The 45,689-nt window shown below is 35.8% G+C and carries 41 protein-coding genes; 13 read left to right on the forward strand and 28 right to left on the reverse strand.

Annotated features, from left to right (window positions below; genetic code table 11):
- Positions 1 to 788 precede the first annotated feature (788 nt).
- The 4 genes from ES765_RS17480 to ES765_RS17495 form a co-directional block, all read right to left on the reverse strand.
- Positions 789 to 2,687 carry an amidophosphoribosyltransferase gene (locus ES765_RS17480; RefSeq protein ID WP_138115640.1) on the reverse strand — a complete coding sequence of 633 codons (1,899 nt, stop codon included), beginning with the start codon at positions 2,685 to 2,687 and terminating at the stop codon, positions 789 to 791.
- A gap of 44 nt (positions 2,688 to 2,731) precedes the next feature.
- Positions 2,732 to 3,658 (reverse strand): PfkB family carbohydrate kinase, encoded by a 927-nt coding sequence (locus ES765_RS17485; RefSeq protein ID WP_138115641.1) that lies wholly within the window; start codon positions 3,656 to 3,658, stop codon positions 2,732 to 2,734.
- A gap of 103 nt (positions 3,659 to 3,761) precedes the next feature.
- Positions 3,762 to 4,394 carry a viroplasmin family protein gene (locus ES765_RS17490; protein ID WP_138115642.1) on the reverse strand — a complete coding sequence of 211 codons (633 nt, stop codon included), beginning with the start codon at positions 4,392 to 4,394 and terminating at the stop codon, positions 3,762 to 3,764.
- Positions 4,394 to 4,969, reverse strand: coding sequence for a phosphoribosylglycinamide formyltransferase (locus tag ES765_RS17495; RefSeq protein ID WP_138115643.1), 576 nt, complete (start codon positions 4,967 to 4,969; stop codon positions 4,394 to 4,396). The genes ES765_RS17490 and ES765_RS17495 overlap by 1 nt, the downstream gene beginning before the upstream one ends.
- 290 nt (positions 4,970 to 5,259) lie before the next feature.
- On the opposite strand from ES765_RS17495, the gene ES765_RS17500 reads away from it, so the two are divergent.
- The 5 genes from ES765_RS17500 to pyk all read left to right on the forward strand — a co-directional run bounded on the left by ES765_RS17500 (position 5,260) and on the right by pyk (position 9,623).
- Complete coding sequence (locus tag ES765_RS17500; RefSeq protein WP_008269813.1) at positions 5,260 to 5,493, forward strand: acyl carrier protein; 234 nt, start codon at positions 5,260 to 5,262, stop codon at positions 5,491 to 5,493.
- Between the two features lie 108 nt (positions 5,494 to 5,601).
- Complete coding sequence (gene fabF, locus ES765_RS17505; RefSeq protein ID WP_138115644.1) at positions 5,602 to 6,852, forward strand: beta-ketoacyl-ACP synthase II; 1,251 nt, start codon at positions 5,602 to 5,604, stop codon at positions 6,850 to 6,852.
- Between the two features lie 9 nt (positions 6,853 to 6,861).
- Positions 6,862 to 7,596, forward strand: a complete 735-nt coding sequence (rnc, locus tag ES765_RS17510; protein ID WP_138115645.1) for a ribonuclease III — start codon at positions 6,862 to 6,864, stop codon at positions 7,594 to 7,596.
- 117 nt (positions 7,597 to 7,713) lie between these two features.
- Positions 7,714 to 8,178, forward strand: coding sequence for an IPExxxVDY family protein (locus ES765_RS17515; RefSeq protein ID WP_138115646.1), 465 nt, complete (start codon positions 7,714 to 7,716; stop codon positions 8,176 to 8,178).
- A 2-nt stretch (positions 8,179 to 8,180) separates the two neighbouring features.
- Positions 8,181 to 9,623 (forward strand): pyruvate kinase, encoded by a 1,443-nt coding sequence (gene pyk, locus ES765_RS17520; RefSeq protein WP_138115647.1) that lies wholly within the window; start codon positions 8,181 to 8,183, stop codon positions 9,621 to 9,623.
- A 76-nt stretch (positions 9,624 to 9,699) separates the two neighbouring features.
- Here the strand turns inward: pyk and ES765_RS17525 are convergent, their stop codons facing one another.
- The 6 genes from ES765_RS17525 to dinB all read right to left on the reverse strand — a co-directional run bounded on the left by ES765_RS17525 (position 9,700) and on the right by dinB (position 18,139).
- Positions 9,700 to 10,224, reverse strand: a complete 525-nt coding sequence (locus ES765_RS17525; protein WP_138115648.1) for a PAS domain-containing protein — start codon at positions 10,222 to 10,224, stop codon at positions 9,700 to 9,702.
- A 337-nt stretch (positions 10,225 to 10,561) separates the two neighbouring features.
- Positions 10,562 to 12,013 (reverse strand): TolC family protein, encoded by a 1,452-nt coding sequence (locus tag ES765_RS17530; protein WP_138115649.1) that lies wholly within the window; start codon positions 12,011 to 12,013, stop codon positions 10,562 to 10,564.
- Positions 12,006 to 15,248, reverse strand: coding sequence for an efflux RND transporter permease subunit (locus ES765_RS17535; protein ID WP_138115650.1), 3,243 nt, complete (start codon positions 15,246 to 15,248; stop codon positions 12,006 to 12,008). The genes ES765_RS17530 and ES765_RS17535 overlap by 8 nt, the downstream gene beginning before the upstream one ends.
- A 21-nt stretch (positions 15,249 to 15,269) precedes the next feature.
- Positions 15,270 to 16,355, reverse strand: coding sequence for an efflux RND transporter periplasmic adaptor subunit (locus ES765_RS17540; RefSeq protein WP_138115651.1), 1,086 nt, complete (start codon positions 16,353 to 16,355; stop codon positions 15,270 to 15,272).
- Positions 16,356 to 16,500: 145 nt separating this feature from the next.
- A complete protein-coding gene (locus tag ES765_RS17545) occupies positions 16,501 to 16,926 on the reverse strand; it encodes a hypothetical protein (RefSeq protein WP_138115652.1) in 426 nt (141 codons plus the stop codon).
- Positions 16,927 to 17,035: 109 nt separating this feature from the next.
- Positions 17,036 to 18,139 (reverse strand): DNA polymerase IV, encoded by a 1,104-nt coding sequence (dinB, locus tag ES765_RS17550; RefSeq protein ID WP_138115653.1) that lies wholly within the window; start codon positions 18,137 to 18,139, stop codon positions 17,036 to 17,038.
- 52 nt (positions 18,140 to 18,191) lie between these two features.
- On the opposite strand from dinB, the gene ES765_RS17555 reads away from it, so the two are divergent.
- Positions 18,192 to 18,659 carry a CYTH domain-containing protein gene (locus ES765_RS17555; protein WP_138115654.1) on the forward strand — a complete coding sequence of 156 codons (468 nt, stop codon included), beginning with the start codon at positions 18,192 to 18,194 and terminating at the stop codon, positions 18,657 to 18,659.
- Between the two features lie 69 nt (positions 18,660 to 18,728).
- On the opposite strand, the gene ES765_RS17560 is transcribed toward ES765_RS17555, so the two are convergent.
- The 13 genes from ES765_RS17560 to ES765_RS17620 all read right to left on the reverse strand — a co-directional run bounded on the left by ES765_RS17560 (position 18,729) and on the right by ES765_RS17620 (position 32,604).
- A complete protein-coding gene (locus ES765_RS17560) occupies positions 18,729 to 19,124 on the reverse strand; it encodes a hypothetical protein (RefSeq protein ID WP_138115655.1) in 396 nt (131 codons plus the stop codon).
- A gap of 9 nt (positions 19,125 to 19,133) precedes the next feature.
- Positions 19,134 to 20,153, reverse strand: coding sequence for a phenylalanine--tRNA ligase subunit alpha (gene pheS, locus ES765_RS17565; RefSeq protein ID WP_138115656.1), 1,020 nt, complete (start codon positions 20,151 to 20,153; stop codon positions 19,134 to 19,136).
- Positions 20,154 to 20,224: 71 nt separating this feature from the next.
- On the reverse strand, positions 20,225 to 22,099 hold the full coding sequence (locus ES765_RS17570) for a SulP family inorganic anion transporter (protein WP_138115657.1): 1,875 nt from the start codon (positions 22,097 to 22,099) through the stop codon (positions 20,225 to 20,227).
- Positions 22,100 to 22,211: 112 nt separating this feature from the next.
- Entirely contained in the window at positions 22,212 to 22,844 is a 633-nt protein-coding gene (locus tag ES765_RS17575) for a carbonic anhydrase family protein (RefSeq protein ID WP_138115658.1), read from the reverse strand.
- A gap of 353 nt (positions 22,845 to 23,197) precedes the next feature.
- A complete protein-coding gene (locus ES765_RS17580; RefSeq protein ID WP_138115659.1) occupies positions 23,198 to 23,494 on the reverse strand; it encodes a hypothetical protein in 297 nt (98 codons plus the stop codon).
- A gap of 57 nt (positions 23,495 to 23,551) precedes the next feature.
- A complete protein-coding gene (locus tag ES765_RS17585; RefSeq protein WP_138115660.1) occupies positions 23,552 to 24,313 on the reverse strand; it encodes a tetratricopeptide repeat protein in 762 nt (253 codons plus the stop codon).
- A gap of 2 nt (positions 24,314 to 24,315) precedes the next feature.
- Positions 24,316 to 26,043 carry a BatD family protein gene (locus tag ES765_RS17590; protein WP_138115661.1) on the reverse strand — a complete coding sequence of 576 codons (1,728 nt, stop codon included), beginning with the start codon at positions 26,041 to 26,043 and terminating at the stop codon, positions 24,316 to 24,318.
- Positions 26,044 to 26,099: 56 nt separating this feature from the next.
- A complete protein-coding gene (locus ES765_RS17595) occupies positions 26,100 to 26,942 on the reverse strand; it encodes a tetratricopeptide repeat protein (protein WP_138115662.1) in 843 nt (280 codons plus the stop codon).
- The gene (locus ES765_RS17600) at positions 26,923 to 27,969 is read right to left on the reverse strand and encodes a VWA domain-containing protein (RefSeq protein WP_138115663.1); all 1,047 of its coding nucleotides are present in this window, start codon (positions 27,967 to 27,969) and stop codon (positions 26,923 to 26,925) included. The genes ES765_RS17595 and ES765_RS17600 overlap by 20 nt, the downstream gene beginning before the upstream one ends.
- A gap of 1 nt (position 27,970) precedes the next feature.
- A complete protein-coding gene (locus ES765_RS17605; protein ID WP_138115664.1) occupies positions 27,971 to 28,969 on the reverse strand; it encodes a vWA domain-containing protein in 999 nt (332 codons plus the stop codon).
- The gene (locus ES765_RS17610) at positions 28,970 to 30,631 is read right to left on the reverse strand and encodes a hypothetical protein (protein ID WP_410504747.1); all 1,662 of its coding nucleotides are present in this window, start codon (positions 30,629 to 30,631) and stop codon (positions 28,970 to 28,972) included.
- Between the two features lie 5 nt (positions 30,632 to 30,636).
- Positions 30,637 to 31,503, reverse strand: a complete 867-nt coding sequence (locus ES765_RS17615; RefSeq protein ID WP_138115666.1) for a DUF58 domain-containing protein — start codon at positions 31,501 to 31,503, stop codon at positions 30,637 to 30,639.
- A gap of 99 nt (positions 31,504 to 31,602) precedes the next feature.
- Positions 31,603 to 32,604, reverse strand: a complete 1,002-nt coding sequence (locus ES765_RS17620; RefSeq protein WP_138115667.1) for an AAA family ATPase — start codon at positions 32,602 to 32,604, stop codon at positions 31,603 to 31,605.
- A 159-nt stretch (positions 32,605 to 32,763) separates the two neighbouring features.
- Between ES765_RS17620 and ES765_RS17625 the strand changes: the two genes are divergently transcribed.
- From ES765_RS17625 to ES765_RS17635, 3 genes are all read left to right on the forward strand, one after another.
- Positions 32,764 to 33,639, forward strand: coding sequence for an aldo/keto reductase family oxidoreductase (locus ES765_RS17625; protein ID WP_138115668.1), 876 nt, complete (start codon positions 32,764 to 32,766; stop codon positions 33,637 to 33,639).
- Between the two features lie 12 nt (positions 33,640 to 33,651).
- Positions 33,652 to 34,410, forward strand: coding sequence for an SDR family NAD(P)-dependent oxidoreductase (locus tag ES765_RS17630; protein WP_138115669.1), 759 nt, complete (start codon positions 33,652 to 33,654; stop codon positions 34,408 to 34,410).
- Between the two features lie 124 nt (positions 34,411 to 34,534).
- Positions 34,535 to 35,671, forward strand: a complete 1,137-nt coding sequence (locus ES765_RS17635; RefSeq protein WP_138115670.1) for an ATP-binding protein — start codon at positions 34,535 to 34,537, stop codon at positions 35,669 to 35,671.
- Here ES765_RS17635 and ES765_RS17640 read toward each other — a convergent pair.
- Both ES765_RS17640 and ES765_RS17645 read right to left on the reverse strand, forming a co-directional pair.
- The gene (locus ES765_RS17640; protein WP_138115671.1) at positions 35,668 to 37,608 is read right to left on the reverse strand and encodes an alpha-amylase family protein; all 1,941 of its coding nucleotides are present in this window, start codon (positions 37,606 to 37,608) and stop codon (positions 35,668 to 35,670) included. The two genes, ES765_RS17635 and ES765_RS17640, sit on opposite strands and share 4 nt — an antisense overlap.
- 2 nt (positions 37,609 to 37,610) lie before the next feature.
- Positions 37,611 to 38,555 carry a carbohydrate kinase family protein gene (locus tag ES765_RS17645; protein ID WP_138115672.1) on the reverse strand — a complete coding sequence of 315 codons (945 nt, stop codon included), beginning with the start codon at positions 38,553 to 38,555 and terminating at the stop codon, positions 37,611 to 37,613.
- Positions 38,556 to 38,739: 184 nt separating this feature from the next.
- On the opposite strand from ES765_RS17645, the gene ES765_RS17650 reads away from it, so the two are divergent.
- The 4 genes from ES765_RS17650 to ES765_RS17665 all read left to right on the forward strand — a co-directional run bounded on the left by ES765_RS17650 (position 38,740) and on the right by ES765_RS17665 (position 42,800).
- A complete protein-coding gene (locus ES765_RS17650; RefSeq protein WP_138115673.1) occupies positions 38,740 to 39,873 on the forward strand; it encodes an SPFH domain-containing protein in 1,134 nt (377 codons plus the stop codon).
- 50 nt (positions 39,874 to 39,923) lie between these two features.
- Positions 39,924 to 41,006, forward strand: a complete 1,083-nt coding sequence (locus ES765_RS17655; protein WP_138115674.1) for a DNA helicase PriA — start codon at positions 39,924 to 39,926, stop codon at positions 41,004 to 41,006.
- Positions 41,003 to 41,737: a metallophosphoesterase family protein gene (locus ES765_RS17660; protein WP_138115675.1), complete on the forward strand. Its 735-nt coding sequence runs from the start codon at positions 41,003 to 41,005 to the stop codon at positions 41,735 to 41,737. Before ES765_RS17655 ends, ES765_RS17660 begins: the two co-directional genes overlap by 4 nt.
- Before the next feature lie 64 nt (positions 41,738 to 41,801).
- Positions 41,802 to 42,800 (forward strand): acyl-ACP desaturase, encoded by a 999-nt coding sequence (locus ES765_RS17665; protein WP_138115676.1) that lies wholly within the window; start codon positions 41,802 to 41,804, stop codon positions 42,798 to 42,800.
- A gap of 51 nt (positions 42,801 to 42,851) precedes the next feature.
- Here the strand turns inward: ES765_RS17665 and ES765_RS17670 are convergent, their stop codons facing one another.
- The 3 genes from ES765_RS17670 to ES765_RS17680 all read right to left on the reverse strand — a co-directional run bounded on the left by ES765_RS17670 (position 42,852) and on the right by ES765_RS17680 (position 44,283).
- On the reverse strand, positions 42,852 to 43,433 hold the full coding sequence (locus ES765_RS17670) for a hypothetical protein (protein WP_138115677.1): 582 nt from the start codon (positions 43,431 to 43,433) through the stop codon (positions 42,852 to 42,854).
- Positions 43,434 to 43,510: 77 nt separating this feature from the next.
- Positions 43,511 to 43,828: a hypothetical protein gene (locus tag ES765_RS17675; RefSeq protein WP_138115678.1), complete on the reverse strand. Its 318-nt coding sequence runs from the start codon at positions 43,826 to 43,828 to the stop codon at positions 43,511 to 43,513.
- A 92-nt stretch (positions 43,829 to 43,920) separates the two neighbouring features.
- A complete protein-coding gene (locus ES765_RS17680; protein ID WP_138115679.1) occupies positions 43,921 to 44,283 on the reverse strand; it encodes a hypothetical protein in 363 nt (120 codons plus the stop codon).
- Positions 44,284 to 45,689 lie beyond the last annotated feature (1,406 nt).

The following is a 45,689-nucleotide window of genomic DNA, read 5'->3' on the forward strand; positions in this document are numbered from 1 at the left end:
ATTACTGAAAAAAGAATAAAGGAAGTAGAAAGATTATTAAATTACAGACCTATTAGAAAGTTTAATTATAATAACCCAATTGAAGTCCTAAAAAATAAGTGTGTTGCACTTATGGGTTGAACTCAGCATTCTTTTATTAATCAAAGTTGAAGTTAAACTACTAATGGTAGCTGGAAGAATAGGGGTAGTAAGCTGTAAGTGGTGTAAAATAAAAAGACGGAGCATAGCCCCGTCTTTTCCCCAAATCTTACCATGAACTTAACCTACTTATGCTATGGTCCTCCAAATATATAGGTAGTTAATGTTTTTAAGAAGGGAATCCGTTGAACGTCCTGAACATTAGTTGAAATACGAAGTAGGTAGGTTTTGAGTTATGTTGTTGAAAATCAAAGAAGAGAACGAATAGAATTTAAAATAAAAAGACGGAGCATAGCCCCGTCTTTTCCCCAAATCTTACCATGAACTTAACCTACTTATGCTATGGTTCTTCAAAGATAATAGGGATTGTAATGACTAAAAAAGGTATTTGCTAAACTCCACTTAATAACGTCGAACGGAAGAATATGCAATGATTGTATTTTAAAGTATATAATTAGGAAAGTAGTATAAATAAAAAAGGCGGAGAAATCTCCACCTTTTTTGCCCCAAATCTTACCATGAACTTAACCTACTTATGCTATGGTAAGTTTAAATGTAAAGCGAGTTAGTTTATTTTGACTATTCAGTCGATGAAATACAAATTTCACCGACGAAATACATTTATTTTATATATTTCATCGAAAATCAGTTTAATAGGCTCGTTTGTTATTCCCTTCGAAAAAATTAATAAAAGCTTTATTTACAACTCTATTTCCACCGGGTGTCGGATAATTTCCAGTGAAATACCAATCACCTAAATTCTTAGGGCATGCCTGATGTAGACTTGAAATAGTTTGATAGATTATGCATACTTCGGCATTTATACCTTCAGGACTTAATAATTCGCCGATTTTTTTAGAAATAAGTTTAGCAGAGAACGGCGTATAGAAGTCCTTGACATAATTCACTACATCTTTGTCTTTACTATTAACCTGAGTTAGACATTTTTGGTAAATCTCTTCTACTAAATGCATAGAGTCATTGTCTTCGTGTAGGGCCAAAGCTGCTTTAAAAGCGATAAAGTCTTCTAATTTAGCCATGTCAATGCCATAACAGTCAGGATACCTTATTTGTGGTGCAGAAGAGACCACTATTATTTTCTTAGGTGATAGACGATCTAAAATCCCAAGAATACTTTTCTTAAGGGTAGTGCCTCTTACGATACTATCATCTATGATCACAAGGTTATCTCCTTCTTTTACTGACCCATAAGTTATATCATACACATGAGCTACAAGATCGTCCCTGCTACTGTCTTGGGTAATAAACGTTCTAAGCTTAGCATCTTTTATGGCAACTTTTTCAATACGTGGGCGTACGTCTAAAATTTCATGCAATTGTTCACCTGTTATATTTGTACCTAATGCCAGTATCTGTTCTTCCTTTTTCTTGTTCAAATAGTTTTGAGCCTCCTTTACCATGCCGTAGAAAGAGGTTTCTGCTGTATTGGGAATAAAAGAGAATACCGTATTCTTGATATCTTCGTCTATGGATTCTAAGATTTGAGGAAAAACCAGTTTACCTAAAGCTTTACGTTCTTGGTAAATTTCTTTGTCACTTCCTCTTGAGAAATAGATACGTTCAAAAGAACAAGCTTTCCGTTCTTTTGGTTCTTGAATTTGTTTGATGGCACTAGTACCATCCTTTTTGATTATGATGGCGCAACCAGGGTCCAATTCCTTCACTTCCTCATAAGGTACATTGAAAACAGTTTGAATAGCAGGTCTTTCTGAAGCTACTACAACCACTTCATCATCCTTATAATAATATGCCGGTCGAATTCCACTTGGATCTCGTAATACAAACGCATCACCATGGCCTAACAAACCTGCCATGGCATAGCCGCCATCAAAGTTCTTAGCGGCCCTTCTTAAAATTTTAGAAACTTTTAATCGTTCAGCAATTATAGGTGAAGCTTGTTGTTTGGTATATCCCTCCTTTTTGATTTGTTTGTACAATTTAGCGACGGCGTCATCCAAGAAATGACCAATTTTTTCCATTACGGTAACAGTATCCGCCATTTCTTTGGGATGCTGTCCCAATTGAATTAAATTATCGAACAGTTCGTGCACATTGGTCATGTTGAAATTACCTGCAACGATAAGGTTACGGTGCATCCAGTTATTTTGTCTTATAAATGGATGAACACTTTCTATACTGTTTTTTCCAAAAGTTCCATAACGCACATGACCTAAAAGTAGTTCTCCTATATAGGGTATGTTCTTTTTCTGCAATGCGACATCGTCCTCATATTCAGGATGCTCTTTCAGCTCTTTATTTATACGGTCATTAATTTGGGCAAAAATATTCTGTATGGGTTGTTGCTCGCATGATCGAACACGGCTCATGTATCGTTCACCTGCTTTTACATCTAATTTAATGCTAGCAAAACCTGCACCATCTTGGCCTCGATTGTGCTGTTTTTCCATCATTAAATACATTTTATTTACACCATAAAATGCTGTTCCATACTTTTCCTTGTAATACTCTAATGGCTTTAAAAGCCGTATTACAGAAATACCACATTCATGCTTAATAGCGTCACTCATTACTTTTGGTATTAAAAAAACCCCAAAAATTTGGGGCTAGGGGTTTATTGTAATTCAATATCAAACTGGGTCAATTTTTTAAACTGACGCAGCCTTTCCTTAATTTCCTTATGATTTAGTTTGAGCATTCTTTCTGTGCCAAATTTTTCAACACTGAACGAAGCTAAATTAGACCCATGAATAACAGCTTTCTTCATATTCTCAAAAGAACTATCATCACTGGCCGCCAAATAACCTGCGAAACCTCCTGCAAATGTATCACCAGCACCAGTAGGGTCAAAAACTTCTTCTAGCGGCAAAGCAGGAGCGAAGAAAATTTGCTCTTCATGAAATAATAAAGCGCCATGTTCTCCTTTTTTGATAACCACATAGTTGGGGCCCATTTTAAAAATTTTCTGCGCAGCCTTAACCAAAGAATACTCTTGGGTCAATTGTCTGGCTTCCTCATCATTAATAGTTAATACATCGATATGCTCAATAACTTCCATTAATTCATCCAAAGCATTGTCCATCCAAAAATTCATGGTGTCCAATATGATAAGTTTCGGTCGTTTTTTTAATTGATTAATTACACTTAATTGAACATATGGGTGAAGATTTCCCAACATAACTACATCGGCATCATTATAATCTTCTGGCACAACGGGTTTGAAGTCGGCCAATACATTCAAATCTGTAGTCAATGTATCCCTTGTGTTTAGGTCGTTATGGTATTTGCCTTTCCAAAAGAAAGTTTTACCACCTTTCACTATCTCAAGCCCAGAGATGTTTATGTTTCTGTCCGTTAAAATATCTAAATATTTTTGAGGAAAATCTTCTCCAACAACAGAAATAATCGCTGAATCTATGTCAAATTGTGAAGCTGCCAACCCAATAAATGTAGCGGCGCCGCCCAATATCTTATCAGTTTTGCCAAATGGTGTTTCGATGGCATCAAAAGCAACGGTTCCTACGATTAAAAGTTTGCCCATAAAAATGAAAAAATTTAGGATGCAAATATAACGTTTTGATAAGCGAATTAAAATGGTTTAACAAATACTGATTGGAATAATTGTTAAAAGGGTGGCTATGAAACTACTTCCTTCCAAAATCGGCAGGAATTTCCCCCCAAGCCTTGGTTTCCCATTTTACGATGGGTGTGTTGTTCTGATTTTCTTTCAACCATTCAACAGCTCGTCGTATGAGTTCGAATAGGTTTTTGTTTTTGGCAGACTCAACTAGTTTCGTATTGCAATTTTTTTTTCGAACCCAACTCATGGCTGTGCGAGAATCTGTATAAATAAAACGGTCACTATTCCGTTCTTTTAAAAAGGCGAGTCCGTGTACAATGGCCAAAAATTCACCAATGTTGTTAGTGCCTTGCGGAAATGGACCTTGTCTGAATAATTTTTTACCCGTTTTGGTGTCTACACCTTGATACTCCATTATTCCCGGATTCCCACTTGATGCGGCATCTACTGAAATGGAATGGTCATTAGGTAATCCGATTTTTATAAGTTCTTCTTTTGAAAGGGAAGATGTTTTTTTCTTTCCTTTATAGTCTGCATAACTCCCATCATAACCCTTTTTGGCACCATCAAAGCTTTCAAAAGATTTATACTCAGCTCCGGCATAACCAGAAATCGCCGCTTTACACGTTGACCAAGAATCATAAATACCTGGTCGTTTTCCTTTCCAGACTACATAAAATTTTCCCTTTTTCGCCATTATTGCTTTAGTAATATGTTGTCAATAACCTTAGGGAAATACTCGTATTCTAGTTGATGTACTTTTGAAGCAATATCATCGGCACTATCTTTTACATTAATAGAAGTTTTTGCTTGATGAATAATAGCACCTTCATCATAATTTGCATTTACATAATGAATAGTAATACCGGTTTCTGATTCTTTATTATCCAATACTGCAGTATGAACATTCATGCCATACATTCCCTTTCCTCCATATTTTGGTAATAGGGCAGGATGTATGTTTATGATTCTATTTGGAAATGCACTGGTAATGGGTTCGGGAATTTTCAAAAGAAAACCAGCTAAAACAATAAGGTCTGGGTCAAGAGATTGCAGTAATTTTAATATAAAATCACTTTTTAAAAACGCTTGACGGTTAAAAAAAAGAGCGTTTATATCAAGTCTATTACAACGTTCTATGACTTTGGCATCGCTTTTGTTAGTTAATACACAGGATATAGTAACGTCCTTTCGGAATTTAAAATAGTTGGCAATGTTTTCAACATTAGACCCAGAACCTGAGGCAAAAAGTATAATTTGTTTGGTTTTCAATAGAAGTGGTCTTTAAAAGAGGGCAAAACAATGATTTAAATTCGGCTTAAAAAAAGTAAATAAAAAGCTTGTCAGCATTTAGAAAAAAACGATTATCATTTATAATTCTAATAACTCACCACTTTTCAATACCCTTTTCAACGTTACCGAAACAAAATATTAACAGGGTAAAATTACAGCACTTGTCTTTAATTTCATTAAATTACAATACATTTTAACGACAATTAGTGTAATTAAACCAAAGTTTTTTATTTTTACCAACAATTTAAATTTTTAAAACAAATATTATTATGTCAGACATTGCATCAAGAGTTAAAGCTATCATCGTTGATAAATTAGGAGTTGATGAAAACGAAGTGGTAACGGAAGCTAGCTTTACTAACGATTTAGGGGCAGATTCATTGGACACAGTTGAGTTGATAATGGAGTTCGAAAAAGAATTTGATATTCAAATTCCAGACGATCAAGCCGAAAATATCGCAACTGTTGGTCAAGCCATCAGCTATATAGAAGAAGCGAAGTAAAATCATGGATTCTTAAATAGAATTCATATTATCCATGTGGTAAATGCTCCGCATGGATAATTTTTTTTAATTTACGCTTGGTTTAGATTTAAACAAATAATAAGTTAAATGCAGTTAAAGCGAGTTGTAGTTACAGGATTGGGGGCACTTACCCCAATAGGTAATAATATTGAGGAATATTGGGATGCGTTAGTTAGCGGTAAAAGCGGCTCGGCACCTATAACGTATTACGATACAGAAAAATTCAAAGTAAAATTCGCTTGTGAGTTAAAAAACTACAATATAGAAGATTATTTTGAAAGAAAGGAAGGGCGCAAGCTAGATAGATTTGCGCAGTATGCGCTAGTATCTTCTGATGAGGCCATTCTTGATTCCAAATTAGATTTGGATAAAGTCGATAAATTTCGTGTTGGAGTTATTTGGGGAGCAGGAATTGGAGGTTTGGAAACTTTTCAGAACGAAGTGATGAATTTTGCCAATGGAGATGGTACACCCAGATTCAACCCATTCTTTATCCCAAAGATGATTGCAGATATTGCTCCAGGAAACATTTCCATTAAGCATGGTTTTATGGGGCCTAATTATACTACTGTTTCTGCTTGCGCCTCATCGGCGAACGCAATGATAGATGCCTTGAACTATATACGATTAGGACATTGCGATGTGATTGTGACAGGAGGTAGTGAGGCTGCAGTGACTATTGCAGGTATGGGTGGCTTCGGCGCTATGCACGCATTATCTACTAGAAATGAAAGTCCGGAGTCAGCTTCCAGACCTTTTGATGCAACCCGAGATGGTTTCGTTTTAGGAGAAGGTGCAGGAGCGTTGATTCTAGAGGAATATGAGCATGCCATAGCAAGGGGGGCAAAGATTTATGCAGAGGTAGCAGGTGGCGGAATGTCAAGTGATGCCTATCATATGACGGCTCCACACCCAGATGGTATTGGAGTAGTGCGAGTAATGGAGAATTGTCTTAGGGATGCAGGTTTATCCATAGAAGATGTTGATGCCATTAATACGCACGGTACTTCGACACCTTTAGGAGATGTTGCGGAACTTAAAGCCATAACCAAAGTATTTGGAGAACATGCTAAGAATATAAATATTAATTCTACAAAATCTATGACTGGGCATCTATTGGGTGCAGCAGGAGCTATTGAATCCATCGCCTCTATTTTGGCTATGGAACATGGTATCGTGCCGCCTACAATTAATCATACCACGGTAGATGAAAATATTGACCCTAGTTTAAACCTTACGTTGAACAAGGCACAGAAACGAGATGTGAAAGTGGCTATGAGTAATACGTTTGGTTTTGGAGGCCATAACGCTTGTGTAGTTTTTAAAAAATTAGATTAATTTAATTTTATGTCCTTTTCCACAAAATTTTTTAATTCCCATCCGAAAGAGGATGGGAATTTTTTTTTGGGAATAACCAAGATTTTAGGATTCAAACCAAAAACACTATCCTTATATAAAAAGGCCTTCCTACATAGATCAATGAATCAAAAGGATACTAAGGGGAATGCGATGAATTATGAACGTTTAGAGTTTTTAGGAGATTCTATGCTAGGCACCATAATTTCGAAGCACCTTTATAGTGAAGTGCCCGAAGGAGATGAAGGTTACTTAACTAAAATGCGTTCTAAAATTGTGAGTAGAGAGCATCTAAACGAGCTTGGTAAAGATTTGGGATTGATTAATTATGTTGAAAGTAGAATACCCAAATCACATTTTGGGCAAAATATTCACGGTAATGTTTTTGAAGCTTTGGTAGGTGCAATATATCTTGATCGGGGGTATAATTATTGTGAAAAATTCATTCGAAAAAGGGTGATTGAACCTTATGTAGATATTGAGCAATTAGAAGGTAGAGTAATAAGTTATAAGAGTTTGGTAATAGAGTGGTGCCAAAAGCAGAAAAAGTCTTTTGACTTCAATGTTTATGAGGATACAGGTAATGACGCCTTAAAACATTTCGCTGTTAAACTTTCTATTGGGGGTAGTGTTGTTGCTAAAGCAAGAGCTACTTCAAAGAAGAAAGCAGAAGAAAGAGCTTCTAAAAGGGCATTCTTTGCACTTCAAGATAAAATGGAGAACTAATCCTACTTTAGAAAATTGCAAAATGCTAACATTTTAATAATTCTTGTAGTGTTGATATCAATTTAGGAAACTAGGCTTTATAGCTTAGAAGTTCTATATTTACCCTTTTCTTGGAGTATGGCAGCTATTTATAAAATAAATGATGATTTTTATGATGAATCTTTTGTTTTGATAGCTTTGCATACTACGTTAGATGATTATGCTTTGGTGTATGGATTAAACCAAAGTATCAAATCAAAATTTAAAAGAGCTAAGGAAAATTTTAATCTCGCTGAAAATAAATCGTTCCCAATTTTTGAATGGGATGATGAATTTCATGGTATGTATTGGGTACTTGTGGCAAACCACAGTAGTGAACAAGAACTTATCGCCAATAATGATTTATTTCAGAACGAATCAATATATACTAAGCCAAGGCTTATCCCAGAATACAAGGATGTTGATTATCTATTAAAAATAGAAACAGAAAAGGAGATTGAAACAAATTCGATAATTAAAAATATACTTATGTTGCCAAGAGTAATGGCAGCTTATGAAATAAGTACAGATAAACTGAAATCAAAGAACAATTTAATATTTTAAAAATGCCAACTTTAAAAAAGACGAAAATTGTAGCCACATTAGGGCCTGCAACTAGCAAGAAAGAGGTACTCAGGAGCATGATCAATGCGGGAGTAGATGTCTTCAGAATAAATTTCTCACATGCCGATTATGATGATGTAACGGAGCGTGTTAAAATGATACGTGAATTAAATGAGGAAATGGATACGAATACATCCATTTTAGCAGATTTACAAGGTCCTAAGTTACGTGTAGGTGTAATGGCAGGTGATGTAGTAGTTAGCCCTGGTGATGAAATAACTTTTGTTACCGGTGAGCCTTTTGAAGGCACGGCCGAACGAGTATACATGAACTACCAAGAATTCCCTAGAGATGTTAAGGCTGGAGAACGTATTCTATTAGATGACGGTAAATTAATGTTTGAAGTAGTGACAACTAATGGTAGGGATGAGGTATTAGCCAAGGTTATTCAAGGTGGTCCACTTAAATCTAAGAAAGGAGTCAATCTACCAAATACCAACATTTCGTTACCAGCACTTACAAAAAAGGATATAAAGGATGCCGAATTTGCAATAAGTTTAGAAGTAGATTGGATTGCACTTTCTTTCGTTCGTTTCAGTCAAGATTTAATTGATCTTCAAAACATTATCAGTAAACATACTGATCATAAAATTCCTATTATCGCAAAAATCGAGAAACCAGAGGCGGTAGAAAATATAGACAAAATTATAGCTTATTGTGATGGTCTAATGGTTGCGCGTGGAGATTTAGGTGTTGAAGTTCCGGCACATGAAGTTCCATTAATTCAAAAGCAGTTGGTATTACGTGCCAAAAAGGCTAGGATTCCTGTGATTATTGCAACGCAAATGATGGAAACCATGATTACTAGTCTTACACCGACAAGGGCAGAAGTGAATGATGTTGCTAATTCGGTTATGGATGGTGCAGATGCTGTGATGTTATCAGGTGAAACTTCGGTGGGTAATTATCCAGTTGAAGTGATTGAAAAAATGACAAGTATTTTACAAAGTGTTGAAGGCTCAGATTTGATTCGTGTACCTCATGATCCACCACATATTCGTACGAAAAGATTTATTACCAAATCTATTTGTTATCATGCTGCCTTAATGGCGAACGAAATTAAGGCTAAGGCAATTTCGACGTTAACCAATAGTGGGTATACTGCATTTCAAATTTCAGCATGGAGACCTAGTGCACATATTCTTGTATTTACATCTAATAGAAGAATCCTTACTCAATTAAACCTACTTTGGGGGGTTAAGGCATTTTATTACGATCGTTTTGTTTCAACCGATGATACTATCGATGATGTAAACCGTATAGCGTTCAATAAAGGATTTCTAGAAGTTGGGGATATGTTGGTAAGTCTTGCTGCCATGCCAATTAAGAATAAGGGAATGGTGAATACCTTAAGAGTTACCGAAATTGAGGCTGAAGATATTTAAAAACAATATAGTAATAGTCATCAAAAAAGGGACCGTTTATAAACGGTCCCTTTTTAATTGAAAATTATATTTAAGGTTATGCTACTTCCTTTTCAAAGGCTATAAAATTAACAAATTCTCCTTCTTCATTAAATACAGGTTCACCTTGTATCCAACATTTGTATGTTGAACCGTCTTTTTTGTAATTAATCAAAGTGACTTCAAAAGGTTTTTTTTCCTTTACTGCTTCAGAAATTATTTTCAGTGGAACTTTGGAGGTTTTACTGCCTTGAAACATTTTTGGGGTTTTTCCCAAAATTTCATTTGGATGGTATTGACTCATATCCCACATGTTTTTAGTAGCAAAAACTATATTTAATTTAGTGTCGGTTACAACTATTATATTTTTATCCATCTTCAGTTTTTGATCTAAAAAATCCCTATTTATGGCCCAGGAGTTTTCCGAAACTAGACCCAAAAGCGAATTCATATCTTCTTCAGATTTTTTAATTACTTCATAATTTTGGGCAAAGAAGTCCCAAGAAAGTATAGGTAAGAGTGATTTCTTTAAACCTTTTCTAAACTTGACGACGGCATTGTCATAATCTTTCAAGTCTTTCATACATTTACATTTACATTTAAAGCGATAGATTAATTTTCTAATTCATAGCAATTTTTGCTAAAGCTAAAGAATCCTTCATACGAGCAAAAATAATGGGTGAGGATTAACAAAAGTGTTTAAGGAATACTTTGCTTTTTTTACATTATGAATTGAAAAGTGTAAACATAAAATGATGACAAGTATCTTAAAATTGAAGTAAATTGTAATTTAAACTTTAGGGGTAGGCCCTATTTGAGTTAATTAAATGGATTATGTCTTTCATTCTTTTTCAAATAAACACCCCTTTTAGAATAATATCCAAAAGGGGTGTTTGCATTACTATTTCTCTAGAAAGTCATTAATTCCATCCTCCTCCTAAAGCTTGGTACACATTAACCCTTGCCATTAATTGATTCTTTTTTGTTTCTACTAACTCCATTTTAGATTCTAATGCCTCTCTTTGAGTCAGTAATACTTCAATATATTCTATTCTTGCAGATTGAAATAAACGGGTAGCTAGTTCAATAGATTCTGTCAATGCCTTTACTTGGCCTTCCTTTAAACTATAACTCTTTTTTAAATTTTCCATTTTAGAAAGTTGATTAACAACCTCTATATATCCATTTAAAATCGCCTTTTCATACTCATAAACCGCTTGAATTTGTTTGGAGTTAGCAGTGTTATAGCCTGCTTTGATGGCATTTCTATTGATTAGCGGCCCAATAATATCCCCTGCTATACTATACATAAGTGAAGCTGGAGTAGTTGTGAGGTATTTCGGATTAAAGGCTTGCAAGCCAATACCTGCCTTTATGGCAATGGAAGGATAAAAGTTTGCTCGTGCTACCTTAATATTAAGTTTAGCAGCTTCCAATTCATATTCCGCTTGTCGAATATCAGGTCTGTTTTGTAATAGTTGTGTTGGTATTCCTGAATAAATGGTGTCCATTTCAGTTTCTATAAACCCTTCTGAATGGCGAACAATATGTTGAGGTTGCCTTCCAATTAAAAAGTTGAGCTTATTTTCCATTTCAACAATTTCTTGTTGTACTTCAAACTTATGGCTTTGGTTCTTTAAAACCTCCGCCTCGAACCTTCGAACGGCAAGTTCTGTTGCACGGGCAGCTTCTTTTTGTAACCTTACCATCGTTAAGGCATTCCCTTGTAATTCAAGGTTCTGTTCAATAAATGCCAATTGATTGTCTAATACTAAAAGTTCATAATAGGAATCTGCAATTTCAGAAATCAATCTAGTTACCATAAAGTTCTTGCCCTCTATGGTTGAAAGGTATTCAAGAACGGCGGCTTTTTTAGAATTACGCAGTTTTTTCCAAATATCAAGTTCCCAAGAGGCAAAAATTCCAGCAGAATAATCAGCTAAAGGTTCGGGAAATTCTTCCCCCTCTTTTATTTCTAGATTTTTTTCTACGGCTCCGTTTCGCGTGTATTCACCGACTTTTTCGACTTCGGCACCGCCACCATAATCAACAAAGGGTATGTATTCTCCTTTTCTGGCCTTGACTTCATTTTGGGCAACATCAATCTGTTGAAGCATAATGCTCAATTCTTGATTATTGACCAAAGCTGTGTCAATCAGTTTAGCTAGATTATCATCTTTAAAAAAATATTTCCACTTTAGCGCTGCACTATTTATGGTGTCTACCGACTGTTGTGCGTAATTTGATGGAAGGTTTTTATTTTCCTGTTTCAATTCCCTAGTAGGAACGCAGGAATAAAATAAACCGACAAAATTTATAAGCACCAAAAGTAATTTTCCATGCTTCGCTATGAATGTTATAGTTTTACTCATTTTTATTTCTTTTGGATAGGTTTTTTAACAGTTTCTTTAATTCACGTAGTTTATGACGTGTTTTGCTCTCCCCTTCGCTCACCCGCATAAATTCCTCTGAAATAGGTTCAAAAGATTCGTCTTTAATTAGACTTCTACCTTCAGCAAGTGTGGCAAATATGTAATATAGCCCCGGGATGACTATGACCCCGAATATGGTGCCTATAAGCATACCGCCAAGTGCAGACCCCCCAATTGTTCTGTTGGCTATGGCACCTGCTCCAGTGGCAACCACCAATGGAATTAATCCAGCTATGAATGCAAAAGAAGTCATTAAAATGGGCCTAAATCGAGCTCTTGAACCTTCTATGGCGGCTTCAAGAACAGTTGCGCCCTGCCGTTGTTTCTGTACGGCAAATTCAACGATTAGTACTGCGTTCTTTCCTAGAAGACCTACGAGCATAATTACCCCAATCTGGGCATAAACATCATTCGCTAATCCCATCATTTTCAATAGAGCAAAGGACCCTAAAATACCAACGGGTAAGGATAGGATAACTGCGAATGGAAGTAAGAAACTTTCATATTGTGCAGCAAGAACAAAATAAACGAAAATCAAAACGATTATAAATATATATAACGATTCACTTCCTCTGCTGGCCTCATCATATGATAATCCTTCCCAAGCAATATCATACCCCCTTGGAAGCGTTTCTTTTGACACTTCTTTAATGGCTTTTATCGCATCACCAGTTGTAAAACCAGCAGCTGGTAGTCCATTAATGGCAGCAGAATTATAAAGGTTGTATCTGGTAATCTCATTGGGCCCTAATTTCTTTTCCATGGTCATAAATGCAGAGTAGGGTACCATTTCACCTTCTTCATTTTTAACGAATAGCTTATCCAAATCCGTTGGGAGTGCCCTGTATTCTGGAGCAGCCTGTGTATAAACCTTGAAGAAGCGGCCAAATCGAATAAAACCTTGTTCATAGGTACTACCTATTAGAATGTTTAAGTTTTCCATGGCTTTACCAATGGTAACGCCTTTCTGCATGGCTATTTTATTATTTATTTTAAGCTCATACTGTGGATAATTGGCTGAGAAAAAAGTAAATATACCCGTTAACTCTTTGCGTTCACCAAGTGCTTTCATAAAATCATTATTGATTTTTTCGAAAGCATGATAGTCTGTGTTATCAGTCTTATCTAACAAACGGAGAGAAAATCCGCCAGAAGAACCAAACCCTGGTACAGCAGGCGGTTCAAAATACTCAATTATGGCCCCTAAATCTTTTGTTTCCTCTTCCAATTCTTCCATGATTTCATGAACGGTGTGTTCACGTTCGCCCCATGGTTTTAAATTTATTAAACAAGTACCGGCATTAGAACCCCTACCTTCTGTCATGATTTCATAACCAGCTAAGGAGGACACTGATTCTACACCGTCCATTTCTTCGCATATTTTCTGTAATTTTCTTGCTACATCATTTGTGCGTTCTAAGGTTGCCCCTGGCGGAGTCTGTATAATGGCATAAATCATACCTTGGTCCTCGTTGGGGATAAATCCAGCAGGGAGTGATTCGTTGGTAAAAAAGATGCCTAAGCAAAAGGCAATTAAAATACCAAAGGTCACTATACGTCTCGCTACAATTTTATTTAAAAGTTTCACATAGCTACCCGAGAGTCGCTCAAAGCCTTTATTGAACCAATCTATAAATTTATCTATCGGTGATTTTCTTTTTTGTTTACCGTGGTTGTTCTTTAACAACATGGCGCAAAGCACTGGGGTAAGTGTCAAAGCTACTACAGCTGAAATCACGATAGAGCCTGCCATAGTGATTGAGAACTGCCTATAGAACACTCCAACTGGGCCAGACATAAAGGATATGGGAATAAAAACCGAGACCATTACCAATGTTATTGCTACAATAGCGCCACCAATTTCTCCCAATACTTCTGAAGAGGCTTTATAAGGTGACAAGTCTTCTTCTTCCATTTTTACATGTACCGCTTCGACTACGACAATCGCGTTATCCACTACGATACCAATTGCTAGTACTAAAGCAAAAAGTGTTATTAGGTTAATTGACAAGCCGAACATTTGCATCACAAAAAAGGATCCAATCAAAGAAACGGGTACTGCAATTATGGGAATTAACGTTGAGCGCCAATCTCCTAAAAATAGGAATACTACTATAGCTACAAGAATGAAAGCATCCCTAAGGGTATGCATAACTTGTTCGATAGAGGCATCTAAAAAATTAGATACATCATAACTTACTTGATATTCTAAGCCAGGAGGCAAATCTAATTTTAACTCTTCTAACTTAGTCTTTACGGCATCAATTACATCTTTACCATTACTACCAACCGTTTGCTTAAGGATCATCGACGCTGATGGGTGACCATCTAGATTTGAATAGATGTCAAAAAATTCACTGCCCAATTCTACACTCGCAACGTCTTTCAATTTTAAAAGCTCACCTTCTTCATTCGCTCTGATGATAATATTTTCATATTGCTCGGGTTCATTGTATCTACCTTCATAGGTAAGCACATATTCCAGGGATTGTGATTTTTTACCCGAACTACCACCCAATCTGCCGGGCCTAGCGATAATGCTTTGCTCTTTCATAGCTTCCATAACCTCCTCCGCAGAAACGTTATAGGCACGCATACGGTCTGGTTTTAGCCAAACACGCATGGCATATTTACGACTTCCTAATATTTGGGCACTTGCAATACCGTCGATACGTTGAATCTCTGGAACGATTTTGGTATACGCATAGTTGTAGAGAAACAGTTCATTATCGTCTTTGTTATTACTAAACAAGTTAACGTACATAAGCATACTGGGCTGTACAGGTGTAATTACGACCCCTTCCATCTGTACCAACTCGGGTAAGTTGGGCATCACTTGATCTACCCTAGTCTTCACCCTGACTACAGCTTGGTTAGGGTCAGTGCCGGGTTCAAAAATGATACGCAAGGTTCCTTCTCCTGCACTTGTTGCGTCAGAAGCAACGTAACGCATTCCCTGAACACCGTTGATTGCAGTTTCTAAAGGAATTATCGTGGAATTAATTAATACGTCTGCACTTGCACCCGGATAAGCAATAAAAATATTCACCGTGGTTGGGGCAATTTCTGGAAATTGGGAAATAGGAAGTTGTTTTATGGCTAGCAATCCTATAAACACTATCATTACCGAAATAACTATAGCCAATACAGGTCTATGTATAAATCTTTTGAACATAACTTTTGTATTTGAGAATTGTTATTCTGTGTATAAATCTAATTGTGAAAGAACCGTTTTAGGAGCTACAAATTCAGCTTCTATTTTTTGGTTTTCTCTAACCATCCGAATACCATCAAGTATAATTTTATCATTTTCGGCAAGACCTTTAGATACCACAAATAGGTTCGGCATTTCTCCTTCAACGATAATTTCACGTTGCTTTACTACATTGTCTTTGTCAACAACAAATACAAATTTTTTGTCCAGTATTTCAAAAGTCGCTTTTTGTGGAATTATTAAAACGTTTTCAAAAGGAACAGTCATAATTATACTACCCGTTTCACCATGTCTTAAAATTTTGTCTGGATTAGGGAACGTTGCCCTAAAGGCAATATTTCCAGTTTCATTATTGAACTCACCTTCAATAGTCTCAACAATACCGGTTTGGTTAAAAGTTTGATTATTGGCTAGTAGAAGTCCTACTTCTTTTTTCTTGGCCTTATCAGTACTAGTGATATAATCTAAGTATTCAGCTTCTGGAACATTAAAATAAACCCACATCTCTGAATTGTCAGATAACGTGGTCAAAAGCTCCCCCTCATCTAAAAGGCTTCCTTCTCGTACGTGTAAATGGTCCATAATACCATCAAATGGCGCACGGATATTGGTGAAGTCTAAATGGGTCTGAGCCAAGGAAACTTCGGCACTTGCTTTGTCATAATGCGCTTTGGCCATGGCTAGTTCATTTTTAGAGACTACGTTACCATCAAGTAATAATTGTGTGTTTTGTAGTTCTATTTCCGAAACTCTTGCCTCTGCTTTAGCTTTTTGTAAATCTGCCTCATAAATATTGGGCATAATGTTGAACATTTGCTGGCCTTCTTTTACATATTGGCCTTCGTCTACGTGTATTTGTTTTAAGTAGCCCTTTTCAATAGCCCTAAGCTCTATATGTCTTATAGAATGAATTTGACATACATAATCTTTGGTAATAGAAGTGTCCTTTTTTATGGGACTGGTAACGAGGAATTTGGCATGTTCTTCCTTTAGCTCTTTTTTGGATTCGCAGCTTGTGGATAAAAACAGGGCGCACATGGCAGCGAACACGAGAATTCTCTTGGTCATACTTTGATATTAAAATGATTGGTACTATTTGGTTTAGAAATGCGGATACGCATAAACTTTCGGGAATAAGAATTGCATAGAATAATGCATCTAATAAAACCCAACGGAAGTAATTAAGGGGCAATGAAAAACCGCCCAAATAAAATTATATTCGAAATACTTGGAATAGGACAAAGCGCCTAATAGCTATGGGTGAAAAAGTAAATAACCTTTGAAGTTTAGAGCTATTTTTTAAGTAACTAAATAAAAACAGCAGGGATAAAAGGTAAAACGAACCAGTGGTATAAATTACCTCTTCACCTTTTTTGAGTACTGAATTTTCACTTTCCTCTTCTTCAATTTCAGCAGCATCTATCTCTAAGACCTTAACAACTTCATCTGAAGAACCTTTTATAGTAGTGTTCTGATCGTGAATAACCGTCTTAAGTAGTGTAATTGCTGATACGATATTTTGGTTATCAACAGTGTGAAACGAACTATTTTCTATATTGAAGTTACCAAATAGAGGGCTGCAAACACTAAAAAGAAGGATGCAGATAGAAAGAATAAATTTTAAGAAATTCTTTTTCATTTAACGGGTCAAATTTATTCTAGCCATACCAGGTGTACAAGTAAAAGGCGTTAATATTTGTTAACATTGGTAATTATTAGCCTTAAATAGCTGAAGGTCAGTCGAATATTTAAAAATCAAATTTTAATTGCACTAATATTGATTTATCTATACTCTTTATGAGTTTCTTGTTATCTGTGTTCAGGTTAGAAAGAGAAATACCAAGTAAACGAACGGAATTCTGAAGGCCTTCTTGATATAATAATTCTTTTGCAGTTTCTAGAATTAGGGTTTTGTCCGCTATAAAATAGAGTAGAGTTTTGCTTCTAGTCTGAAGGGTAAAGTCACTATATTTTATTTTTAAGGTTATTGTTTTCCCCGCAATTTTTACTTTTTTAAGTCTTCGCTCAAGCTCTTCAGCAATTTGCTCTAAACGTTCAAGCATAAAAATTTCGCTACTTAAATTTTCATTAAAGGTACGTTCTGCACCAACAGATTTAGGGATACGATGTGGTTTTACTTCACCATTGTGTATTCCCCGAACCACAGTATAGTAGTAGCCTCCACTCTTGCCAAATTTGTCTGTCAAGAATTCAGAAGATTTGCCTTTTAGATCTTTACCGGTAAAAATTCCCAATTGATACATTTTTTCAGCAGTAACCTTACCTACGCCGTAGAATTTACGAATATCAAGATTTTCTAAAAATGATATGACTTCTTCTGGATTTACTGTTTTTTGTCCATTAGGCTTATTGATGTCGCTGGCTACCTTGGCAATAAATTTGTTGATAGATATTCCAGCGGAGGCGTTTAACCCTGTTTCTTCTAAAATACGTTGGCGGATTTCGGTTGCCAGTAAAGTAGCAGAAGGATTTCCTTTTTTATTAATGGTTACATCAAGATATGCCTCGTCAAGAGATAAAGGCTCTACCAAATCTGTATATTCAAAAAATATAGCCCTGATTATTTTTGAAATTTCCTTGTACCGTTCAAACCGAGGTTTAACAAAGGTAATATGCGGACAGTTTTTTTTTGCTAAATAGGCGCTCATCGCACTTCGAACACCAAACTTACGGGCTTCATAATTTGCAGCAGCAACTACACCTCTTTTTTCACTACCACCAACGGCCAAGGGTTTCCCTTTTAAGTCAGGATTATCCAATTCCTCAACGGAAGCATAAAAGGCATCCATATCGACATGGATAATTTTGCGTAATGACAATTCATTGGGCATAAGCAAATTTAAGACTTATCTTAGTTTAAGTATAGTAGTGGTGCCAAATCATATGATAGAAATAGAACGTAAATTTTTAGTAAAATCAGAGGCTTATAAGTCTTCTGCCAGTTTGAAAACACGAATAGTTCAAGGTTTTTTAAATACCGATGCAAATAGAACGGTAAGAGTACGGATAAAGGGTGAAAACGGATATCTTACTATCAAAGGAAAATCAAATACCTCTGGCACTTCTAGATTTGAATGGGAAAAGGAGATTTCAGTACAAGAGGCTGATGCCTTGCTATTGTTATGTGAGAAAGGAATTCTTGAAAAATGTAGGTATGAAATTCCTGTTGGGAATCATGTTTATGAGGTAGATGAATTTTATGGTGATAATGAAGGTTTAACAGTTGCCGAGGTAGAGTTAAATTCAGAGACCGAAACCTTTGAAAAGCCAGAGTGGTTGGGAAAAGAAGTTACAGGTGAGATTAAGTATTATAATTCGCAATTAAGCAAAAAGCCGTTCGTTTTGTGGTAGGAAAACTATGCTGTTTTATTACCACCCTATTTATACGAAACCTATCGGTAAAGGGTGCATATTTTATGTTTATTTTACCAACACACCGTCTTTCTCTATGATTGGAATAGGTACAAGGTTACCTTCGTTAACGCTATTTTGTTCAAATAGAAAGCGCTTTTCGTATAGCTTATTACCGGCATAATAGGTAACAAAGAACTCATTTTTTAAGGCCAACACATCTTCTAGTACTACCTCAATTTTGTGGTAAGATTTTGCATCCACAACACCAATAGTATGTCTCATGACCGACGTTTTACGCTTATCGTCATATCCTTTTGAAATAATCATTACCATTTCGATAGGCGCAGTGCTGTTATTGAGTATATAGGCGTTCCAGTCTTTGGAAAGAAACTCTTCATTCCATTCTTGGATGATAGCGACATAAACATCCTTGGCAATAGGTATTTCAATATCTTTTTTCAAAAAGGGGTTTTATAGAGCGCTTCTAAATTGTTCTAGAAAGCGTAAATCGTTTTCGCTTAACATTCGTATATCTGATATCTGATGCAGTAGTAGTGTGATACGATCTATACCCATGCCGAATGCAAAACCTGAGTAAACTTCAGGATCAATACCACAGTTTTTAAGTACATTAGGGTCAACCATACCACAACCCATAATTTCCAACCAACCTGTGCCTTTGGTCATTTTATAATCGGTTTCAGTCTCTAATCCCCAGTAAACATCAACTTCGGCACTAGGTTCCGTGAACGGAAAATAAGATGGTCTAAGCCGAATTTTAGATTTACCGAAAAGCTCAGTTGTAAAATATTGAAGCGTTTGTTTTAGATCTGCAAAAGAAACATCCTTGTCAATATATAGCCCTTCAACTTGATGAAAGAAACAATGAGATCTAGATGAAATTGCTTCATTTCTATACACCCTACCAGGTGATATGGTACGAATAGGTGGCTTATTATTTTCCATATAACGCACTTGTACCGATGAGGTATGGGTTCGCAAAAGGATATCTGGATCTGTCTGAACAAAAAAGGTGTCCTGCATGTCACGTGCCGGGTGATATTCTGGCAAGTTCAATGCGGTGAAATTATGCCAATCATCTTCTATTTCTGGACCTTCAGATACATTGAAGCCAATTCTTGAAAAGATATCAATGATTTTGTTCTTTACTATAGAAATAGGATGTCGAGCACCAAGTTCTATGGGGTTTCCTGGTCTGGTTAAATCCCCATAAACTTGTTCATCTGTATGTGCGCTTTCTAAAACCTCTTTTAAAGCTTCTACTTTTTTTGTTGCAGCTTGCTTTAGTTCATTAATGGTCTGACCAAATTCTTTTTTCTGCTCATTTGGAACATTCTTAAATTCAGCAAAGAAGTCATTCAAGATGCCTTTCTTTCCTAAATATTTAATTCTAAACGTTTCAACAGCTTCCATATTATGAGCTGTGAACGATGCTACTTCAGAGATTTGTTCCTTTATCTTATCAATCATGAATGGTGATTAAAGAAGCAAATTTAAAACTTTTAAAAGAGGTAGAATACGTTTTTATTGATTTTGATAGTCTAAGTGGATATGAATTTATCTTTTACATTTTCCTTTACCCAATTAAGACATTCTTTAAATGATTCAAAAATATGCTCTTCGGGTATCAAATCGGGTATTAGGCCAACACGTTCCATCATGTATCTAGGTTGATTAAGGACATTTACAAATAATACTTTGATACCCGCTTTTTTAAGACTGATTAACACATCTTCTAGTGTATATAGGCCAGATTGGTCCATGTATTGCATGCGGCCCATTCTAATTATTACAGTTGATGCGGTTCTTGGAATTTGATCTGCCATTTGTTGGAAATCACTTGTAGAACCGAAGAAAAGTGGGCCTTTCAAATGTTTTATAAAAACCTCTTCTTGCAAATTTTTAGGAAAATCTCCTTCATCTGGCCAATTTGCCTCCTTTTCTAAAGTTTTTACATCAGAACGTTCTGCAGTTAAATCCCCCATTTTCTTCATAAACATTAGGGATGCGATTACTAGCCCAACACCAACTGCATATACAAGGTTCCAAACAGAAGAAAGAACAAGAACAACTAACATGATAACAACTTCTGAACTAAATTTAATAGGACCTAAGCTCATATCTTTCGGTAAACTTGGTATTGCTTTTAAACCTTTATAATCCATAACACCAATACCTACGGTAACCAAGATACCCGCTAGCACAGCAGCAGGAATTTGTGATGCTACAGGGCCGAGTGCCAATAAAATTATCAACAACAGAATACCGGCAATCATACCAGATAGCTTAGTTTTTCCACCAGCATTGATATTAACAACAGTTCTTATTGTTGCACCTGCACCTGGGATACCACCAAAAATAGCGGCAATACTATTACCTATACCTTGCCCTACCAGTTCTTTGTTAGGCTTATGTTTAGTTTTGGTCATGTTATCGGCCACTACGGATGTCAACAGCGAATCAATTGCGCCAAGAAGGGCCAAAGTAAGTGCTGTAAAAATATAAGGAGTTACAGAACCGAGTTCAAACTCTGTGAAAATGCCAAGATTAGGTACGGGAAATCCACTAGGTATTTGTTCTATTGGTCTATAGTCAAGACCAAAACCGTATGCCACACCAGATACTGCTATTAATGCTACCAAGGCACTTGGTATCGTAGTGGTTATACGTTTGAATCCATATATAATTATAATTGTAGAGAGCGCAAGTACTAGTTCTAGCCAGTTGATATTTCTTAAAGCTCTTGGCATTATTTTTAAAGCGCCAAGTACACCTGAAGCATCTGATTTTGCCAATGTCTGTGCCTCTTTAAGCATATCGACCTCCGTAATTTTTTCAGCACGTGAAATGGTTTCTTTAAAGTTCTCCAAAACCAAAATTCCTTCACCAGCTTCTTCTTTTAATATATTATCTAAAATGATCTCTTCTGCCATGGGCTTGTACTTATTAACATAGTCCATGTCCTCTTTTGGATAATAACCAATTGAGGGTAGTATTTGGGTCACTAAAATGATTACACCAATTGCGGTCATAAAACCAGAAACCACTGGGTAGGGAATGTATCGAATGTATTTTCCAACTCCGATGAGGCCTAGTCCTATTTGCATTAGCCCTGCTAAAAGAAAAACGATTAAAATCGCTGGCAGTGCTTTTTCCATACTACCGTCATTAATGGCTACAATACCAGCAATAACAACCATACTAACTGCCGTCATTGGTGCCGTAGGCCCAGAAATCTGAGTGCTGGTTCCACCAAAAAGTGCAGCGAAAAAACTAATGAAAATTGCACCGTAAAGACCTGCGCTTGGGCCCATGCCCGAGCTTACGCCAAATGCTAGTGCCAGAGGCAATGCAACGATACCGGCAGTGATACCGCCAAATAAATCGCCTTTAAAATTTGAAAATAGTTTTTTCATAAGTAGAATATAATGTTTGTAAATTAAATTTAAATAGGATAATGTATAGGGCTTATTTTAAGAACATAAAAAGTAATAATTCAATACTTTGGTTTTTAAATGTAGATAGAAATTAATAGTTATAAAATTCTACCGCTCCAGTTGCGAGGTCATACATTGCCCCAACAATCATAATTTCACCCTTCTCTTCCATGTCCACTAAAACCCTGCTACGTTCTCTAATATTATCAATAGTTATTTCTACATTTTTCACAGCTACTCTATCAACAAATTCTAGATTTTTAGAGTTTCTAATACTCTCGTCCTTTGGCTCTTTGACTGCAGCTACTGCAGGCTCAATCTTATTTATCAACGCAGTAAGATTTCCTAATCGGGCATGATCACAAGCTCCTTTGATTGCACCACAACTAGTATGGCCTAAAACAACAACTAACTTGGTTCCAGCTAATTTGCAACCAAACTCCATACTACCAAGAATATCCTCATTCACAAAATTACCGGCTATTCGTATGCTAAAAACATCACCCAGACCTTGATCAAAAACTAATTCAGCAGAAACCCTTGAGTCTATGCAGCTTAAGATGGTCGCAAATGGAAACTGGCCTTCACTGGTATCATTTACTTGTTCTAAAAGATTTCGATTTGCCTTCAAATTATTCTGAAATCTTTCATTTCCTTCCTTTAAGAAGGCTAAAGATTTTTGTGGGGTTACGGTGGCTTGAGTTTCTTTAGTATGTGCTTTCATAGGGGTGTATTTTAATTCTAACTATTATTAGATATCCCGGTTTAAATTTTAGGGATAATTAGATGTAGTATACTACTGTAATTTCTGTTGGTAGTTAATGATGATTATTCAGTTTCTAGAATATCAAATGAATATAATTTAATTTAACTCGATAATTATCGTTTTTAGTCTTGGGCGTAAATAGCTAATGTTTTCATTAGACCCCGTTACCCTAAAAACTTCAGAACCTCTTGTAATTAACGCAATGATAACTAAAGAGATGTGCTTTTTAATTATTTAAACTACTTGATTCAAAGCTGTTTATGATTAAAAATATAAAGTATAAATTAATCAATGATGAAAAAATAAAAATACTAACAGAAAGGTTCTGGAGGTGGAGATAAAACTTCCAATGATAAATTAAAACAATCAATACTATGGACGTTACGTCTAATTGAGTTTTCGTAGATAGCAATCAAAGAGAAATCTAATAAATTTTCTTTGACAAACTTTTCTTCGGCCATCGATTTTTTCCCCGACTCTTGTTGTTCCTCTTCATTGAGGTTGGTAACGACTATAGGGTTGTCAACGTTACAAAGAGTAATTATGCTCGGCGCAGCTACTGCAAAAAGCCATAAAAGTAACAATGTAATGCGTGCGGTGTTTCTCATTTTCTCAAATCGAAGGCAAAGATAATGTTCCAACTTCGAAATTCTGTTAACAAATTTCTAAAAGTCCTTTAACAGTTTTAATTCACCTTTTAGAACCCAACCTGTTTTGCCGTCTGCTAGTCTGATTTTAACCCAGTTGTTTAGCTCATCCAACACGTTGACTTTAGTGCCGGCATGTAATACAAATACCTCTTGACTTGATTCGTTTGGCTCAGATTTTATAAAACTCTCTTCAGCAAATATTATGGCAGGTTGAGTTGCATTGAAATCTCTTTGCTGAATGAAGCCGAAAATAATGGCGATAACACATAATAATAATGCAATTAGGCTACCAATAAAAGCCCATCGTTTTCTAGCAGAATAGCTGGAATAGTAAAAAAGAATGTATAATAAAACAAAAACAGACATTGCCCCGATGGCAAGATATGCCCATTGGTCAAATGTTAATTTATCCGTTACATTTTTATATAATTTGGAAATACCTGTTTCAGGTATCGTGTCTATTGCATCTAAAGTCATGTTTTGGGCATAACTAAGATTTGTTTTAATTTCTTCATCGTTAGGAGATAGAAGTAAAGCTTTCTCGTAAAAATAAATACTCTCGGCAATTTGGTTGAGTTTATAATATGAGTTTCCTAAGTTGTAATATACAGCTGTTGAGTGCTCCCCATTATCTAGAATAGTGATATATAAACTGATAGCCTTTTCATACTCACCCGTATTATAGTCGGTAGTAGCCTGTTCGAACAATTTGTTGTTCTGTGCACTACAAAGTAAAACGGTAAAAAGGCTAATAAATATAGCTAGCTTTTTGAACATGCTCATAATTGTTTATCCATTAGAGAAATAACCTCACTTGCCTTTTCATAATCGGCTTGCATTTGCACATCTGAAAATGGGCTATACCTGGCAGCTTCACAATTCTCTAATAATGCTGTAAAACTTTGTATCGTATTTGTTTCTATTGATTTTTTACCTAGTAGTTCAACAATTTTATCCTTACTGAATTCTGAGGTTTCTAGTTTTAATTTTGCTTTTAAGTAATTGTGCAATGCTCTATCTAATGCTACATAAAAAGAATCTTTATTGCCTAATTCTTTTTTAGCGGCAGAAAGATATTTTCGTGCTAATTTATTCGCCCTCCTAACTTTATTTCCTACGATATCTCCTGCTTTGGCTTCTTTCTTTTTTCTAAATGCTATGGCCAAAGGAATCAATAAAAGGGGGGAAAGCAACCAGATGTAAAAATTTGTTGAACCAAAAAAGTAGGATACGGTTGTGCTCGAAAGGTTAGGTGTTAATTTTATGAAATTAAATTTAGTTCCACTTGAAATAACAGATTGTTTTGCGTTGTTCGGGTCAGTCGCCGAATTATTTGAGGCACTTAAGGGCCCTTCTAAGACATTGACAACAATCTCATCTGATGTTAAGGTGATGTATTTTGCGGTGGTAGGATTGAAAAAGCTAAATATTAATGGAGCAATAGGATATTTTCCCTTAAATGCAGGGACTACAGTATATTGATTACTTACTTTGCCTTGCATTCCTGCTAAAGTAGTTCTAACCCCTTCGGTAAATTCTGGTTCATACACTTCTAAAGCACTTGGCAATACGAGTTCAGGTAACTTGAATAGCTTAAGGTTTCCTTTTCCATTTACTTCTACAGTTGCTTGTAAAGATTCCGTTGCATTTAAGCTTGTCTTACTGGTCGTAACTGAAAAATAAAAGTCGCCAACGGCACCGTTAAAATTGGCAGGTTGGTCTGCTAACGGTAATGATTTTACATTAATAGTTCTATTACCTGCTGATACTGTTTTATTTGTCTGTGCATAGATGCGTCCACCAAAAAAATCACGTCTTCCTGTTGGTACATCAACCGTAACATCAAGAGACAATGGTTCGATATCTAATTTCCCTGATTTTTGTGGATAGAGCACCACACGTTTTAAAATGACATAACGATATGGTTTTCCTTTATATGTACCATTTTGAGCACTTAAGCTTGATACTTTAATATCTTGACTCCAGAAATTATTATAGGTAGGATTGTCTAATGGTTGGTAATTGGATACACTAATATTCGGACTCACATAGAGCTTATAGATTACTGTAATTGCTTCGTTCAAGAAGGGATTCGTTTTCCAAATTTCAGCAACTAAATGAAGATTTTCATCGGCTACATCGTCTGCTGTCATCTGATCGCTAGGTTTGTCAACAGCGGTAGTAACTTCAACTTCTTTTGTTAGTGATTTATACGTTACCCCACCAATAACTATTGATGCCTGTTTCATCGTGAACTTTCCTTTTGCAGTTGGCGCAAGCGTATATGAATAGGATTTCGAATAACTTCTCACCCCATTTATCCATGAAGAACTAATGGACTGGGAAGGCCCCATGACCACCCTAAACCCATTAAAATCTGGCGGATTAAAGTTATCACCATCACGATTCATTACAAAATCTACCCTTAATCGTTCATTCAGGCCAAGCTTAGGTTTGCTCAACTTCATTTCAAAAGTGATGGCACTATTGTTTTGTGCCATCATCATAAGAGATGATAGAAAAATCGTTAGTAATAACGTTAATCTACTTATGGTCCTTAAGCCTACCAATCCTTTTCGTTTTTAATCTTAACACCTTTTACCTTTTTAGCATCTATTTTATCTTGAACTTTTTTCTCTGCATTTTGCATTGCTCTTAATAAGTTTTCAACCTGTTGTTTTGAGAGTTCATTAGGTCTAGGTTGTGGCTGCTCTTGTTGGTTATCTCCTGATTCCGGTTTTTGTTTTTTATCTCCTTCACCGTCTTTTTTCTCTTCATTCTTGTCGCCTTCATCACCCTTGTCACCCTCATCGCCTTTATCTTTCTTATCCTCGTTATCCTCTTCGTCTTTTTTATCTTTGTCTTTATTTTCGTCCTTGTTCTCTTTGTCTTTATCCTTGTCGTCTTCATTTTGCTTTTTATCTTCTTCGTCTTTTTTGAGAAGTTCTTTGGCAAGTGCGAGATTGTATCTGGTTTCTTCGTCGCCTGGGTCATTACGTAAAGCTTCTTTGTAACCTTCAACCGCTTTGGCGTAATCTTTACGTTTCATAAAAACATTACCCATATTATGATAGGCTTTATGCTTTTCTTCTTTTGAAGTTGATGCCTCACCAGCCTCTTTAAACCGTCCAAAGGCTTCATTATAGGTTTCGTTGGCATAATAAGCATTACCTAAGTTGTAAGGTGCTACGCTATTATCCGGACTTTTTGAAATTGCTTTTCTATAATCAACCTCAGCAGCAACGAAGTTATCTTCAGATAATGCTTTATTACCATCCCATGTGAGGTTGGTCGAAGATCTTAATGCCTTTTCTTTTTCTTGCTCGTCAACTTCTTGGGCATAAGAAGTGAGGGATACAAAAACCAATAAAATTACTATGCCTATTTTATTCATGTCTTTTTTCATTGAACAAATTAAGTTTCTTTAACCAGCTGGTTTTACGGTCCAATATAAATATATCTAAAAAGAGAAGCAATAGTGCTGCCCCAATAAACCATTGAAACTGATTTTTATATTCTGCGAATTGTTTGGCCTCAAATTCCTTTTTATCCATTTTCAACAATTCATCTTTAATAAATTCTACGGCAGTATCTGTGTTTGAACCATCAATATACTGGCCGTTTCCTTCATTTGCAATATCAATAAGAACAGCCTCGTTTAATTTTGTAATTACGGTCTCTCCTTGATTATTCTTTTTTAAACTCTCTAAAATTCCATTTCTTTTGATAGGAATTGGAACGCCTTTTGGCTTGCCTACACCAATGGTGTAAATTGTAATACCCTCATCAACGGCATTTTCAACGGCATCTAACGTTGAACCTTCAGAATGGTCTTCACCGTCAGAAATAATGAACAAAACACGATTGGTCTGTTCAGCATCGTCATAATAGGTGCTGGCCAGTTCAATTGCTTGATCGATTGCAGTACCTTGAGAAGTCAGCATATCGGTATTCATACTCTGTAAGAACATTTTCGCAGCACCGTAATCTGTTGTAATTGGCAACTGTGGATAAGCTTGACCTGCATATGCTATGATACCTATTCGGTCACTTGCCAATTGATTTATAATTTCAGAAACCAATCTTTTTGCTTTTTCCAATCGGTTAGGGGCAATATCCTCCGCCAACATACTTTTAGATACATCTACTGCAAACACGATATCTACACCTTCTCGTTTTATCGTTTCTAATTTCGTTCCAATCTTAGGGTTCACTAAGCCTAAAATCAATAAGGCTAATGCAAGAATAAACACAATTAGCTTCAAAGCTCCTTTATTATAGGAGCGATTAGGCGTCAACCGTTTTAAAAGTTCGGTATTTGCAAATTTCTTTTGGGTTCTTTTTTTCCAGACCAATCCCAATAAGAACAGCACCAAAATCACCGGAATGATAATGAGCAAGTAGAAATATATTTTTTCGTCTAACTGTACCATATTATACAAAACTTCTAAATAGTGTGTTTCTTAAAATCCATTCTAATATTAGGAGTGCTCCGGCCAATAAAATCCATGGTCTAAACTTCTCTTCATAGCGGTAATATTTGAATTCCTCTACTTCAGTTTTTTCTAATTTATTTATTTCGTCATAGATTTCTTCCAGTGACTCATTATCGGTGGCCCTAAAATATCTACCACCTGTTGCTTTTGCTATATCCTTTAAAAGTTCCTCGTCAATCTCAACTTGTCGCATACCATACCTAAAAGATCCATCAGCGTTATAGGCAATAGGGGATAGGGCATTACCATTCGTTCCCAACCCAATGGTATATGTTTTAATACCAAATTCGATAGCTAGATTCGAAGCGGTTTGAGGTTCGATGAACCCTGAATTGTTAACACCATCCGTCAATAATATTATGATTTTACTTTTTGCAGTACTTTCTTTTAATCGGTTTACCGATGTTGCTAATCCCATACCTATAGCTGTACCATCTTCCAATTGTCCGTAAGTTATTTCTGCAAGGGCATTTAGAACAATTGATTTGTCGGTCGTAATAGGTGTTTTGGTATAGCCTTCACCTGCATATACCACTAACCCAATACGGTCATTAGGCCTTTTTTCAATAAAATTTGCAGCGACCTCTTTAAGGGCCGCTAACCGGTTAGGTTTTAAATCTCGCGCCAGCATACTAGAAGACACATCAATGGCCATGACTATATCAATACCCTTAGTTGTTTTAGTACGTGTAGAAATATCTTCTGTTTGTGGTCTTGCCATTGCAACGATTATGGCACCTAAAGCCAGCAATCTCAACAGAAAAAGCCCGGGCTTTAATTTTGGTAAAATACCAGTATGACTAAATCCTTTTATGCTTGAAATTCGCAGCGATGCAATTTGCTCTTTTTGCTTAAATATATACCATACAATAGCCAATGGCAATAGTAGGAAGAGCCAAAAGAAATCTGGATTTGCGAATGATATATTCTTTAACATTTAAACTTCTGTTTTAACTTCTACCGATGCCAAAATTCGGTCTACTATTTCTTGGGCATAGTTGTCATCTTCCACCCAAGTAAGGATGACGTATTGCTGAAATCCTTTGCCACCAAAAAGCAGTACGGTGTATTTCCCATCTATCAATTCTTTTGATCCGGGCATTACAAACTCACCACTACCAAATACTTTCATACCCTTTACTCCGCTAATTGTGGAAAATTCCTCTTGCTTTGTTATAATATTTTTTGCGCCTTGGCCTTCAAAATTAGATAATATTTGCTCTATTGTTTTATCAAAATCAGGTTCAACATCTTGTTGGTTCAGTGTGATAGATGTAGCGCCAACGGTAAAAAGACCAATAGGACTTGTATATCCAAATGCCTGTATGTCTGCTATAGCTGCCTTTGCCTCTGGCGGCAGCTTTACTTCCTGGCGCACCATCACTTGGGGCGTTTCTAGTTGGATTGGAGGAAAACCGTAACTGCTACGAACCCATTCACCCTCTAACAATTCTTTCGTTGGATGGCCAAAAACAGTATCTTTTAAATAACCGAAACCGAGTTTTAAACCTGCGATTGTTGTGCCAATTAATATAATGGCAACCAGAGACGCTATACCGATTACTATCTTTTTCTTTTTCTGTTTACGCTCAATCTCCTCTTGATATTCGGCTTGTTCAAGCAATTCATCTTCCGTAGGTTCAGGAAGTGCATCATGTGTTTTTACCACAATTTGTTCAACTAGTTTTCTGTCTTGCTCCGCAATTAAGGTTGATGGTTTGTTCTTTGCGAATTTCACTAAATCTGCAGTCTGTAGAATTTGTTGAAATTGCTTTATCGTGTCATCATCTAGTCTTAACTCGCCGGCATCCTTTAAAAGTTCTAATTTTTCAATTAGCTGACCTGTTGTGCTCTCTAGCGCAGTAACATGTACATCTTCTTCTAAATAAGAACGTACAATAGCCGTTAGCTCAGAGTAGTATTGTTTGTACTCATCTTGAATTAAATATTTGGAGTTTTCCAAACGTTTTAATTCCAACAGAGCTCTATCATAAGGGGGTAAAAGCGCTACTTTTTCTTCTTCGGTTAATGCTTTTTTGCGTAATACGAACCAATAGAAAAGTCCGCCAAGCACAAGAAGAACCAATATACCGATTAGTAAATACTTCCAAAATTCGGTAGTGCTTTTCTCAACGTTGATAAGCGGCTTAATATCATACATCTTTTGATTTAATGTATCCACAGGAATAGTTGCCACATTAATTAACATCGAATCGGTCATAAATCCTGTGCCGTTAATTTCAATTCGTTGTGCCGGTAATTTATAGGCACCTGAATCGAACTGGGTAAGTGCGTATATTTTTTGTAACGTTAATCGGTCTTTTTTTCTTGTAGTATCCGTAGCAAAAGCTTCCACAGTTTCTAATGGAGAAAAAGTTTGTCCCTCGGGGAAAATCACCTGTGCGGTTGTATCAACTTCAACAGTAACAGTCCACTTTATTTGTTGGCCAATCTTTATATAGGTTGTATCTACCGTTGAGTTGAACGTAGGACTTTCTTGTGCAGAAAGTTGAATAATACAAAAAAGGAATACGAATAAAGGCATGTTCCGTTTTATCAACGAAAAGCCCTTTTTGAATATTCTAATATCATTTATCATTCGTCTCAACCTCTTCGTTTAAAATATCCCAATAGTTTTTTTACATAACTTTCGTCAACCCTGCAATCTAAGGTTCCACACCCAGCTTTTGTAAACGATTCTTTAAAATATGCAATACGTTCCCTGTTAAATTCTGTATAAGCGTTACGCACTTTTTTTGATTGGGTATTCACTAATTGTATTCTACCTGTTTCAATATCTTCTAACTGTACCATGCCCAAATTAGGTATTGATTCTTCACGCTCATCATAAACCCGTATACCTGTTAAATCATGCTTATTGCCCGTTATTTTCAACGTTTTTTCATAATCGTCTCCAATAAAATCAGACAGTACGAAAACGATGGCTTTCTTTTTCATTACGCTGCTCATGAACTTCAACGCCTGTGCAATATCTGTTTTGTTACTTTTTGGCTTGAATTCCAGCAATTCTCGAATAATACGTAAAGCGTGGGTTTTACCTTTTTTTGGAGGTATGTAGAGTTCTATTTGATCAGAGAATAATGTGAGACCTACCTTATCATTATTCTGAAGTGCGCTAAAAGCTAAAGTAGCAGTTATTTCAGTAATAATTTCATTCTTAAACTGATTCGTGGTACCAAATAATTCTGACCCACTAATGTCTACCATTAGCATCATGGTGAGTTCTCGTTCTTCCTCAAAAACCTTTATATAAGGTTCATTGTAACGAGCTGTTACATTCCAATCAATATTTCTAACATCGTCACCAAATTGATACTGCCGTACTTCGCTAAAGGTCATTCCCCTACCTTTAAAGGTAGAGTGGTATTCCCCACCAAATATATGGTCAGAAAGACGTCTCGTCTTTATCTCTATTTTTCGTACTTTTTTGAGTAGCTCTTTGGTATCCATTTATACAGTGGGCAGTTTTCAGTAGTAGCAGTAGGCAGTCGCTATTATAGTAGTTTTATAAGAAATACTACCAACCGCAACTGTCAAAAGCCTAGTCGACTAAGGTACTTCTATCTCGTTTACGATTTTATTGATAATATCTACTGAAGTAATATTCTCGGCTTCGGCCTCATAAGTTATACCAATTCTATGTCTCAATACATCGTGCACAATAGCACGAACATCTTCTGGCACAACATACCCTCTTTTTTTAATAAAAGCATAACACTTAGCAGCAATACCAAGGTTAATACTACCCCTTGGCGAAGCACCAAAACTTATTAATGGTTTTAAGCTCTCTAAATTATATTTTTCAGGATATCTAGAAGCAAATACAATGTCAAGAATATATTTTTCTATTTTCTCGTCCATGTATACTTCACGAACAGCTTTTTGAGCGCTTAATATCTGTTCTATGGATACCACAGCATTTACTGTTTCATAATTCCCCAGTAAATTTTGACGCATAATCAATTGTTCCTCATTTATTTTAGGATAATCAATTACGGTTTTAAGCATAAAACGGTCTACCTGAGCTTCAGGAAGTGGGTATGTACCTTCTTGTTCAATAGGGTTTTGAGTCGCCATAACTAAAAAAGGCTTGTCCAAAATAAAAGTTTCGTCACCAATAGTAACTTGCTTTTCTTGCATCGCTTCTAAAAGAGCGGACTGCACTTTGGCGGGAGCACGATTTATTTCATCAGCTAACACAAAATTAGCGAAGATAGGACCCTTTTTGATTGAAAAATCATTCACTTTCATGTTATAGATCATGGTTCCTACAACGTCGGCGGGTAATAAATCTGGCGTAAACTGTATTCTACTAAAACTTCCTTTAACCGCTTTCGAAAGGGTGTTAATAGCCAATGTTTTTGCTAGTCCTGGTACACCTTCCAATAAAATATGCCCTTGTCCTAAGAGACCGATTAATAATCGTTCGACCATATATTTCTGACCTACGATTACCTTATTCATTTCAAGCATCAATAAATCGATAAAAGCACTTTCTCGAGCTATTTTCTCATTTACAGCACTAATGTCAACTGAGGTATTTTCTTCCATTTAAAACTTTATATAATTGGTTACTAGCCTTCTGAATTTTAACAGTCATGCAAATTGAAAATTTATTCACTCAGTAGCTGTTAATGATAGGTTAAAAAAAGTGAAAACCCCTTATTTTTATGAAGCCTTTAAGGGATTTCTTTTTAATTTCATCAACCTATGAACAACTCATCAACTTATTCAAGAATTATTGCGGGGACTATGACTTGGGGTAATTGGGGAAAACAACTTTCCACAAACGAAATGGTTTCCTTAATGGAGCACTGTTTAGATAGTGAAATCACCACTTTTGATCATGCAGATATTTATGGAGATTATACCAATGAAGCACAATTTGGAAAGGCATTTTTAAAAAGTTCAATTTCTAGGGAAAGCATACAAATGATTAGCAAATGTGGTATTCAGTTCAATGCAAAGGAAAGAGCAAATAGGGTTAAACATTATGATTATAACAAAGACTATATCATTAAGTCGGTTGAAAGGTCTTTGAAATTATTACAAACCGAATATTTTGACATGCTTTTGCTGCACAGACCTAGCCCGTTAATGAATCCGGTTGAAATAGCCGAGGCTATACATCAATTAAAAAAACAAGGGAAGATCAAGCAATTTGGCGTTTCAAACTTTACACCTTCCCAGGTACAGCTTATTGAAAAGGGAATACCCGTTGAAGCAAACCAAATAGAATATTCTCTTTCCTCTAATGAGGTGATGAACGATGGCACATTAGACGATTGTATCACACACAATCGAGTAGCCATGTCATGGAGTCCTTTAGGCGATTATTTTAAGATAGAATCTGAAGCAACGAAGAGAATTAAAAAAGTATTAGTCGAATTAGGTAAAAAATATGATGCGACCGAAGACCAATTATTATTGGCATGGATATTAAAACATCCGTCTAAAATACATCCGGTGGTGGGTACCGCTACTCCAAATAGGCTAAAATTGGCTGTGGAAGCAGAGCAAATTGAGATGGATCTACAAGATTGGTTCATTTTACTGGAAGCCAACGAAGGAAAGGAAGTTGCATAAAATAAAAATATAATGAAAAAAACAGCATTTATTACAGGAGCAACGAGCGGAATTGGTAAGTCTACGGCTATACTTTTCGCACTAAAAGGCATCAATTTGGTATTGTGCGGAAGACGTCAAGAACGATTGGATGCTCTCAAGAAGGAATTAGGTAAAGAAGTACAAGTTTTTACGTTGAATTTTGATATTCGGAATAAAGAATCCGTAAAAGAAGCAATAGCATCACTACCTAAAGAGTTCTCGCAAATTGATATTTTAATTAACAATGCCGGGAATGCTCATGGCTTAGACACAATACAAGACGGGAGTATTGAGGATTGGGATGCGATGTTGGATATTAATGTGAAGGGTCTGCTTTATGTTTCTAAAAATTTGATACCTCAAATGATTGAGCGAAAAGCTGGTCATATCATACATATAGGGTCAACCGCTGGTAAGGAAGTTTACCCAAAAGGGAATGTCTATTGTGCGAGTAAACATGCAGTAGATGCCATAAACCAAGGAATGCGAATGGATTTGAATCCTTATGGGATACGCGTTGGAGCCGTAAACCCTGGATTGGTCGAAACCGAATTCAGTTCCGTTCGTTTTAAGGGAGACGAAGATCGTGCAGAAAATGTGTATAAAGGTTTTCAACCATTAAAACCAGAAGATATAGCAGAAATCATCCACTTTGTAGTAACCAGACCTTATCATGTTAATATAGCAGATTTAACGGTTATGCCTACTGCTCAGGCTTCTTCAACTATTGTAAAAAAAGCTAAATTTTAATTGACAGTTGCCAGAATAGACATGTCAGTTTGTAAATAGTAGTACGTAAACCATACAAAGTAATTAGTAGTAAGTAGTATTATTGTTTTCGAACAATTAACAATTAATGAAATTCCTTTACACCATGATTAACAAACGCTTATTGGTAAAAAACTTGCTCGCCCATAACGACGAGAATAGTTTTTACGATAAAAAGCGTTTTATTTCTATTGGGGAGAAAGAGGGTAAGGGTAAGTTTTTAAAGCATGTTTGCGCATTGGCAAATAGTAATCCTACAAGTAATTCATTTATTGTTATTGGAGTCGAGGATGAGAATAACGAAATCGTCGGAGTAGATTTTTTTGATGACAGTAAGATTCAGAATTTAGTCAATGCCTATTTAGATAATCCACCCCTTATTTCGTACGAAAATATTCCTTTTCCCCATTTGCCTGATGGAAAAGTTGTGGGGCTGGTAACCATAAAATCAATTGGTAAAGTGTGCTCATTGCGAAAGAGTATTTGGAAATATTATGGAGGTTCTGTTTTTTTTAGGGAAGGCAGTATCAGTTTGCCAAAAGCGTACGATATTGAGTTAAAAGACATAAATGCTGAGGCAGTAGCTACCATAGAACAACATGCAAAAAATAATATTGAGCTTACTTTAGATGGGGTTATCGATTTTTTAAACCATCGGCACAAAGATTTAGAAAGTGACTACAAGGTGTTTAAAGAGCAATTTGTGGTCTGTTGGGCTGGTAATAAAAAGGTAGTCAACGGCGAAACGTATTACCATAGAGTAGATATCGAATTGATTAATGAACAGGTAAAATTGTTTTATTCAAATTTAGATGAGGTCAAAATTAGTATTGATGATGATTCTTTCACTACAATAGAGTTTGTACAGTTAGGTCTTGGCTCTAAACAAAAGTATTATCCGCTAGAGAAAGTGGTTATCAATTTTAGTGAAAATGGCACTTATCAAATCAATAGTGATTTGCTTTTCAATCCTCCAAAATACAATCAAAAAAAGCTAGAAGAAATATACACAAACAACAATGCTTTGGTGGTAAAAGCCAACAGTAGTATAGTTTTAACACTAGCCGAAGTTAAAAGCCTGAAATACTTGGCAGACACCTACCTTATTTGTTACTTAAACGGCTTCGAAGAAGCTAAAGAAGAAATGGAAAATGCTCGAAATCTGTTGAAACCTAAATATCCTGAAATTAATGCCTCGCTAAAAGAGGCGCTTCGGGTGCTAAGGAAAGTGAAATATAATTAGTTATTCATAAGCCACAATTGTTGAAATGGTTTTAAAGGCAACTCATTGTGGATTAGTTCGAAAGATTCACCGGTTAGTAAATCGATTGAATTTTCACCGGCATGAATACCAAGAGAGAGTAGCCAACCAATATCTAAAGTTTCTGTAATCTCATTAAAGTTAGACAATATCCAAATGTTTTTATTACCGTTACTTCGTTGATAGACGAAAATATGAGGGTTGGGGCAACCATATATTTTTACATCATTTAAATCTTCAAATACAGTATGCTCTTTTCTAATACCAATCATTTTCTTTAAGCTCTGATGGATAATGGCCGAAGGGCTATCTTTAGCTTTACTCAAGGTAGCGACAACATTCCAGTTTTGCATAGGTCGATTTACCCACCTGTTATCATTAACATGGTCTTCGTTCTGCTCGTATGTATAATCGTTCAAAGTGCCGATTTCATCACCAGCGTAAATCATCGGTATACCACCATAGGATAAAATAATACCGTGCATCATTATTATTTTTGCAATGGCATAATCAATGATGTTCTTATTCTTTTGTTCCAATGCAGTTTCTAATCCTAATAATGAGGCTGCGCTACCGGTAATTCTACCGTCTCCGTTTTTAGGATTGTACATGAACATGAGTCCTTTGGCGGGGGACCATTCTAATTTACCTGTGTAATAACTTAGTATAAATTGTTTGTGCGCATGAGGGTCCCAACCCATAGACCGAACAAAATCATCATCATAACCAAGGCCGATATCATCATGGCAACGTATATAGTTGATCCATGTAGTATCATTTGGTTTGCTTGGAATTTCGGTCAAGCTTTTAAGCATTAGAGAGGCATTTTTAGTAGCAATAGAGTTCCATAATAACGCCATAAGTGATGCATTATAGGCTACTTCACATTCATTGCCTTCAAACATGTTCTCTCCAAAATATTTGATAATATTTCTGGGCGCAACAATGGCTTCTGCCAAAAGAATGACACCAGGTGCAATAACCTGTAAGCACATTCTAAATAAAGAAATAAGTGTATGGGCTTCGGGTAAATTCTGTGATATTGTTCCTAATTTTTTCCAAAGAAATGCCAAAGCATCAAAACGAATAACGTCTACTCCTAAGTTGGCTAAGGACATTAAGTTTCCCATCATTTCAATGAAGACTTCTGGATTCTTATAATTTAAATCCCATTGATAGGTATTGAAACAGGTCATTACCCATTTTTCCATTTCCTCGTTATAGGTAAAATTTCCGGGTGCGGATTGCGGGAAGATTTCTGGAAGGGATTTCTCAAATTCATCCGGTATGTGACGATTAGAGTAGGTGTAGTAATAATCTTGGTATTTTGTATTTCCTGCCTTTGCTTTATTTGCCCATTCAAATTCGTCGGATGTATGGTTGACCACAAAATCCAACATTAAGAACATATCTTTCTTTCGAGCTTCTTTTGTGAACGTTAGAAAGTCTTCTTTCGTACCATATTTACTGTCGATTTCATGATAGCTGTTTACTGCATAACCACCATCACTTTCACCAGAAGGTCTCGTAGTAATAGGCATGAGATGTAGAAAATTGATTCCAAAGTCTTCAAAATAAGATAACTTCTCTTTAAGGCCATTAATATCAGTGTTAAAACGATCAACATACAATTGCATGCCCACCATTTTCTCACTTTGGTACCAGTTCCCTTTTGTTAAGCGGTCAATATCCTGCTTTTTCAATGCAGTAGGACGCTCTTTAAAAAGTAGTTCTAATTTATCCAATAGCTTAAAAAACGTGGTCTCGTGCTTGGATTCTTGGTATAATGAAAAAAACTGCGTTTTAATTAGGGAAATATTGGTCGATAACCTTTGGTCGAATAACGTTTTATATTGGGGTGCACCTTTTTTCTTTAGACTTTTGGAGGCCAAGTAGCGGTGTAATTCGGCTTGGTTCATTATTAAGAATCTAATTGTTGTAAGGTGGGTAATGATTCAATAGCGCCGAAATTTGTGGTGGTTATGGCACCAGCTTTGTTGGCTCTGGTTACCATGCTTGTAAGAATACTTTCATCTTCCAATAATTCATCGATACTTGAGTGATTGGCAATTTGTTGTAATAAACAGCCAATGAAAGCATCTCCTGCACCTGTGGTATCTTTAGGAGTTACTTTAATGCTTGGAATTTTTTTTTGGAATTTTTTGGTACTGAGCCAAGTTCCTTCGCTACCAAGTGTGATCACTATAATTTCAGCACCCATTTCATGAAGTACTTTACAGGCTTCTTTCACATCATCTTTTCCTGAAAGTAGTTGCGCTTCTTCTAAACTGAATTTACATAAATGTGACTTTCCTATAAAGGTTTCACATTTACGTTTAAAAGCAGCTATTTTATCTTCCCATAAATCAACTCTGTAATTAGGGTCGAAACTTATGAAAGCGTTTTTTGTAAGTCCGTCAAATAAATACCTGCTATATGCTTCTTCTAGAGACCCGCCTAATAAGGCTGTTGCAGCTCCAAAATGTAAGATATTGTTCTTGAAATTAGATTTATTGGATGAATCATAAACTAGTTCTCTATCTGCACCTCGACTAAAAACAAAGTCTCGTTCTCCATCCTCATCCAAAGAAACAAATGCCAATGTTGTAAACGTATCCGATTTTTGTACCAACGAAATATCTACCTTTTCATTTTCAAGAATGCGCAATAGAAAAGTACCGAAAGGATCATTTCCTACACAGCCAATGAAAATACTGTCCCCTCCTAATTTGCTAATCGCACAAGAAACGTTTGCAGGTGCACCACCCGCTTTTTTAGAGAATTCTTTTGCCTTTGATAAATCATTGCCTTGGTTTTCAGCAATAAAATCGATTAACAATTCTCCAATACAAAATATCTTTTTCATAATTCTAAATGGAAATATAGAGTTATAAAGTTAATTAGAATTAATAGCTTCTTCCTAAATATCCTTAAGGAATCATTAAATTTTGAAGATATAGATATTTATTTGTTCAATTAAAACCCTTCATATTTTGGGTCTATTCATGAATTCCATAACTTGAATGGCGTACAGAAAAATTAATCTAACCATGAGCATATTTGACGAAATTAAAAAGAAACTAAGCCACGAGTTTATTGATATAATTGAATGGCTCGATACAAATAATGAAACTATTGTTCATCGTTTTGAACGTTACCAGAATGAAATAAAGAATAATGCTCAACTTATTGTTCGTGAAGGGCAAACAGCGGTGTTTATAAATGAAGGGCAATTGGCCGATGTTTTTAAACCAGGTACTTACACTTTAAACACCAAAAATTTACCCATTCTAACAACCTTAAAGAATTGGAAATATGGATTTGATAGCCCGTTTAAAGCAGAGGTCTATTTTGTAAATACGCGCCTATTTACAGATGAGAAATGGGGAACCAAAAATCCGTTTATACTAAGCGATAAACGGTTTGGATTGGTTGAAATACGTGCCTTTGGTACGTATAGTTTTAGAATATCCGATTCAGGAAAATTTATTGTAAATGTGGTAGGTACAGATGGTAATTTCACTAATTATGAAGTCAACGAACATTTAAAAAGTTTGATTGTGACTCGTTTTACTGATACGGTAGGTGAGGCCAATTTACCTATAGAACTCTACGCAGCAAATACCAGTGAACTTTCAGAAACGTGCCAAGATGTGATGCAGCCCGAATTTAATAGAGTAGGTATTGAGTTGGAAAAATTCTACATCGAAAATGTGTCGATGCCCGAAGAGTTGAAAAAAGAGATTTTTGAATACAGCAGACTTGATAAATTAGACATGGCCAAATTAGCTCAGTTTAAGGCGGCGAAGGCAATGGAATTGGCGGCCAAAAATGAAGGAGGTACTGCTGGTGCAGGCATGGGTATGGGTATGGGTTTTGTTTTGGCGCAACAAATGGGGGGTCTAATGGGTCAGCCAGGTGCTCAACCTTTTGGTAGCCAAGCGGCACAACCTCAAACTCCACCACCAGTTCCTGTTCAGGTAGGTTATTTTTATGCGGTAGGCAATCAACAAACGGGTCCGGTTTCTTTTGAGAAATTAAAAGAACTGTTTGCTAGTAGATCGATAAATAGAGATGCTCTAATATGGAAGCAAGGTATGACCGAGTGGGCTGCCTTAAAAGAAATAGAGGAGCTTAAGTCTTTCTTGGGAGGTAACACGCCGCCACCGTTGCCAACAACTTAATTATATACTAAAAGCAGAAGATCATCCTTTTAATCTAAGGGACACTATCAATGGGCGATATTCAAAAATCGGAATATAAAAAGGCGTGTGCCAATTGCGGAGCCGAGTTGAAGTTTAAACCGGGTTCACATCAATTAACCTGTGAGTATTGTGGTTATGAGGAATTTATTGAGCAATCTAAAAGTAGTTTTGAGGAGCTTGAATTGGCACATTATTTAAAAATTGTTGGCGAGAATGCCTATACGGAAACCATTGAGCTATTACATTGTAAAAATTGCGGTGCCAACCAGCACGTTGAGGAAAAGTACAAATCGCTGAATTGTGTTTATTGTAGTGAGCCCTTAATTCGTGAAGAAATTGAAAAAGAAGGTTGGATTTTGCCTGGGGCCTTGGTGCCATTTCAATTGGACTTAAAAAAGGCACAAGCTATTTTTAAGGATTGGGTCGGTAAATTGTGGTTTGCACCGAACAACTTAAAGAGAGCCGCTTTAGACCCAGAAGGATTGCGTGGTTTGTATTTACCTTATTGGACTTTTGACGCAAATCTATATGCGTCATATCAAGGACAGCGTGGTGATTTTTTTTACGAAACCCAGACCTATAATAGTGATAAAGGGAAACGTACAAGACAAGTTCGAAAAACAAAATGGACGTCTGCTTCGGGGAATATTGACGGTTTTTTAGATGATATTCTGATTAATGCATCAGAGAAAAAGCAAAGAAAAATACCGACTAAGATTGCATTTTGGAACCTCAAGGACCTTGTGGTCTTTAATTCGAAATATTTGTCTGGTTTTGTAACAGAAAAATATATGGTTTCATTGAAAGAAGGCCATCATAAATCGTTTCAGGAAGCTAAATACATTGCCTACAATTGGATTCGGAGAGATATAGGCGGTGATACCCAAAAAATAGCAAATGCAGATATTAAATTATCCGATGAAACTTTTAAACACATTTTGCTCCCTATTTATCTTAGTTCATACTATTTTGATGGCAAAGAATTCAATTTTTTCATAAATGGACAAACAGGTGTTTTAAGTGGTAATAGACCTTATTCATTCTGGAAAATATTCTTTTTAGTGCTTTTTATTCTTGTGGTCATAGCAGTATTTGCGATTTTTGCTAAATGAGTTTAAAAAGAACGCTGGTCATTGGTGATATCCACTCCGGATTAAAGGCTTTAAAACAAGTAATTCAAAAAGCAACTATTACAGAGAACGACACCCTGGTTTTTTTAGGGGATTATATTGATGGATGGAGTGAAGCAGTTGAAACCATAAACTATCTTTTAGAGTTAAAGGAACGCTACATCTGTATTTTTCTTCGAGGTAATCATGACGAGTTGTGCTATGAATGGTTAAAAGGGGAGAGTGATAACCCAACGTGGTACATGCATGGTGGGGAAGCTACTGTAAATTCTTATGCGAAGGTTACCGAGCATACCAAACAAATTCATATTCTGTTTTATGAAGCATTGGAAAATTATTATTTGGACTCAGAAAATAGATTATTCCTACATGCCGGTTTTACAAATTTAAAGGGAATAGAATTTGAGTACTTCAAGAAGACTTTGTACTGGGACCGTACGTTGTGGGAATTGGCACTTTCGTTACATAAGGATATGGAGGAGGAACATATATACTACCCAAAAAGGCTCAAAAATTACGAAGAGATTTTTATTGGACATACTCCAGTAACCAGAATTGGTAAAACCACGCCTCAAAATGCAGCGAATGTTTGGAATATAGATACCGGTGCAGCATTTAAAGGTCCTTTGACAATATTAGATATAGTCACCAAAGAATATTGGCAAAGTGAGCCGGTTCATACGTTTTATCCCAATGAAAAGGGCAGAAACTGAGAAAACCATTAACTTTACGTAAAAAGGGATTGTTTTATTAACGAACTTTGATAAAAATTATACTATGCCGATTAAGAATATACGATTAGAAGTGATGGAGGCACTAGAGCCACAGGTTGAAGGATTCATGGATTCTTTCCTTATAAAACCGGAGGAAATATGGCAGCCATCAGATTTTTTACCTAATTCTGAAGAAGACACTTTTTTACAGGAAGTAAAAGAATTACGAGAAGAGTCTAAAGATTTGGGTTATGATTTTTGGGTGACCATGGTTGCCGATACGATAACAGAAGAAGCTTTACCTACATATGAATCTTGGTTGATGGACGTGGTAGGTATAGACCAACATGGTGATCACAAAACCAATGGTTGGGCTAAGTGGGTTCGAGCATGGACAGCAGAAGAGAATAGACATGGTGATGTATTGAATAAGTACCTGTACTTATCTGGAAGGGTAAATATGAAAGAGGTTGAATTGACTACGCAACATTTAATATCTGATGGGTTTGACATAGGTACGGATCGTGATCCTTATAAAAACTTTGTTTATACTTCCTTTCAAGAATTAGCTACCAACATTTCGCACAAACGTGTGGGTCAAATGGCTAAGAAAAAGGGGAATGTCTTATTAGGTAAAATGTGTACTATAATTGCCGGAGATGAAATGAGACATCACTTGGCGTATAGAGAATTTGTGAAGACCATTTTTGGAGAAGATCCTTCTGGAATGATGATTGCCTTTGCTGAAATGATGAAGAAAAAAATTATAATGCCAGCTCATTTTTTAAGGGAGTCTGGTGGAACCATAGGTTCAGCTTTTGAAAATTTCTCTAATTGCGCACAACGTCTGGGCGTCTATACAGCACAGGATTATGTCGAAATATTGAGAAAATTGAATGTCTATTGGGAATTGGAAGGGACGCGTTCATTGAACGAAGAAGCAGAAAAGGCCCGTGACTATCTAATTAAATTACCTTCAAGATTAGAAAGAATTGCAGAACGTATGAAATTTCCAGAAGATCAATACCACTTTAAGTGGGTTGAAGCAAATGGAACATTGTAAACTAAAAAATCCCGATCATTATTGATAGGGATTTTTTTTGAAACACGTATGTTATAATTTGCCGTGTTTGTGTTCTTCTTGCCATCTGGCTAAATCATTCCATTTACCCTCGTAACACATCTTAGACTGCATTGGCCATGATGCAGGGTCATGAATTTTATATCTTTTCCCACCAGTGTCCAATACTTTTTGACAATCCGCTACACTAGCTTCAGAAAGTGCTTTCCATGTTTTTATGTCATGTTCTTTGAACATACCTTCAATTTTTGGTCCGATGCCTTCTACCACTTTTAAATCATTATGCTTAATGGTTTTTCCATATTCTGCTTTGGCTGCAGATGCATCGAAAGCAATTGCACTAGTAGCGGTACTAGCTGCAAATGATGCTGTAGATGTATCTGAATTTAAATTTTCCGAACTTTTTTCCGTTTTAGGGGCTAGAACAGCTTTCTTATTACAGACATCTAAAGCTGCTTGTAGTTTGCTATTGGAAGTCTTAAGTTTTAGTATCTCAGTAGAATTATCTTCAACAGTTGTTGAGCCTTTGCCAATGAGGTAGCCCAATATACCGCAGATGATTCCAACTAAAGCTGGTATTAACCAGCACCAAATATTCAAATTTTCAAAATTCATGGTTTATTTATTTAAGTGATTAGTGTATTTATTAATTTAAAGTGATGACTGCACATCAGTTTTTATCTCTGCCTTCTTCAGTAAGTAATATGCAGCAAATTGGCTCGATCAATTTCAAGCCTCATATACATGCTAGTCTTGCTGGAAGCATTTGAATGAAATACTACTTTCGACGTTGAACCTTTAATCTTTTCAAATTGCTTAGAAATAGTAGCTACTTTTTGGCGTTGTGCGGCATCTAAATTTATAGATGCTTGATTCGAATTGAAATAAAGGGTCAATGGGTTGGTGTTTATTTTGTCATATAATACTCCAAGATTATTCTTTGTAGTCTCTGATTTATTATCAATATAAAAAGAAGGAGGGTCCCCATACGCTTCATCTATAGTAATCATATCATCCATAAGTTGTCTCCTAATATTTATTTGGGCTATTGAAATTCATTTTGATGCCAACTCATTTTTTATGGTATTATTCCTAGCAAGATTTAAATAAGGAAAGGCAGAATTGTTTTATTCTTTAATGGTATAAATCTCGTAACACTAAGAATATGCTTCTTATTACTACCTGAATTGGTTTGTAATTCTGAAACGCCCTGTATCAATTCGGCGCTTATAGGTAGCAAAAATTCGTTCGAAGGGATATTGAAATTATAATTTGTAGTGTAGTTGTATTCTTCTCCTTGAATGAAAATGAGAGAAGCAGTAGCTTTAGGCTCTACAATAATTAACTTTTCTGCAGGGGGTTCCGTAGTTGTTTTAGCGCATTCACTGCAACAAGTTATGTAAAAGTACGTACTGGCTACAATGGTAATCAACATCAATAATAAATTGGTGGTTGTTTTTGTCATTGTAACTTAGATTTAGTGTTTAAAGTACAATGTATTAAAAAAAATCTTAAAAATGTTAAATTATTATAACGTAATTAGCTTACAGTCAATCATTAGGTAGATTTCCATATATACTTAAATGTGGACAATCTATACAAGCAGAGCGTTTAGAAGTGAAAAATATAGATTTAGACACTACTTTAAGTTGCATATTTACTCTTATATTTTAAAGGTGTATTTCTCCCCTCAAAGTTTGGGCATTGAGTATACATTTAAAATTTTTGAGTTAGTTGGTTAAAAAATCTTGTCCTCGTTAAAGTCGACAGGATTTTTTTATGCCTTTATCCTCATTTTTATTTTTTAGATAAACATATAATTCGGTGTGTTTTGTCGGGCTAATTAGCACATAATAAATTACTAGGATTTCCTGTTAATCATATGGGGATAGAACAATTCACCCTGTGGTAAAATGCTATGATACTAAGTACATGGTTCTTGTTAATTGTTGGTATAGTTTAGATGGTACGTGCAGATTGAGTTATGCTTATGTTGTTTTGAAGGCAATCAACTTTGAACGAGTAGGATTTTTGTGGTTAAATAAATTTGAAAGTGGCTCAATGTACGCCATACGTGTGACTACTAATTGACCTTCACTTTGAATGATTCTTATTGGCTAGGTTAGAGTAATCACACTATGTAAGTCTGTCTTTATAATAGCTGTAAGCGATGATGTGCGGAATATAGATCTCAAGCAGTAGGTTGATATGGTGATAAAACATGGCAAACAATATCAAGAAAACTGTAGTTTATTATTAATAGGAGATATTTAGTCTCATTTGCTAAAGAGGAGAGGTGTAATACTATTTCTAATGAAATCTAGTGTTTTTCGCAATATGCGAATTAATTAGACAGAATAGTAGTCAGTCTTCGTACGCCATTTTAAGTATTGTAATCTACAGTTTTACAATGATTAGTGTGTTTATTGTTTCAATAATGTGTCATGGTGTAAGTAATACCTTTTAATAACAGAGGTTAATAAATCCTAACGATATCAATCTATATATTATTTAATTGTTTGAGCATACACTCCTGTTGCATTAATTACTCTTTAGAAAGTAATAGGATGACTTATCGTTTTTGATTTTCGGAAATTGATAATTTATGCAACATCATAGTAGAATTAAACTTCTTATAATTAGTAAGTTATAGTGTAGTGTAGGTATTATTTTTAATCTATAAAGTAATACCTACTAATCAGTTTGTTTGTACTGGCTAGTGCAGTTGATTTTTTTATTTCAATTTTTTTCTTAAAAAAGTTGTCGGGTTAAGAAACAGTTGTATATTTGCAGCCGCTTAGGGAAACACCTAAGGGAAACAGAGGTCTAAAAGTCGAGAGATGGAAGTCCTTTTATAGAAGTTCATTGAAA

The organism is Maribacter sp. ACAM166 (assembly GCF_005771495.1).
GTDB lineage: Bacteria > Bacteroidota > Bacteroidia > Flavobacteriales > Flavobacteriaceae > Maribacter.

Excerpts from the sequence above, each read along its gene's own strand:
- ES765_RS17480 (WP_138115640.1), bottom strand. The coding sequence starts at position 2,687 with ATGAGTGACGCTATTAAGCATGAATGTGGTATTTCTGTAATACGGCTT.
- ES765_RS17485 (WP_138115641.1), bottom strand. The coding sequence starts at position 3,658 with ATGGGCAAACTTTTAATCGTAGGAACCGTTGCTTTTGATGCCATCGAA.
- ES765_RS17490 (WP_138115642.1), bottom strand. The coding sequence starts at position 4,394 with ATGGCGAAAAAGGGAAAATTTTATGTAGTCTGGAAAGGAAAACGACCA.
- ES765_RS17500 (WP_008269813.1), top strand. The coding sequence starts at position 5,260 with ATGTCAGACATTGCATCAAGAGTTAAAGCTATCATCGTTGATAAATTA.
- fabF (WP_138115644.1), top strand. The coding sequence starts at position 5,602 with ATGCAGTTAAAGCGAGTTGTAGTTACAGGATTGGGGGCACTTACCCCA.
- rnc (WP_138115645.1), top strand. The coding sequence starts at position 6,862 with ATGTCCTTTTCCACAAAATTTTTTAATTCCCATCCGAAAGAGGATGGG.
- ES765_RS17515 (WP_138115646.1), top strand. The coding sequence starts at position 7,714 with ATGGCAGCTATTTATAAAATAAATGATGATTTTTATGATGAATCTTTT.
- pyk (WP_138115647.1), top strand. The coding sequence starts at position 8,181 with ATGCCAACTTTAAAAAAGACGAAAATTGTAGCCACATTAGGGCCTGCA.
- ES765_RS17525 (WP_138115648.1), bottom strand. The coding sequence starts at position 10,224 with ATGAAAGACTTGAAAGATTATGACAATGCCGTCGTCAAGTTTAGAAAA.
- ES765_RS17530 (WP_138115649.1), bottom strand. The coding sequence starts at position 12,013 with ATGAGTAAAACTATAACATTCATAGCGAAGCATGGAAAATTACTTTTG.
- ES765_RS17535 (WP_138115650.1), bottom strand. The coding sequence starts at position 15,248 with ATGTTCAAAAGATTTATACATAGACCTGTATTGGCTATAGTTATTTCG.
- ES765_RS17540 (WP_138115651.1), bottom strand. The coding sequence starts at position 16,355 with ATGACCAAGAGAATTCTCGTGTTCGCTGCCATGTGCGCCCTGTTTTTA.
- ES765_RS17545 (WP_138115652.1), bottom strand. The coding sequence starts at position 16,926 with ATGAAAAAGAATTTCTTAAAATTTATTCTTTCTATCTGCATCCTTCTT.
- dinB (WP_138115653.1), bottom strand. The coding sequence starts at position 18,139 with ATGCCCAATGAATTGTCATTACGCAAAATTATCCATGTCGATATGGAT.
- ES765_RS17555 (WP_138115654.1), top strand. The coding sequence starts at position 18,192 with ATGATAGAAATAGAACGTAAATTTTTAGTAAAATCAGAGGCTTATAAG.
- pheS (WP_138115656.1), bottom strand. The coding sequence starts at position 20,153 with ATGATTGATAAGATAAAGGAACAAATCTCTGAAGTAGCATCGTTCACA.
- ES765_RS17570 (WP_138115657.1), bottom strand. The coding sequence starts at position 22,099 with ATGAAAAAACTATTTTCAAATTTTAAAGGCGATTTATTTGGCGGTATC.
- ES765_RS17575 (WP_138115658.1), bottom strand. The coding sequence starts at position 22,844 with ATGAAAGCACATACTAAAGAAACTCAAGCCACCGTAACCCCACAAAAA.
- ES765_RS17580 (WP_138115659.1), bottom strand. The coding sequence starts at position 23,494 with ATGAGAAACACCGCACGCATTACATTGTTACTTTTATGGCTTTTTGCA.
- ES765_RS17585 (WP_138115660.1), bottom strand. The coding sequence starts at position 24,313 with ATGTTCAAAAAGCTAGCTATATTTATTAGCCTTTTTACCGTTTTACTT.
- ES765_RS17590 (WP_138115661.1), bottom strand. The coding sequence starts at position 26,043 with ATGATGATGGCACAAAACAATAGTGCCATCACTTTTGAAATGAAGTTG.
- ES765_RS17595 (WP_138115662.1), bottom strand. The coding sequence starts at position 26,942 with ATGAAAAAAGACATGAATAAAATAGGCATAGTAATTTTATTGGTTTTT.
- ES765_RS17600 (WP_138115663.1), bottom strand. The coding sequence starts at position 27,969 with ATGGTACAGTTAGACGAAAAAATATATTTCTACTTGCTCATTATCATT.
- ES765_RS17605 (WP_138115664.1), bottom strand. The coding sequence starts at position 28,969 with ATGTTAAAGAATATATCATTCGCAAATCCAGATTTCTTTTGGCTCTTC.
- ES765_RS17610 (WP_410504747.1), bottom strand. The coding sequence starts at position 30,631 with ATGATAAATGATATTAGAATATTCAAAAAGGGCTTTTCGTTGATAAAA.
- ES765_RS17615 (WP_138115666.1), bottom strand. The coding sequence starts at position 31,503 with ATGGATACCAAAGAGCTACTCAAAAAAGTACGAAAAATAGAGATAAAG.
- ES765_RS17620 (WP_138115667.1), bottom strand. The coding sequence starts at position 32,604 with ATGGAAGAAAATACCTCAGTTGACATTAGTGCTGTAAATGAGAAAATA.
- ES765_RS17625 (WP_138115668.1), top strand. The coding sequence starts at position 32,764 with ATGAACAACTCATCAACTTATTCAAGAATTATTGCGGGGACTATGACT.
- ES765_RS17630 (WP_138115669.1), top strand. The coding sequence starts at position 33,652 with ATGAAAAAAACAGCATTTATTACAGGAGCAACGAGCGGAATTGGTAAG.
- ES765_RS17635 (WP_138115670.1), top strand. The coding sequence starts at position 34,535 with ATGATTAACAAACGCTTATTGGTAAAAAACTTGCTCGCCCATAACGAC.
- ES765_RS17640 (WP_138115671.1), bottom strand. The coding sequence starts at position 37,608 with ATGAACCAAGCCGAATTACACCGCTACTTGGCCTCCAAAAGTCTAAAG.
- ES765_RS17645 (WP_138115672.1), bottom strand. The coding sequence starts at position 38,555 with ATGAAAAAGATATTTTGTATTGGAGAATTGTTAATCGATTTTATTGCT.
- ES765_RS17650 (WP_138115673.1), top strand. The coding sequence starts at position 38,740 with ATGAGCATATTTGACGAAATTAAAAAGAAACTAAGCCACGAGTTTATT.
- ES765_RS17655 (WP_138115674.1), top strand. The coding sequence starts at position 39,924 with ATGGGCGATATTCAAAAATCGGAATATAAAAAGGCGTGTGCCAATTGC.
- ES765_RS17660 (WP_138115675.1), top strand. The coding sequence starts at position 41,003 with ATGAGTTTAAAAAGAACGCTGGTCATTGGTGATATCCACTCCGGATTA.
- ES765_RS17665 (WP_138115676.1), top strand. The coding sequence starts at position 41,802 with ATGCCGATTAAGAATATACGATTAGAAGTGATGGAGGCACTAGAGCCA.
- ES765_RS17670 (WP_138115677.1), bottom strand. The coding sequence starts at position 43,433 with ATGAATTTTGAAAATTTGAATATTTGGTGCTGGTTAATACCAGCTTTA.
- ES765_RS17675 (WP_138115678.1), bottom strand. The coding sequence starts at position 43,828 with ATGATTACTATAGATGAAGCGTATGGGGACCCTCCTTCTTTTTATATT.
- ES765_RS17680 (WP_138115679.1), bottom strand. The coding sequence starts at position 44,283 with ATGACAAAAACAACCACCAATTTATTATTGATGTTGATTACCATTGTA.